This is a genomic window from Microvirga yunnanensis, assembly GCF_025460875.1.
The window spans coordinates 1-45,701 of the sequence record NZ_JAMXFI010000064.1 but is presented as its reverse complement, the minus strand read 5'-3'; the positions used below and the strand labels follow the sequence as shown (position 1 = coordinate 45,701).

The following is a 45,701-nucleotide window of genomic DNA, read 5'->3' as shown; positions in this document are numbered from 1 at the left end:
CGCGTTCTGCAATGCCCCCCGGGCCGGAGCCCTCCATGTCTGATGCCGTGTCCTCACCTTTCGACGATATCCGCCGCCTGATCACGACCATGCCCGGTCCGGACGAAGCGGCCGTCGAGGCCGTGCGCCGGCGGGACGGGCAGCTCACCAAGCCGGCCGGCAGCCTGGGCCGCCTGGAGCGCATCGCCGAGTGGCTCGCCGCCTGGCAGGCAAAGCCCACCCCGAGCGTCGACCGGCCGCTCGTCTGCGTGTTCGCAGGAAGCCACGGGGTCACGGCCAAGGGCGTGTCGGCCTTTCCGTCCGAGGTGAACCGCCAGATGCTGGAGAACTTCGCGGCGGGCGGCGCGGCGATCAACCAGATCTGCGCGGCCTACGGCCTCGGCTTCAAGGTCTTCGACCTCGCCATCGACATGCCGACGGGCGACATCACCGAGGCCGACGCCATGGACGAGAAGGCCTGCGTGGCCACCATGGCGTTCGGCATGGAGGCCATCGCGGGCGGCACCGACCTGCTCGCCATCGGCGAGATGGGCATCGGCAACACCACCGTGGCGGCCGCCCTCTACACGGCCCTCTACGGCGGGCCGGCCGAGCACTGGGTCGGGCGCGGCACGGGCGTGGACGACGAGGGCTTCCGGCGCAAGGTCGCGGCCGTCGAGGCGGCCATCGCCCATCACGGCGGCCACCTAACGGACCCGCTCGAGGTGCTGCGCCGCCTCGGGGGGCGGGAGATCGCCGCCATGGCGGGGGCGATCCTCGCAGCGCGCCTGCAGCGCATCCCGGTGGTGCTCGACGGCTACGTGGCGACCGCGGCGGCCGCGATCCTCCACGCGATCCATCCCTCGACCCTCGACCATTGCATCGCCGGCCATCTCAGCGCCGAGGGCGCCCACCAGGACGTGCTCGCCCGCCTCGGGAAGGTCCCGCTTCTGGCCCTCGGCATGCGTCTCGGGGAGGGATCGGGCGCGGCGCTCGCCGCGGGCCTCGTGAAGGCGGCGGCCGCCGTGCATCGGGACATGGCCACCTTCGGCCAGGCGGGAGTCTCCGAGCGCCTGTCGTGAGACGGTTCGGCCATCGCCCGCGATCGGGCGGAATCGCCTCCGTGCTCGTCGCGCTGGCGCTGGCCGGCGCGGCCGGGCTCGCCCTGAAGCCGGGCGCGCGCGCGCTCGAGGGCCGGGCCCAGGTGACGGACGGGGACACGATCCGCATCGGCGAGGCGCGCATCCGCCTCAAGGGCATCGACGCCCCCGAGATGGAGCAGCGCTGCTCCCGGGCGGGCCGCTCCTATGCCTGCGGCGAGACCTCCCGCCGGGTGCTGATCGATCTGGTGTCGGGACAGATCGTGCGCTGCCGCGCCACCGGCCGGGACCGCTACCAGCGCATCCTCGCCCGCTGCACGGTGAACGGCCGCGACATCGGCGCCCGCCTGGTGGAGGACGGCTGGGCGGTCTCCTACGGGCGTGATTACGAGCCCGAGGAAACCCGCGCCCGCAGCCGCTCCGCCGGGCTGTGGGAGGGCGATTTCGAGCGGCCGCAGGACTGGCGCCGGCAGCACAGATAGGCCGGGCGCGACCCAACCCGATGGGCCGGCAGGGCCCGGCTGAGACGTTTCGCCCGACACCTGCGATCTCACCGATTCGGGCCGCGGACCCCATCTCATCGCGATGCATCCCTCGCCGAATTTCGACGAACTCGCCGCCCGATTGAAGGACTGCCGGATCTGCCGCGAGGCGCCGCGCTACGGGGCGGCCCTGCCGCACGAGCCGCGGCCGATCATCCAGGGCAGCGCGACGGCGCGCCTGTGCATCGCCAGCCAGGCGCCCGGCACCCGGGCCCATGCGAGCGGAATCCCGTTCGACGACCGCTCGGGCACGCGGCTGCGGGACTGGCTCGGGCTCGACCGGGCGACCTTCTACGACGCCTCCAAGGTCGCCATCGTGCCCATGGGCTCGTGCTTCCCGGGGCAGGATGCCAAGGGCGGGGACCTGGGCCCGCGCCGGGAATGCGCCGAGGCCTGGCGCCGGCCGCTCTTCGAGGCGCTCCCCGATCTCGACCTGGTCCTGCTCATCGGCCAGTACGCGCAAGCCTGGCATCTGGGCGAGGCGTCCAAGGACGGGCTGACCGAGACCGTCCGGCGCTGGCGCGAGATCCTCGGCCAACCGCAGAAGCCGCGGATCCTGCCGCTGCCGCACCCGTCCTGGCGCAACAACGGCTGGCTTAAGACCAATGCCTGGTTCGAAGCCGAGCTTTTGCCGGTGCTCCGCTCCGAGATCCGTTCTATGTTCTAGAGCAAGGATCAGCATCAGGAGCCCGAAGCATGAGCCCGACCACCCTGCGCTGCACCGTCGACGGACCGGTCGCGACCATCACGCTCGCGCGGCCCGAGAGGATGAACGCGTTCAATGCCGCCATGCACGCGGAGCTGCGCGACGCGCTGGACCGTTGCGAGCGGGACGAGGCGGTGCGCGTGGTGGTGCTGACCGGGGAAGGGCGGGCGTTCTCGTCGGGCCAGGATCTGACCGTCGACCTGAAGCGCGACGAGCGGGGCCGGATCGATCTCGGTCCCGCGCTCGCCCGCGACTACAACCCGCTGGTGCTGCGGCTCTCGCGCTTCCCGAAGCCGACCGTCGCGGCCCTGAACGGCCCGGCGGTCGGGGCCTCCATGAACATCGCGCTCGCCTGCGACATCGTCGTGGCGGCCCGCTCGGCCTATCTCCAGGAGGCCTTCGCCCGGATCGGCCTGATCCCGGATGCGGGCGGCACCTGGATCCTGCCGCGCCTCGTCGGCCCCAAGCAGGCGCTCGCCCTGATGCTGAGCGCCGAGGCCGTCCCGGCCGAGGAGGCGCAGCAGATGGGCCTGGTCTACAAGGTGTTCGACGACGCGTCCTTCGCGGTCGACGTGGCGGCCTTCGCGGCGCGCCTCGCCGAAGGGCCGGGGCTCGCCTACCGGCTCACCAAGCAGGCGGTGGCGGAAAGCCTCGCCAACAGCCTGGAGACGCAGCTCGAGCTCGAAGCCCGGCTCCAAAGCGAGGCCGGATCGAGCGCGGATTTCATGGAGGGCGTCGCGGCCTTCCGCGAGAAGCGGACGCCCCGGTTCGAGGGACGATGAGGAGAACGCCCCGATGCGCCCCACCTACTGGATTCTCGGCCTCGCCACCCTGAGCGTCGTGATCGGGCTGTTCATGTCGCGGGATCCCGAGCGGGCCGAGCGGCTCAACCAGATGTACCGGGACGCGGCCCTGACCGGCGAGACGCGCCAGATGGTGATCATGGGCCTGGCGGTCGCCATCGGGGCCTTCGTGGTCTACCTGACCATGACCCGGCGGTGAATGTCCCTGTCCGGTCTCAACCCATCCCACCCTCTCACGTCATGGCCGGCCTTGTGCCGGCCATCTCGATCGGAAGAGCGCGGCGCCTCTCGCATCGGGATCACCGGGACAAGCCCGGTGATGACGTGGAGGGTGGTGTGAGCGGGTGGTGACGTGGAGGGTGGCAAGGGCCGGTGCGAACCCCTCCCCACGTCATGGCCCCCTCCGCCCGTCCTGCCCCCCTCTCACGTCATGGCCGGCCCTGTGCCGGCCATCCCGATCCTTTGAAGCGCGGCGCTCTTCGTCATCGGGATCACCGGGACAAGCCCGGTGATGACGTGGAGACGGTGGCAAGGGCCGGTGACGACCCGGAGAGGGGCGGACCCGCTTTCGTCCGCGCGATGCGCTACGTGCCGAGCCGGGCGATCAGGCTCGACGTGTCCCAGCGCTTCCCGCCCATCTTCTGGACGTCGGCGTAGAACTGGTCGACGAGCGCCGTGACGGGCAGGCTCGCGCCGTTCTTGCGGGCTTCGCCCAGCACGATCGACAGGTCCTTGCGCATCCAGTCGACCGCGAAGCCGAAATCGAACTTGCCCTGGTTCATGGTCTTGCCGCGGTTCTCCATCTGCCAGGAGCCGGCCGCGCCCTTGGAGATCACCTCGAGCACCGCCTCGATGTCGAGGCCCGCCTTCTGGCCGAAATGGATGCCTTCGGCGAGGCCCTGCACGAGGCCCGCGATGCAGATCTGGTTGATCATCTTGGTGAGCTGGCCGGCCCCGGCCTCGCCCAGGAGGCGGGACGCGCGGGCAAAGCTCATGATGACCGGCTCGGCCCTCGCGTAGACGTCCGCGTCGCCGCCGCACATGACCGTGAGGACGCCGTTCTCCGCCCCCGCCTGGCCGCCCGAGACAGGCGCGTCGATGAACGAGAAGCCCTTCTCCCGGGCGGCGGCGTAGAGCTCGCGGGCGACCTCCGCCGAGGCCGTGGTGTGATCGACGAAGATGGTGCCCCGGCCCATGCCGTGGAAGGCGCCGTCGGGACCGAGCGTCACCTGGCGCAGGTCGTCGTCGTTGCCCACGCAGGCGAACACGATCTCCTGTCCCTCGGCGGCCTCGCGGGGCGTCCGGGCGGCGCGCCCGCCGTTCTCGGACACCCATTGCTCGGCCTTCGCGGCCGTGCGGTTGTAGACCGTCACCTCGTGGCCCTTCGCCTTGAGGTGGCGCGCCATGGGATACCCCATCACGCCAAGTCCGAGGAATGCGACCTTCGCCATCGTGTGCTCCCTGAATGCTTCGCCGGTTCTAGCGCATCGCGCGGAAAAGTGGACCCGGTTTTTCGCGGTCGACGATGCCGATCCTTACCACCCCCTCCACGTCATCACCGGGCTTGTCCCGGTGATCCCGATGCGAGGGGCGCCGCGCTCTTCCGATCGAGATGGCCGGCACAAGGCCGGCCATGACGTGGGAGGGTGGCAGGAAGGGCGGAGGGGGCCATGACGTGGGGAGGGTCGTGGGGAGGGTCGTGGGGAGGGTGGCCGGGACGAGACCGGCCGGACGCCCCTACTTGATGTCGAAGGAAAAATACCGGGCGCGGATCCGGTCGTAGGTCCCGTCCGCCTTCACCTGCGCGATGGCCCGGTTGAACTGGTCGCGCAGGGCTTCGTCCTCCTTGCGCAGGCCGATGCCGTAGGCCTCGCGCCTGTAGGCGGGCTCCGCCGGCGCGTCGCCGATGATGTGGCAGCAGGCGCCCTCGCGGCTTTCGAGGAACTTCGAGAGCAGCAGCTCGTCGGCGAAGACGGCGTCGATCCGCCCGACGAGAAGGTCGAGATTGGCCTCTTCCGCCTTGGCGAAGAGCACGATCTCGGAATCCTTGTAGAAGGTCCTGAGATAGGTCTCGTGATCGGTGCGCTCGATGGTGCCGATCCTCTTGCCCGCCATGGCGGCCGGCGTGACCTCGCCGGGAGCCGTTTCCTTGGAGCCGATGAACACCGCCGGGATGCGGTAATACGGGTCGGAGAAGGCGATCCGCTTGCGCCGCCGCTCGGTGATCTCGAGCGACGACATGATCGCATCGTATTCGTGGCCGACGAGGCCCTTGAGGATGCCGTCCCAGGCATGGGGCACCAGCTCGCACGTGGCCGTCATGGCGTCGCAGAGGCTCTTGAGAAGATCGACCTCGAAGCCCTGCAGCTCGTTGTTGGCATCGATGAAGTTGAAGGGCGGATAGGCGCCTTCGACGGCGACCCGGATCACGGGCTTCTGCGCTGGAGCCGCGTCCTGCGCCGGAGCCGCGTCCTGCGCCGGGCAGGCCTGCCCCCCGAGGGCGACGAGCATGCCGGCGAGAACCGCCAGCCGCCGCCCGAACATCCCGATTTTATGACTCATGGAAACGCGCTCAGCCCCCTGTCACGCTCATGTGGCGGGCGAGGGCCGGGCGGGCGTGGCGCCGGTCGATGATGAAATCGTGCCCCTTCGGCTTGCGGGCGATCGCCTCGACGATGGCCCGGTCGAGCAGCTCGTTGCTCTCGGAGGCGCGCACCGGCGCCCGCAGGTCGGCGGCGTCCTCCTGGCCGAGGCACATGAAGAGCTGGCCCGTGCAGGTCAGGCGCACCCGGTTGCAGCTCTCGCAGAAATTGTGGGTCAGGGGCGTGATGAAGCCGAGCCGTCCGCCCGTCTCCTTCACGCGCACATAGCGCGCCGGGCCGCCGGTCCGGTGGTCGAGATCCTCCAGGTCGTAGCGGGCGGCGAGGCGCGCGCGCACCTGCGACAGGGGCAGGAACTGGTCGATGCGCTGCCCGTCGATCTCGCCCAGCGGCATCACCTCGATCAGGGTCAGGTCCATGCCGCGCCCGTGGGCCCATCCGACCAGGGACTCGATCTCGTCCTCGTTCACGCCCTTGAGCGCGACCGTGTTGATCTTGACCTTCAGGCCGGCGTTCTGCGCGGCATCGAGCCCCTGGAGAACCTTGGCGAGGTCGCCCCAGCGGGTGATGGCGCGGAACCTGTCGGCGTCGAGGGTGTCGATGGACACGTTGACCCGCTTCACCCCGCAGGCGGCGAGGTCCTTCGCATGGCGGGCGAGCTGCGAGCCGTTGGTGGTGAGCGTGAGCTCGTCGAGCGCGCCCGCGTCCAGGTGACGGGACAGGGACCCGAACAGGGTCATGATGTCGCGCCGCACGAGGGGCTCGCCTCCGGTGATCCGCAGCTTGCGCACGCCCCGGTCCACGAAGGCCGAGCAGATCCGGTCGAGCTCTTCCAGGGTCAGCAGGTCGCGCTTGGGCAGGAAGGCCATGTCCTCGGACATGCAGTAGACGCAGCGGAAGTCGCAGCGATCGGTCACCGAGACGCGCAGATAGGTGATCGCCCGGGCAAACGGGTCCAGAAGGGACCGGCCGGTCATGCTGGACGTCTCGGGGCGGGCCTGGAAGGCTCCCATGGCGGAGAAATCCTCGTTCGCGCGAAGGCTTGCCTTCGGTTTCGTGATCAAGCACTTAGCACATCGGGCCAAAAAGTGGATTCGGTTTTCGCTCACATAGCCCTTCGGGTCCGCAAAGACCACGGGCTTATGCACCACGGGCTTATGGACGATGGGGCGGCGGGCCGCGCCCGGCGCGGGGCCGCGGACCATAACAAGGGACAGGGCCATGACATCCGAGCGCTGGCCGACGGAGCTCCGCCTCGCCAGGGACAGGCGCAGCCTGCGCATCGCCTTCGACGACGGCACGGCCTTCGACCTGCCGGCCGAGTATCTGCGCGTGGCGAGCCCCTCGGCCGAGGTCCAGGGGCACGGCCCGGCCGAACGCAAGACCGTGCCGGGCAAGCGGGAGGTCGAGATCGTCGCCGTCGAGCCGGTCGGGAACTACGCCGTCAGGCTCGTCTTCGACGACCGGCACGACACGGGGATCTACGGCTGGGACTTCCTCCACCGGCTCGGGGCCGAGCGGGCGGAAAGATGGCAGGCCTATCTCGACGAACTCGCCGCCAAGGGTTTGTCGCGGGATCGGGCGCGGTGACGGGAGGGTGTTCCCTCTCGCCGCCCGTCATCACCGGCCTTGTGCCGGTGATCCCGATACGAAAGGCGCCGCGCTTCGAACAATCGGGATGGCCGGCACAAGGCCGGCCATGACGGGGGAGAGTGTTCGCACCGCCTCATGCCATCCTCCCCGTCATCACCGGGCTCGTCCCGGTGATCCCGTTCGGAAGAGCGCCGCGCTTCACCTTATCGGGATGGCCGGGACAAGCCCGGCCATGACGTGAGTGGAGGAGGCGGGGCCCGCACGACGCGCTAGCGCTGGACGATGACCCGGGCGCCGACCTTGGCGCGGTTGTAGAGGTCGGTCACGTCCTCGTTGGTCATGCGGATGCAGCCCGAGGAGACGGCCTCGCCGATGGTCTCCGGCTCGTTCGAGCCGTGGATGCGGTAGATCGTGCTGCCGATATACATGGCCCGGGCGCCGAGCGGGTTGTCGGGGCCGCCCTTCATGTAGCGGGGCAGGTCGGGACGGCGCTTGAGCATGGCGGCCGGCGGGCGCCAGTCCGGCCATTCGCGCTTCATGGTGATCGAATGGCTGCCGGCCCAGGTGAAGCCCGGCCGGCCGACGCCGATGCCGTAGCGCAGGGCCTGGCCGTTGCCGAGGACGAAATAGAGGCGGCGTTCGCTCGTGGAGACCACGATGGTGCCGGGAGCATGACGCCCGTCGAAGGACACGACCTCGCGCGGAACCGGCGAAGCCTGCGCCTTCACGGCCTCCTCGGTGCTGTAGAGGGGCTGGCGGGTCAGAGGATCGAATGCTGTGAATGCCGCAGCCGGCGTCGCAAGGGCGACGAAGGCGCCGACGAGCCCGGAGAGAGCAGCGCGAGTGCGTCCCATTTTTGCCTCGGATAAAACACGGTTGGTGGCGGGTCCTGCGTGTCGATAACGCAACAGCCCCGCTTAGGATCCAAGCCTTATCAAGGTTCTGCTATAAAATTCTAGGGCCGGGGCGCCTTATTCCGGCCACATCGTAAGCGGCGGGTTAAAGTCACGGTGCCACAATCCGCCGATCGAAATACTTCGCCGGCCGCATGCTTCTTTGGCTTGACGCCGGGGGTTCTGCGCCTTTAGAAGGCCCTTGTCAGGGCGCGTAGCTCAGCGGGAGAGCATTCGCTTCACACGCGAAGGGTCACAGGTTCAATCCCTGTCGCGCCCACCATTCCTTCCTGACAAGTCAGCGCACCGTGCGAAAAAGTGGACACGGTTTTTTGCAGGCAACGGTGCGCCTCTCAAAGGCTCGAGCATCGGATCCGATCCCAAAAGTGGTGTCCACTCTTCCCGTCCGATGCTCTGGGCTTCACATGATCGTGCGCGACGGGTTCGCGCGCGATCCGCGCGGCGCGTCACGCGGCCATGGGTCTCAGGACGGCCCGCACGGCGGCGAACAGGCCGTCGAAATGGTCGACGACGAGATCGGGGCCCAGCTCGCGGACCGGCACGTCCGTGTAGCCGAAGGGCACCGCCACCACCGGAATGCCCGCATTCTTGGCCGTCACGATGTCGGTCCGCGAATCCCCGACCATCACGGCCCGGCCCGGATGCCCTCCGGCCCGCTCGATGGTGAGCGTCAGGTGGCGCGGATCGGGCTTGAAGTACGGGAAGGTGTCCCGGCCGCAATTGGCCGCGAAGCGGTGGCCGATGCCGAGGGCGTCGAGCAGCTTGACCGAATGCTCCTCGACCTTGTTGGTGCACACCGCGAGGATGAAGCCCGCCGCCTCGAGGCGGTCCAGGGCCGCCTCCACGCCGGGATAGAGCGTCGTGCGGACGCAGATGTTCTCTCCGTAATGGACCATGAACTGGCGGAACAGCTCGTCCAGATGGGCGGGCGCCAGCTCCTTGCCGGCAGCCTCGAAGCCTCGCTCGATCAGGGCCCGGGCGCCCGCGCCGATCATGTCCCGCGCCTGGGCTACGGGGAGGGCAGCGAGCCCCTCCCGTTCGAGGATCACGTTCAAGGTCCCGACGAGGTCGCCGGCCGTGTCTGCCAGGGTTCCATCGAGGTCGAAGACCGCGATGGGCGAGACGATGTGCGGGGTATCAATGGCCATGGAGGTCGGCTACCTGCTGGAGGCAAGGGAATCAAGCCTTGGGATGATATGGTGCCGATGGTTGATTCGTTCTTACCGGATGGAGTGATGAATGCGGTTCCTAGCGCACCGTGCGAAAAAGTGGACCCGGTTTTTCGCGTCGAGCGGTGCGCCACGTGAAGGGTTGAGCCTTGGATCGATCCCAAAAGTGGCTTCCACTTTTGGGTCCAAGGCTCCAGGTCCCGCGGCGTTGATTGTGGCCGTCCTGGCGCCGGGAGGTCTTTTGGGCCCCGCCCTGGCCGCCTCCTATGATTTCGTGCCTGCGCCTCAGACCGACCTGAACAGGATTTATAGGATCGATCGGATCACCGGCGAGGTGAGCTCCTGTCAATACGGGCTGCAGGAGGGCACCGTCGGGGTGACCCTCTGCTACAGCGCCGGCGAGGGGGCCGGAGCCCAGGCGCCCGGAGAATATGGCCTGGTCGCCTCCCGCCACGAGCGGGAAGGGGGCGTGTTCCGGGTCAATTACCGGACCGGCCAGATGAGCATCTGCTACGTTTTCGACGAGCGGGTGGTCTGCACGCCCCAGATGACGCCGTCGCCGGCCACCTCGACGGCGGCCCCGACCGGGGCCACCCCGAGCGTCGGGCCGGGCACGGGGGCCTCGCCGCAGCGTCCATGAGGCTCTTGGAGGCCCTTGGAGGCTCTTGGAGGCATTTGGTCGCGCTCCGCGGCCGGCCGGCGATGAAACGTTCTTTCTTCCTGCCGTCCTGCCATGCTAGAGCCAAGCGGAAGGCCATGGGCTAGGCCAACAGCAAGTCAGGGCGGACGCATTCTCAGAGGATTTCAGTGAGCGACAATCTCAAGCGCGCCGCGGCCGAGAGGGCCGCCGAGCTCGTCACCGACGGCATGAGGCTGGGCCTCGGCACCGGCTCCACCGCGGCCCATTTCGTCGCGGCCCTCGGCGAGCGGGTCCGGGGCGGCCTGAAGGTGGTGGGCGTTCCCACCTCCGAGGCGACCCGCGACCAGGCCCAACGCGAGGGCATTCCCCTGTCGACCCTCGACGAGACCCCGGACCTGGACCTCACCGTCGACGGGGCCGACGAGCTCGACGACGACCTCCGGCTCATCAAGGGCGGCGGCGGCGCGCTCCTGCGCGAGAAGATCGTCGCGTCCGCGAGCCAGCGGATGATCGTGATCGCCGACGGGTCGAAGCACGTCGCCAGGCTCGGCCGTTTTCCCCTGCCCATCGAGGTCGTGCCCTTCGGCCTCACGGCCACCGAGCGGGCCATCGTCAGGCTGCTCGACAGCCTGAGCATGAGCGGGGAGCTGCATCTGCGGCATGCGCCCGACGGAGCCGCCTACGTGACCGACGGGGGCCACTTCATTCTCGATGCGCATCTCGAGCGCATCGACAAGCCGAACGTGCTCGCCTCGACGCTGAACAACATTCCCGGCGTCGTGGAGCACGGTCTTTTCCTGGGCCTTGCCACCGGGGCGATCCTCGCCACGGGCGACGGGCTCGTCGAACTCGGTCAGCTCTGACCCCTCAAGCCATGACGATTGGAGACACTTCCATGATCCGCAACGCCTCCCGCCTGGCCGCGACCTCGTTCGCGCTGTTCCTCCTCGCCAGCCCGGCCTTCGCCCAGGCCCAGCCGAGCGCGAGCCACCTCGCCGTCGCCCGCGAGGTCGCCCTGGCCTCGGGCATGACCCGCTCGTTCGACGCCATGTCCGAGCCGTTCCTCGTCCAGCTCCAGCAGATGAACGTCACCCGTCCGGAGATCAAGCAGGACCTGGAGCAGGTCGTGGCCATCATCCGGCCGGAACTCGAGCAGCAGAAGCAGAAGATGCTCGACAATGCCGCCCGGGCCTTCGCGCTGCGCCTGTCCGAGTCCGAGCTGAAGGAGATCGCGGCCTTCTACAAGTCGCCGGCCGGCGCCAAGTACGTGCAGGTCCAGCCGGGCGTCCTCGACGACATCGTGCGGGACCTGGCGGCCTGGACGCAGCAGACCTCCCAGTTCATCATGACCCGCGCCCGCGAGGAAATGGGCAAGCGCGGCCACCAGCTGAACTGAACCGGGCTCCGCCTTCCTGCCACCCTCCGCCCGTCATGGCCGGCCTTCGCCTTCCTGCCCCCCTCCGCATGTCATGGCCGGCCTTGTGCCGGCCATCCCGATTGTTTGGGGCGCGGCGCTTCACCGTAGCGGGATCACCGGCACAAGGCCGGTGATGACGTGGTGTGTGTGTGGTCCGGTCCTGCCCCCCTCCGCACTTCCTGCCCCCCTCCGCACGTCATGGCCGGCCTTGTGCCGGCCATCCCGGTCGGAAGGGCGCGGCGCCTCACCGTAGCGGGGCCACGGCACAAGCCCGGTGATGACAGGGAGAGGGGAGAGACGGCTCTCCCGATCGCCCGATGCCCTAATCCTCGGCGGCCTTGAAGCGTCCCAGACCTTTCAGGAAGAAGGGCAGGATCAGGGCGATCACCGCGATGCCGAGCAGGGTCGCGGAGATCGGGCTCTGGAGCAGCACCATCGGGTCGCCGAGGCTGATCGACAGGGCCCGGCGCAGCTGGCTCTCGGCGATGGGCCCGAGGATCAGGCCGACCACCACCGGGGCGATGGGGAAGTCGAACCGCCGCATCAGGAAACCGAGCACGCCGAACACGGTCAGCATGACCAGCTCCACCGGGGACGGGTTGGCCGCGATGGTCCCCATGGTGGCGAAGACCAGGATGCCCGCATAGAGCCAGGGCTGCGGGATGGCGAGCAGCTTCACCCAGAGGCCGACCAGCGGCAGGTTGAGCACCAGCAGCATGGCGTTGGCGATGAACAGGCTGGCGATGAGGCCCCAGACGAGGGCGGGCTGCTCGGCGAAGAGCAGGGGGCCGGGATTGAGCCCGTATTGCTGGAAGCCCGCCAGCATCATGGCGGCGGTGGCCGAGGTCGGCAGGCCGAGGGTCAGCAGGGGCACGAGGGTGCCGGCCGCGGACGCGTTGTTGGCGGCCTCCGGTCCGGCCACGCCCTCGATGGCGCCCCGGCCGAAGTCTTCGGGATACCTGGTCAGGCGCTTCTCGGTCGCGTAGGACAGGAAGGTCGGGATCTCCGCGCCGCCCGCCGGCAGCGCCCCGATGGGGAAGCCGTAGAGGGTGCCGCGCAGCCAGGGCTTCCAGGACCGCTTCCAGTCCTCCTTGGTCATCCACAGCGAGCCGCGGACCGGCTCGAGCTTCTCCTCGTGAATGTGGCGGCGCGACGCCACGTAGAGCGCCTCGCCGACCGCGAAGAGGCCCACCGCCAGGGTCGTCACCTCGATGTTGTCGTAGAGCTCGGGGATGCCGAAGCTCAGGCGCGACTGGCCGGACAGGATGTCGATGCCCACCAGGCCGAGGAGCAGGCCGATGAACAGGCTGGTGAGCCCGCGCACCGGGGAATCGCCGAAGGTGGCCGAGACGGTCACGAAGGCCACGCACATGAGGGCGAAGTAATCCTCCGGCCCGAAGCTCACGGCGATCTCCACGAGGTAGGGGGCGAGCAGGGTCAGGCCCAGGGTGGCGATGGTGCCGGCCACGAAGGACCCGATGGCCGAGGTCGCCAGCGCCGGGCCGCCGCGGCCGGCCTTGGCCATCAGGTTGCCTTCGAGGGCGGTCGCCATGGAGGCGCTTTCCCCCGGCGTGTTGATCAGGATGGCGGTGGTCGAGCCGCCGTACATGCCGCCGTAATAGATGCCGGCGAACATGATGATCGAGCCCGCGGGATCGAGCTTGAAGGTGATCGGCAGCAGCAGCGCCACGGTGAGCGCCGGGCCGATGCCGGGCAGAACGCCGACGGCGGTGCCGAGCAGCACGCCGATGAGGGCAAAGAGCAGGTTCATCGGCTGGATGGCGACGGCCAGGCCGCTCGCGAGGGACGTGAAGGCTTCCATGATCAGGGCCTCAGAACAGGCGCTCGAGCGGCCCTGCCGGCAGGGACAGGGTCAGGAGCTTGCCGAAGAGCAGATAGATGAAGACGGCGATCACGGCGCCGATCAGGAGATCGGTCAGGAACGCCCGGCGGCCGAAGGCGGCCGACGTGGTGGCGAACAGGATGGCCGTGCCGATCATGAAGCCGCCCCCGATGGCGATGAGGATGATCAGGGCCGCGAGGCCGCCGAGGATCAGGATGATCGGCTTCCAGTCGAGGCTGTCGCGGGGCGGCAGGTCGCCGCGCAGGGCGCCGATGCCGTTGCCGATGGCGAGCAGGGTCAGGCCGACCGAGACCACGATGGGCATGACCTTGGGGCCGAGGTCGTAGGGGGAGAGGATCTGGAGCTTGGTCATGTCCCACCAGACCAGGCCGGCGAGAGCAAGGAGGATGAGCGCGATGACGAGGCCTGCCACGTCGCGGCGCCGCTGGGGTGATGTGGTCATAGGTGATCCCAAAAAAGAAGCGCCGCGCTCCGGGAACGCGGCGCTTCCAACGGGCTTTAGCTTGAAATTTACGACTTCACCAGTCCCACGGCGGTGAGCACTTCTTTCGTGCGGGCCTGCTCGTCGGCAAGGATCTTGGTGAAGGCGTCGCCGGACACGTAGGAATCCTCCCAGCCCTTGGCCTTCAGGAGTTCCTGCCACTCCTTCGACTTGGCCATCTTGTCCATGGCGTCCGTCAGGGCCTTCTTCTGGTCGGCCGAGATGCCCGGAGGGGCCACGACGGCGCGCCAGTTGGCGATCTCGAGATCGACGCCCTGCGCCTTAATCGACGGCAGGTCGGCGGTGGCCTTGTCGGCCGGGGTGGTCAGGCCGATGAGGCGCAGCTTGCCGGCCTTCACCTGGCTCTCGAACTCGCCGTAACCCGAAATGCCCGCCGTCACCTTGCCGCCGAGGATGGCCGCCAGGGCCTCGCCGCCGCCGGAGAACGGGATGTAGTTGATCTTGGTCGGATCGGCGCCCGCCGCCTTGGCGAAGAGGGCCGCCGCGATGTGGTCGACGCCGCCCGCGGAGCCGCCCGCCCAGGTCACCTTGGCCGGATCGGCCTTGATGGCGGCCGCGAGTTCCTTGGCATCCTTGATCGGGGAGTTCGCCGGAACGACGATCGCCTCGTATTCCGCGGTCAGGCGGGCGATGGGGGTCGTCTGGTCCAGGGTGATCGGCGACTTGTTGGTGAGGAGGGCGCCCACCATCACGTAGCCCATGACCATGAGCTGGTTGCCGTCGCCCTTGGAGTTGTTGACCAGCTGGGCGATGCCGATGGAGCCGCCGGCGCCCGGAACGTTGGCCACCTGCACGCTCTTGGCGATGCCCGACTGGGTCAGGGCCTGCTGCATCGAGCGGGCCGTCTGGTCCCAGCCGCCGCCCGGAGCCGCCGGAGCCATGATCTTGAGCTCCATCTGAGCTGCCGCCGATGTCACGAACCCTGCCACGGCCGCCGCGGCGAGAGCGCCGCGCCAAAGACCTTTACGAAACTGGCTCATCGATTTCCTCCGTTGACGCCGACATCCGGTCGGCCTGTCCGCGGCAGACCCTAATGAGGGAACAGCAGGGCGGCAAGCGGCTTGCACCTTTATCCTTATCGTACCTTCGCGTAAGAGCTTCCGCGTCAGAGCTTCGCGATTCAGGTGAGCAGCCATGTCTCCGAAGCAGGGCTGGCGGAGGACTTCGGCCAGATGCGTCCTTATATGAATGATCGAGTTGCAGAACCGAGCGGAGACCGCCCCATGTCCTCTTCCGGCACGTCCTCTTTCGACGTCGACCTCTTCGTGATCGGAGGCGGGTCCGGCGGCGTTCGTGCCGCCCGCATCGCGGCGGGCTATGGCGCGAGGGTCATGCTGGCGGAGGAATACCGGGTCGGCGGCACCTGCGTCATCCGCGGCTGCGTGCCGAAGAAGCTGATGGTCTATGCCAGCCGCTTCGCCGACGACTTCCACGACGCGGAAGGCTTCGGCTGGAGCGTCGGCGAGACGCGCTTCGACTGGGCGACCCTGATCCGCAACAAGGACCGGGAGATCGACCGGCTCGAGGGCATCTACCGGGCGAACCTGGACAAGGCCGGCGTCGAGGTGATCGACAGCCGCGCCGTGATCGAGGACGCCCATACGGTCCACGTGCTCAAGACCGGCGCGCGGGTCCGCGCCCGCGTCATCCTGGTGGCGGTGGGCGCCCATCCGACCCTGGAGCCGGTCATTCCGGGCGGCGAGCTCGGCATCACGTCCAACGAGGTCTTCCACCTGGAGACCCAGCCGAAGCGCATCCTCGTGGTCGGCGGCGGCTACATCGCGGTCGAGTTCGCGGGCGTCTTCGCCGGGCTCGGCAGCGAGGTCACCCTGCTGCACCGGGGCGACAAGCTCCTGCGCGGCTTCGACGAGGACGTCCGGGACGCGCTCGGCGAGGCCTATCTCCAGCGCGGCATCGATCTGGCTCTCGGCACGACCCTCACGCGCCTGGAAAAGACGCCCGACGGCATCGCCGCGACCCTGTCCGACGGCTCGGTCCGGGTCGTCGACCAGGTTCTCGTCGCCACCGGGCGGCGGCCCAACACGACCGGGCTCGGCCTGGAGAAGGCGGGCATCACGGTGGACGAGGTCGGGGCGATCCCGGTGGACGGCTATTCCCAGACCCTCGTGCCGTCGATCTACGCCGTGGGGGACGTGACCAACCGGGCGAACCTCACGCCCATCGCCATCCGCGAGGGACACGCCTTCGCCGACACGGTGTTCGGGCCTAAGCCCACCATCGTCGACCACGACCTCATTCCCACGGCGGTGTTCTCGACCCCGGAGATCGGCGTCATCGGCTGCGGCGAGGCGGCCGCGCGGGCCATCTATGGCGAGATCGACGTCTACAAGACCGCCTTCAGGCCCATGAAGGCCACCCTGTCGGGCGGCAAGGACCGGGTCTTCATGAAGCTCATCGTCGACCGGGACAGCGACAAGGTGGTGGGCGTCCACATCATGGGGCACGACGCGGGCGAGATGATCCAGCTCGCCGGCATCGCCGTCACCATGGGAGCCACCAAGGCCGATTTCGACCGCACCGTCGCGGTTCACCCGACGGCAGCCGAAGAGCTGGTCACCATGCGCACGCCCGTGGTGGTCAAGAAGCCCGTGGCGGTGGGGTAGGGAGGCCCGAGGGCTCTGTCGGAGGGGGAGGGTGTCGGCACCGGGTCACACATGCACCACGTCATCACCGGCCTTGTGCCGGTGATCTCGATACGGTGAAGCGCGGCGCCCCAAAAGATCGGGATGGCCGGCACAAGGCCGGCCATGACGTGGGAGGGTGGCAGGAAGGGCGGAGGGTGCCATGACGCCGGAGGGTGTTCGCACCGGGTCACACACACACCACGTCATCACCGGGCTCGTCCCGGTGATCCCGATCCGAGAGACGCCGCGGCATCCGGTCCGTCGTCTCGGTTCTGTGAACCAGCGCACTCGCCTTTTTGAAGATGTCGTGTATAGGTGCCGTTTCGTGCCGCTTGTTGCGGTGAACGACGAGGAATCTGAGAAAGGACACGGGGGTAAGTGTCATGACCGAGCGGTGGACGCCCGACAGCTGGAGAAACAAGCCGATCCAGCAGGTGCCGGCCTATCCGGACCTTGAGGCGCTCGAGAGCGTCGAGCAGCAGCTCGCCGGCTTTCCCCCGCTGGTGTTTGCGGGCGAGGCCCGCAAGCTGAAGCGGACCCTGGGCAAGGTCGCCAAGGGCGAGGCCTTCCTGCTCCAGGGCGGCGACTGCGCCGAGAGCTTCGCCGAGCATTCGGCCGACAACATCCGCGACTTCTTCCGCCTGTTCCTCCAGATGGCCGTGGTGCTGACCTATGCGGGCGGCTCGCCGGTGGTGAAGGTCGGCCGCGCGGCCGGCCAGTTCGCCAAGCCGCGCTCGGCCCCGACGGAGACCATCGACGGCGTCGAGCTGCCGAGCTACCGGGGCGACATCATCAGCGACATCGCCTTCACGCCGGAGGCGCGCACGCCCGATCCGCGCCGCCAGCTCATGGCCTACCGCCAGTCGGCCGCGACCCTGAACCTGATCCGCGCCTTCGCCACCGGCGGCTACGCCAATCTCGAGAACGCCCATCGCTGGATGCTCGGCTTCGTGAAGGATTCCCCGCAATCCTCCCGCTACAGCGAGCTCGCCGAGCGCATCACCGAGAGCCTGAACTTCATGCGGGCCATCGGGATCGATCCCGAAACGCATCCCGAAATGCGCTCGACGGATTTCTACACCAGCCACGAGGCCCTGCTGCTCGGCTACGAGGAGGCCATGACCCGGGTCGATTCCACGACCGGCGACTGGTACGCCACCTCCGGCCACATGCTCTGGATCGGCGACCGCACCCGCCAGCTCGACCATGCCCACGTGGAATACATGCGCGGCATCAAGAACCCGATCGGGCTCAAATGCGGCCCGTCGCTCACGGCCGACGGGCTGCTCAAGCTGATCGAGGCCCTCAATCCCGAGGACGAGGCCGGCCGCCTGACCCTGATCTGCCGCTTCGGCGCCGACACGGTCGCCGATCACCTGCCGGGCCTGATCCGGGCGGTGCAGAAGGAGGGCCGCACGGTGGTGTGGTCCTGCGATCCCATGCACGGCAACACCATCAAGGCGGCCTCGGGCTACAAGACCCGCCCGTTCGAGCGCGTCATGGGCGAGGTGCGAGACTTCTTCGCCATCCATCAGGCGGAAGGCACCCATGCGGGCGGCATCCACCTGGAGATGACCGGCAAGAACGTCACGGAATGCACGGGCGGCGCCCGCGCGCTCACCGACGCGGACCTGCGCGACCGCTACCACACCTATTGCGACCCGCGCCTCAACGCCGAGCAGGCGCTCGAGATCGCGTTCCTGACCTCGGAGCTCATCAAGCGCGAGCGCCAGTCAAGGGAACGACCGACCGCCCTGGCGGCGGAATGAACGACTGGGCCATTTAAGAAAAAGGGGCGCTTGGGGCGCCCCTTTTTCTTTACGCATACGCAACTCTACTCGTCGTTGGGCTCAATTCAGCCAGCCCATGAAGAAGAGAATAAGAATGATCGGCAGAGGAATGCCGATAAGCCAGAGCAGGCCGCCTTTCAACATGTCAGTCTCCCAGTGTTTCGTGTGGAAATAACGAACTGGACTGTTGCGGGTTCCACCAAAAGCTTGAGCTTTGCAGCAGAGCTGAAAACGCCCCCGCGCCGGACCACACCACACACACACCACGTCATCACCGGGCTTGTCCCGGTGATCTCGATACGGTGGAGCGCGGCGCCCCAAACAATCGGGATGGCCGGCACAAGGCCGGCCATGACGTGCGGAGGGTGGCGGGAAGGGCGGAGGGTGCCATGACGCCGGAGGGTGCTCGCAGGAGCGTCGGCCCCGATCCCAAAAGTGGATTCCCCTTTTGGGTCCGATGCTCTAGATCCAGGCATCATGCGGAAATCCGGTCCCCGGCTTTCCGCCCGGAATGATGCGTCAGCAGGAAAGGGAGCGTCGGGTGGATCTCGAACGTGGCCTCCACGGTCGGGTCCGGTGCTCAGGTGTCATGGCTCAGAACACGCTCAAGATCGCCCTCGCGCAACTCAACCCCATTGTCGGCGACGTGGCCGGCAACGAGGAGAAGGCACGCCAGGCCCGCGCCCAGGCGGCCCGTCTCGGCGCCGACCTCGTGATGTTCACGGAGCAGTTCCTCGCCGCCTATCCGGCCGAGGACCTGGTGCTGAAGCCCGCCTTCCAGGATACCTGCCGGGCGGCCCTGGAGCGCCTGGCCCGCGAGACCGCGGATGGCGGCCCGGGGATGCTCATCGGGCTGCCCTGGCGCGAGGGTGACGCCCTCTACAACGCCTATGCGCTGCTCGACAACGGCACGATCACCGTGCGCTACAAGGTGGACCTGCCGAACTACGACGTGTTCGACGAGAAGCGCAATTTCGACCCCGGGCCCCTGCCGGGCCCGGTCAATTTCCGCGGCATCCGCATCGGCGTCCCGATCTGCGAGGACATCTGGAGCGGCGACGTGGTCGAGTGCCTGGCCGAGACCGGGGCCGAGCTGCTCCTGGTGCCGAACGGCTCGCCCTATCATCGCGGCAAGACGGACGAGCGCTTCAGCATCGCCAGCGCCCGGGTGACGGAAAGCGGCCTGCCGCTCGTCTATCTCAACCAGGTCGGCGGCCAGGACGAGCTCGTCTTCGACGGCGCCTCCTTCATCCTCAACGCGGATTGCTCCCTCGCCGGCCAGCTGCCGGCCTTCGAGGAGGCCCTCGTGCTGACCGTCTGGGAGAAGGGCGAGGACGGCTGGGCCTGCCGCGAGGCCCCCATGGAGACGGTCGAGGAGGGCCGGGAGGCCGATTACGCCGCCTGCGTCCTGGGCCTGCGCGACTACGTGGACAAGAACCGCTTCCCCGGGGTGGTGCTGGGCCTCTCGGGCGGCATCGATTCCGCCATCTGCGCCGCCATGGCGGTGGATGCGCTCGGGCCCGACCGGGTCCATTGCGTGATGCTGCCCTACCGCTACACCTCGGGCGAGTCGCTCAAGGACGCGGAGGATTGCGCCAAGGCGCTCGGCGTCCGCTACGACATCCTGCCGATCGCCGAGCCGGTCGAGGGCTTCGAGGCCGCCCTGCAGCCTCTCTTCGCCGGCCGGGAGCGGGACATCACCGAGGAGAACCTCCAGAGCCGCGCCCGCGGGACCATCCTCATGGCGATCTCCAACAAGTTCGGCGCCATGGTGGTGACGACGGGCAACAAGTCGGAGATGTCGGTGGGCTACGCCACCATCTACGGCGACATGAACGGCGGCTTCAACCCGATCAAGGACCTCTACAAGATGGAGGTCTACCGCATCTCGGCCCTGCGCAACCGCTGGAAGCCGGACGGCGCCCTCGGGCCCGACGGCATCGTCATCCCGGAGAACATCCTGTCGAAGGCGCCGACCGCCGAGCTGCGCGAGAACCAGAAGGACCAGGATTCCCTGCCGCCCTACGAGGATCTGGACGAGATCCTGCGCGGCCTCGTGGAGGAGGAGCTTCGCGTCTCCGACATCGTGGCCAAGGGCTACGACCTGGAGGTGGTCAAGAAGGTGGAGCGCCTGCTCTATATCGCCGAGTACAAGCGCCGCCAGGCGGCGCCCGGCGTGAAGGTGACGCGCAAGAACTTCGGCCGCGACCGCCGCTATCCGATCGTCAACCGGTTCCGCGACCAGGGGCTCGTCGCCCACCGGAAGGACGAGGCCCTGGAGCGCGCCATGGGCAAGCCGCGGGTCGGCCCGCAGGACGTCTGACGGTTGGGCGATCCGGCCCGGCCTCACCGGCCCACACCACCCTCCACGTCATCACCGGCCTTGTGCCGGTGATCCCGCTTTCGTGAGGCGCCGCGCCCTACCGATCGGGATGGCCGGCACAAGGCCGGCCATGACGTGCGGAGAGTGGCAGGAAGGGCGGAGGAGATCATCGCCCTCTCACACACCCTCCACGTCATCACCGGGCTCGTCCCGGTGATCCCGCTTCCGTGAGGCGCCGCGCTCTTCCGATCGGGATGGCCGGCACAAGGCCGGCCATGACGTGGGAAAGGTCACGCCACAGCGAGGATCACCCTCCACGTCATCACCGGGCTTGTCCCGGTGATCCCGATGCGGTGAGGCGCCGAGCCCCAAACAATCGGGATGGCCGGCACGGCCGGCCATGACGTCGGAGGGTCGCGGGAGGGGGGCGCGCGCGTCCCGGCGACCCGATCGAAAAGCCCGTCACCCCTTGCGCGGCCCGGCGCGCTTCGCCATAGCATCTGCATGTCCAGACCCATCGTCCGCTTCGCCCCGTCCCCGACCGGGCACATCCATATCGGCAACACCCGCGTGGCCCTGCTCAACGCGCTCTTCGCGCGCCGGGAGGGCGGCACCTTCATCCTGCGCTTCGACGACACGGACGTGGCGCGGTCGAAGCAGGAATATGCGGATTCCATCGAGACCGACCTGCGCTGGCTCGGCATTCCTCCCGACGTGATCGTCCGCCAGTCGGACCGGTTCGACCTCTACGACGCGGCCGCCGGGCGGCTGAAGGCGGCCGGCCGCCTCTATCCCTGCTACGAGACGCAGGAGGAGCTGGAATTCCGCCGCAAGCGCCAGCTCGCCCGCGGCCTGCCGCCGATCTACGACCGGGCCGCCCTCGCGCTCACCGACGAGGACCGGGCCAGGCTCGAGTGGGAGGGGCGCAGGCCCCATTGGCGCTTCCGCCTCGAGCCGACGCATGTCACCTGGGACGATCTCGTGCGCGGGCCCTGCCACGTGGATTGCAGCTCGCTCTCCGACCCGGTGCTGGTGCGCGAGGACGGGACCTATCTCTACACGCTGCCCTCCGTGGTGGACGACATCGAACTCGCGATCACCCATGTGATCCGGGGCGAGGACCACGTCACCAACACGGCGGTGCAAATCCAGATCTTCGAGGCGCTCGGCGCAGCCGCGCCCACCTTCGCCCATCACAGCCTGCTGATCACCGCGAGCGGCGAGGGCCTGTCGAAGCGCCTGGGCCATCTGTCGATCAAGGGCCTGCGCGAGGCCGGCCTCGAGCCGCAGGCGGTGGCCTCGCTCGCCGTGCTGGTGGGCTCGGCGGAGGCGGTGCGGCCCGTGGCCGATCTCGACGACCTCGCCCGCCTGATCGATTTCTCCCACATCTCCCGCGCCCCGGCGAAGTTCGACGAGAGCGAGCTGGAGCACCTGAACGCCCGCCTGATCCACGACATGCCCTACGAGGCCGCCCGCGAGCGGCTGGCGGCGCTCGGGGCCGACGAGGGCGAGGCGTTCTGGAACGCCGTGCGCGGCAACCTGACGAAGCTCCGGGACGCGGCCGAATGGGCCAGGGTGGTGCGCGGCCCGGTGGCGCCGGTGATCGAGGACCGGGCGTTCGTGGAGGCGGCCACGGCCGTTCTGCCGGAGGCGCCCTGGGACGGGACGACCTGGAAGGCCTGGACCGAGGCCGTGAAGGCCGCCACGGGGGTGAAGGGCAAGGCCCTGTTCATGCCCCTGCGCCTGGCGCTCACCGGGCTCGACCACGGTCCGGAACTCGGCGCCCTGCTGCCGCTGATCGGACCGGAGCGGGCGAGGGCGCGGCTTTCCGGGCAGGCGGCCTGAACCCCGCCCCGTCCCGGCGCCCACCCGGCCCCGGCCTCCGCCCATCGGGTCACCTCCTCACGTCATGGCCGGGCTTGTGCCGTCGCAACCCCTCCCACCCTTCTCACGTCATGGCCGGCCCTGTGCCGGCCATCCCGATCTTTTGAAGCGCGGCGCTCCACCGGATCGGGATCACCGGGACAAGCCCGGTGATGACGTGGAGGGTGGTGTGCGGGTGATGACGTGGAGGGAGGTGGCAGGACAGCGGGAGAGCGCCTACGCCTTGATCCTGTAGCCCGTCCTGAAGATCCACCCGACGACGCTCAGGCAGATCAGCATGAAGACCAGGGTCATGCCGAGGCTGATGCCCACATCCACGTCGGCGACGCCGAAGAAGCTCCAGCGGAAGCCGCTCACCAGATAGACCACCGGGTTGAACAGGGCGACCGTCTGCCAGAAGGGCGGCAGCATGGTGATGGAGTAGAAGCTGCCGCCGAGGAACGCCAGGGGCGTCACGACCATCAGGGGCACGACCTGGAGCTTCTGGAAGCTGTCGGCCCAGATGCCGATGATGAAGCCGAACAGGCTGAAGGTGACGGAGGTCAGCACCAGGAAGGCGACCATCCAGACGGGATGCGCGATGGAGAAGTCCACGAAGAGCCGCGCCGTGACCAGGATGATGGTTCCGATGATCACCGACTTGGTGGCCGCCGCCCCCACATAGCCGATCACCGTCTCGAGGGCCGAGATCGGCGCCGAGAGGATCTCGTAGATAGTGCCGGAGAATTTCGGCATGTAGATGCCGAAGGAGGCGTTCGAGATGCTCTCCGTCAGGATGGACAGCATGATCAGGCCCGGCACGATGAAGGCGCCGTAGCTGACCCCGTCGATATCGGCCATGCGCGACCCGATGGCGGAGCCGAACACGATGAAATAGAGCGAGGTGGAGAGCACCGGCGAGGCGATGCTCTGCATCAGCGTGCGCCAGGTGCGCGCCATCTCGAAGAGATAGATGGCCTTGATGGCATAGAGGTTCATGCGCGCTCCCTGACCAGGCTGACGAAGATCTCCTCGAGGGAGCTTTCCGAGGTCTGAAGGTCCTTGAAGTCGATGCCGTGCTCGCTCAGGCGGCGGAGCAGCCCCGCGATGCCGGTCTCCTGCGTCTGGGTGTCGAAGGTGTAGACCAGTTCGGTCCCGTCGGCGGAGAGCTGGAGGCTCTCGGATCGCAGCTCCGGCGGCAGGGCCGCCAGGGGGCTCTGGAGGTGCAGGGTGAGCTGCTTCCTGCCGAGCTTGCGCATGAGAACGGCCTTGTCCTCGACCAGGATGATCTCGCCCTTGCGGATCACCCCGATCCGGTCGGCCATCTCCTCGGCCTCCTCAATGTAGTGGGTGGTCAGGATGATCGTGACGCCGTTCTCGCGCAGGCGCCGCACCATGGCCCACATGTCCCGGCGCAGCTCCACGTCGACGCCGGCGGTGGGCTCGTCGAGGAAGAGGATCTTGGGCTCGTGCGACAGGGCCTTGGCGATCATGACCCGGCGCTTCATGCCGCCGGACAGGGTCATGATCTTGCTGTCGCGCTTCTCCCACAGGGAGAGGTCCTTCAGGATCTTCTCGAGATAGGCCGGATTGGGCGGCTTGCCGAAGAGGCCCCGGCTGAACGTCACCGTGGCCCACACGCTCTCGAACGCGTCGGTGGTGAGCTCCTGGGGCACGAGGCCGATCTTGGTCCGGGCGGCCCGGTAGTCGCGGACGATGTCGTGCCCGTCCGCCGTGACCCGGCCGGTGCTCGGATTGACGATGCCGCACACGATGCTGATGAGCGTGGTCTTGCCGGCGCCGTTGGGGCCGAGCAGGGCGAAGATCTCGCCCCGGCGGATCTCCAGGTCGACCGTCTTCAGGGCCTGGAACCCGGACGCGTAGGTCTTGCCGAGGCCCGCGACGGCAATGATGGGATCGGACGCGCCCGCCGGGCGGGGCATCGCGAGGGAATCGAGCGGTTTCATGCCGGGTTGATAGCATGGCCGTGGGCAGGGCGGAATGGACGCCATTCCTGCCCGAATGGGGAGGCGGCGTCTCCCTCTCCCGTCGTCACCGGCCCTCGCCACCGTGTCCACGTCATCACCGGCCCGTTTCACCTCTCCACGTCATCACCGGCCTTGTGCCGGTGATCTCGCTACGGTGAAGCGCGGCGCCTTTCGGCTCGGGATGGCCGGGACGAGCCCGGCCATGACGGGGGAGGGTGTTGGGATGGCTCGTGAGACGGGTTGCGCCCTGCGATGGCCACCCGCCACGTCATCACCCGCACACCACCCGCCACGTCATCACCGGCCTTGTGCCGGTGATCTCGATTGTTTGAGGCGCGGCGCTCTACCGTATCGGGATGGCCGGCACAGGGCCGGCCATGACGTGGGAGTTTTTCCACCCCGGCCGGGAACGACCGCGGTCGACAGCCCGTCAGTTCTGCGCGTGCGGCACCGGGACGACGTTGGGGGCGATCACCCGGACGGTCTTCTTCTGGCCGTTGCCCGCCTCGACCTCCTGCTTCGAGCCCTCGCCCTGGCCGACCACGGCGTTGGTCTCGATCGATTGCGGCCCGATGCCGGCCGATTCCTTGCTGGCCGTCGGGGCGGCGGCGGCGATCTCGGCCGCCTCCTTGGTCTCCTCGTCGGCCTTCCTGTCGGCGGCCTTGCGGGCGGCCTGCGTCTTCGGCCGGGAGAGCTCCTCGGCCTTCTCGGCGGTCACGATCAGGTCGCCCTTGCGCTGCTGGAGCATGCTCTCGGCCTTGCGCAGGACCACGGCCCAGCTCTCGTCGTGCTTCTTGCAGGCGCAGCTCTCGTCGAAGCTCTTGCGGAACTTGAAGGCGTTCGCCAGCGACGCATAGGGCTGGTTCGTGGACAGGGAGGCGGCGCGGCTGAGGCCCTGATCGCCGCCCGGATAGGCATAGGCCAGGGTCTCCGTGCCGGGGCAGAGGGCCTGGCACATCTCGTTGGCGCTCTGGCCGCCGCCCGGCGGCGTGGTGAGCGGGAAGAACGATCCGTCGCAGGTCTTCACGCAGATCAGGCGCCCGCCGCCCATGGACGGGGGGCCGTCATCGGCGATGATCGGCTGGCCCTCGGGCATGATCTCCTGCTGCGGCTGCTGCTGGCGCGGGGCGCCGAACAGGGACTCGAAGAAGCCGCGGGGCTGGTCCGTGGCGCAGGTCTGCTGGACGGCCACCTGGAGCTGCCGGCGGCGCGCCTCGATCTGGCTCTGGTCGACGGCCTGGGACGCCAGGCGGGCATAGCCGGCCTCGAGCTGGCGGATCTGCCCGGCGATGGAGCCGCATTCGGCCGGGGCCGGGCCGGCCAGGAAGCCGAGGGGCCCGCGCTCGCAGCCGATGTTGCGGTAATAGACGACGAGGCGGTTGATCTCCGTCCGCTGCGCCTGCATCTGGCCGGTCGGCGCGCTCCCGCCGCTGCGCTCCAGGGAGGCCAGCTCGGCCTGGAACCGCTGGCACTGCGCCGACTGGGCATAGGCCGCCGGGCCGGCGGCCAGGAAAGCCGCGACGGCGATTAGGGAGCGGAGAAAGGATGTCTTTGCCATTGAGATGTTCGCAGAACCGGTCCGTTGCGGCGTCGAGGCCTGGGGAGGCTTCTCATGTGCCGCTGGAATTTGACCCTATTGTGATTAACGCCTTGCCTGCTTCGGGGGAAGCTGTCCAGCGCATCGTGCGAAAAAGTGGTCCCGGTTTTTCGCACGATCCCCGGCCAGGAGGGGAGCATCGGACAATCGGGATCACCGGGACGAGCCCGGTGATGACGTGGCGGGTGTGTGACCCGGTGCGAACACCCTCCCCACGTCATGGCCGGGCTTGTCCCGGCCATCTCGATCCGGTGAGGCTCGGCGCTCCCAACAATCGGGATCACCGGGACAAGCCCGGTGATGACGTGGCGGGGGGTGGATCGACCGGGAGCGGAGCATCGGACCCGGGCCTGGGTCCCTGTTTCACGTCCGATGCTCCGGGGGCTCTCGTCAAAGCCCGGAACCATCCCCACATGGGAGCGTGACCGTGGGAGGTGAATGAACCGATGCTTGCTCGAATTGTCCTGGCCGCCACCCTGGCGCTGACCGTCACCCTGGCCGCCGTGACCGGTGCCGCCGCCCAGGAGCCCGACCTGATCTTCAAGAAGTCCACGGTGTGGCGCGCGCTGACGCCGGACGACAAGCTGGCCGTATACGGGATCGACGACCCGGTGGTCGAGGGGGTGGCCTGCCACTACACGACCCCGGAGCGCGGCGGCCTCTCGGGCACGTTCGGGGTGGCCGAGGAGGTCTCCGACATCTCGCTCTCCTGCCGGCAGGTGGGGCCGGTGACGTTCAAGCAGAAGGTCGGCCAGGGCGACGTGGTGTTCAGCGAGCGCCGGTCCCTGATCTTCAAGAAGATGCAGATCGTCCGCGGCTGCGACGCCAAGCGCAACACCCTGGTCTACATGGTCTATTCCGACCGGCCCATCGAGGGCTCGCCCAAGAACTCCACCTCGACCGTCCCCCTGATGCCCTGGGGCACCGCGATGCCGCCCCGATGCGGCGAATGGGTGAAATAGGAGGGCTTGTCCCGCGGCCTCGCGGGCCCCCTCCGCCCGTCATGGCCGGCCTTGTCCCGGCCATCCTGCGGCCTCACGGACACCCTCCCACGTCAGGGCCGGGCTTGTCCCGGCCATGACGTGGGAGGGTGAGGGGATGACGGGGAGGGTGGTAAGGCCCTGTCCTCATGACGCCCCTGTGCCGAGGAGGAGCCGGGCGGCCGTCGCCCACATGACGATGCCGATGGCGATGTCCAGGATGCGCCAGGTGACCGGCCGGGCGAAGAGCGGCTTCAGCAGGCGCGCGCCGAAGCCCAGCGCGAAGAAGAACGCGAAGGAGGCCGTCATGGCGCCCGCGGCGAACCAGCCCTTGCCCGGGTCGAACTGGGTCGAGATCGAGCCGATCAGCACCACCGTGTCGAGATAGACGTGCGGGTTGAGCCAGGTGAAGGCCAGGCAGGTGAGCACCACCCGGCGAAGGCTCTCCGGGGCGGTTTGCGACGGCCGCAAGGCGGCCGATCCGAAAGCCGCCCGGACGCTGCGGGCGCCGTAGGCCACGAGAAACGCCACGCCGCCATAGAGCAGAACCGTCCCGACCCAGGGCCATTGCGCGCTGAGCTGCGCGAAGCCCGAGACCCCGGCCAGGATCAGCGCCGCGTCCGAGACCGCGCAGGCGAGGCACACGGCCAGGACATGCTCGCCGCGAAGGCCCAAGCGCAGCACGAACGCGTTCTGGGCCCCGATGGGCAGGATCAGGCTGAGGCCGAGCAGGAAGCCGGCGAGCAGGGGGCCGGTCATGGGGGCTGTCATGAGGAGGGTCCGACTGGGATTCGGCCTTTCCTAGGCCGGCCGGGCGAATTAGAGAAATTAAACCCTCTCACCCTGATTCAGAAATTCTAAAGCATCGGACGTGAAAAGTGGACACCACTTTTGGGATCGATTCCGATGCTTCCCTCTTGGACGGCGCATCGTTGAGTGCGAAAAACCGGGACCACTTTTTCGCACGATGCGCTGATACCATGCTGGATTATGCCCTTCTCTCCGCCCTCGCGGCGGTCGTGCGCAGCGGCAGCTTCGAGCGGGCGGCGCAGCAGCTCAACGTCACGCCGTCGGCGGTCTCCCAGCGGGTCAAGCTCCTGGAGGAGCGGATCGGGGCGGTCCTGGTCGTGCGCGGGCAGCCATGCCTGGCCACCGAAGTCGGGCAGCGCCTGTGCCGGCATGTGGAGCAGGTCGCCCTGCTCGAAAGCTCCCTTCGCCGAAACCTTCCCGGCCTGCACCCGGAGGACCGTCCGGTTACCCTGCGCATCGCGGTGAACGCGGACAGCCTCGCCACCTGGTTCATCCCGGCCATGGCCGAAACGGAGGGCGTCCTGTTCGATCTGGTTCTGGACGATCAGGATCACAGCGCCGACTGGCTGCGGCGCGGCGAGGTCGTTGCGGCCGTGACCTCCCATGGCCGGCCGATCCAGGGCTGCGACTGCCATCCCCTCGGGGCCTTGCGCTACGTGGCCACGGCCAGTCCCGGCTTCGTGGCACGGTGGTTTCCCGCCGGGGTGAGGGCGGAGGCCGCGGCCCGGGCGCCGTGCCTCGTCTTCAACCAGAAGGACCGGCTGCAGGCGCTCTGGCTGGAGCGGGCGCTCGGCGAGCCGGTGCAGCCGCCCCTCCATTGGCTGCCGTCGTCGCAGGCTTTCGTGGACGGCGCATTGGCCGGGCTGGGCTGGGGCATGAACCCGGAGCCCCTGGTCGACGGCCATCTCCGGGCCGGCCGGCTGGCGGCCCTGAAGCCGTCCCGGCCGCTCGATGTTCCGCTCTACTGGCAGCAGAGCCGGATCGTCGGCCCTCTGCTGGCGGATCTGACCCGCGCCGTCCTGACCGCCGCCCGGGCCAGGCTGGCGCCGATGGGCCCGTCCTGAAGCGGCGCATCGTCCGCACGACCCTCGGCACGTCATGGCCGGGCTCGTCCCGGTCCTGACATCCTCTCTGCGTCATGGCCGGCCTTGTGCCGGCCATCCCGATCCGGTGAGGCGCGGCGCTCTACGGAAGCGGGATCACCGGGACAAGCCCGGTGATGACGTGGAGGATGATCCTTGCTGTGGCGTGACCTTTCCCACGTCATGGCCGGCCTTGTGCCGGCCATCCCGATCCGGTGAAGCGCGGCGTTCCCAACGATCGGGATCACCGGGACAAGCCCGGTGATGACGTGGTGCGTGGTGTGAGCCGGTGAGGGGGCTACGAGCCGGTGACGGCACCCGGCTGGCGCCGGGCGTCAGTTCGTGCAGGTCACGGAGACCGGCGGCTCCTTGGGGCCCAGGGAGGCTTTCTGGATGTTGCCCGTCACCTCGTCCGGGGTGATCTGCCGGTAGGACACCGCCTTGAGGTAGCCATGGGCCTCGCACCAGGAATCGGCCACAACTTGGCCACAAGCCTGGTTTGTGATCAGGCATTCCGCGACGCCGTAGCCGTCGGCGGCGGGAACCATGAAGGTGGCTTCGGTCGAAGAGGCCTGGGAGCCGTTGGGGAGCAGCGTCAGGGACGCGGCTGCAAGAAACACGACAGTACCCATTCCGAGCATGGTGAATGCGCGGCGCATCGAAGACCTCATTGGTTGAACTCGTGCCATTATGTCACGAGTGTGCGTGAACAAAGCTCTAACGCGCTTGGCCGGAACGCGTTTCATGCGGCCGTGCAAATAAAACATGCTTACCAAATGGGAAACCTTGACGTCCCCGGGCTGAATCGGCATTGATGGCTTCATGAACACGGCAACGGTCCTCATTTCCGGGATTATTTGCGGCTAGCGCATTTCGCTGGCTGGAGCCGTCTCGTTCTCATTCCAAGATCGAAACCACCCTCCGGCCTGCGGCCTGACAGGGATTTGGTTTCATGGCGGCACGCTTGAGGCTCTACAACACGCTGACCCGGTCGAAGGACGCTTTCGTCCCGATCGATCCCCGGAACGTGCGCCTCTACGTCTGCGGACCCACCGTCTACGACTACGCCCACATCGGCAACGCCCGCCCGATCATCGTCTTCGACCTTCTCTTCCGTCTGCTGAGACATGTTTACGGCAGGGAAGCCGTGACGTATGTGCGGAATATCACCGATGTGGACGACAAGATTAATGCCCGGGCGGCCCGGGATTACCAGGACCTGCCCCACAACGAGGCGATCCGGGCCGTCACGGCCAGGACCGAGGCGCAGTTCCACGCCGATATCCGGGCGCTCGGCGTGCTCATGCCGGAGGATGTGAACGAGGCCGGCGCGGCGCCGCGCTTCGTCGAGCCGCGGGCGACCGAGCACATCGCCGAGATGCGCATGATCATCGAGCGGCTGATCGCCCGCGGGGCCGCCTACGTGGCCGAGGAGCACGTGCTCTTCTCCGTGGCCGCCATGGGGTCCCTGCCGAAGGTCCCGCAATACGGGGCCTTCTCGAAGCGCTCCCTCGACGAGCTGCTCTCCGGGGCCCGGGTGGACGTGGCGCCCTACAAGCGCGACCCGATGGATTTCGTGCTCTGGAAGCCGTCGGGCCCGAGGGATCCGGCCTGGCCGTCGCCGGCCGGCATCGCGACGCCCGGCCGTCCCGGCTGGCACATCGAGTGCTCGGCCATGTCCTGGAAGCATCTCGTCCAGGCCTTCGAGACGCGCCTCGCGTGCGCCGACCCGACCGCCCGCGAGATCTTCGACATCCACGGCGGCGGCATCGACCTGGTCTTCCCGCACCACGAGAACGAGATCGCCCAGTCCTGCTGCGCCTTCGACACGCCGCGCATGGCCAATGTGTGGATGCACAACGGCTTCCTGCAGGTCGAGGGGGAGAAGATGTCGAAGTCGCTCGGCAACTTCCTCACCATCAACGAGCTGCTGCGGGACTGGCCCGGCGAGGTGCTGCGCTTCAACATGCTGCGCACCCATTACCGCCAGCCCATCGACTGGACCGTGACGGGCCTGGAGGAAAGCGAGAAGACCCTCGACCGCTGGTACGCGCTGGCGGGCCGGGGGGAGGCGGCCTTCCTGTCGGACCACGTGGTCGAGGCGCTGTCCGACGACCTCAACACGCCCAGGATGCTGGCGGAGCTTCACGCCCTGGACGGGCAGGGGGCGCATGCGGAGCTCGGCGCGAACCTGCGGGCGCTCGGCTTCCTGCTCGACGGGGCCGAGGCCTGGACGGCGCGCCGGCAGGCATCCCTCGGGGTCGAGCCCAGCCAAGTCGAGGCGCTGATCGCCGCCCGCAAGGAAGCCCGCGCGGCCAGGAACTGGGCCGAGTCCGACCGCATCCGCGACGAGCTCGCGGCCCTGAACGTGGTCGTGAAGGACAACCGGGACGGCACGACCACCTGGGAGGTGGCGCGGTGACGGAACCTGCCTCTCCACGTCATGGCCGGGCTCGTCCCGGCCATCCCGACGACGTGAGGCGCCGCGCCTCGCAGGATCGGGATCACCGGCACGAGGCCGGTGATGACGGCTGTGAAAACATGCGCGCGGCGAAGGGAGAGGGACGCTGATGGGACAGGCCATGCCGAAGCCGGGGCTGCGCCCCTTCCTGCCGGCGGATCTGCCGCTCCTCGTCGACATCTACGAGGAGAGCATCGCCGAGCTGACCGGCGAGGATTACAGCGAGAGCCAGCAGGAAGCCTGGATCGCCCGCGCCGAGGACGATGCCTTCGTCGCGAGGCTCACGAAGAGCCTGACCCTGATCGCCACCGTCGAGGGCTCTCCGGTGGGGTTCATCGCGCTCAAGGACAACGAGCTGATCGATCTGTTCTACGTGCACCCGGCCGCTTCCGGCCAGGGGATCGGCACCCTGCTCTACGACGCGGTCGAGAAGCTCGCCGGCGCGCGCGGCGCCGCGCGTCTCGTGGCGGAGGTGAGCGACAATGCGCTGCCCTTCTTCCAGAAGCACGGCTTCCAGCCGCAGCGGCGCAACACCATGCCGCTCGGCGACGAATGGCTCGGCACCACCACCATGGAAAAGCGTCTGACGCCCCGGGAAGACAGGACCTTGTCGTCATGAGCCGCGAGCGGATCACCCTCTTCGACACCACCCTGCGCGACGGGGCGCAGACGACGGGCGTGGATTTCTCCCTCGAGGACAAGAAGGCGATCGCCGCGCTCCTCGACCGGCTCGGCATCGACTACGTGGAAGGCGGCTATCCGGGCGCGAACCCGCTCGACACCGCGTTCTTCGCCGAGAAGCGCACGACGAACGCCCGGTTCACCGCCTTCGGCATGACCAAGCGCGCCGGGCGCTCCGCGTCGAACGATCCCGGCGTCGCGGCGCTGCTCGAGGCGGACGCGGATGCGATCTGCTTCGTGGCCAAGTCCTGGGACTACCATGTGCGCGTGGCGCTCGAGACGACCCCGGAGGAGAACCTCGCGGGCATCCACGAGAGCGTCGAGGCGGCCCGGGCGAAAGGCCGCGAGGTGCTGGTCGATTGCGAGCATTTCTTCGACGGCTACAAGGCCAACCCCGATTATGCGCTCGCCTGCGCGAGGACGGCCTACGAGGCCGGGGCGCGCTGGGTCGTGCTCTGCGACACCAACGGCGGAACGCTGCCGCACGAGGTGATGGCGATCGTCGCGGCGGTCGCGCAGGTCGTGCCTGGCAGCCATGTGGGCATCCATGCCCATGACGATTGCGGCTGCGCGGTGGCCAATTCGCTCGCCGCCGTGGAGGCGAGCGCGCGCCAGATCCAGGGCACGCTCAACGGCCTCGGCGAGCGCTGCGGCAACGCCAATCTCGTCACGCTGATCGGCGCCCTCAAGCTCAAGGACGGCTACGCGGCCCGCTTCGATCTCGGCGTGACGGACGACGCCCTGGGCCAGCTCACCCATGTGTCCCGGCAGGTGGACGAGATCCTCAACCGGCAGCCGAACCGCCACGCGCCCTTCGTGGGCGCGAGCGCCTTCGCCACGAAGGCCGGCATCCATGCCTCGGCGGTGCTGAAGGATCCCCGCACCTACGAGCACGTCGAGCCGGAGGCCGTCGGCAACGCGCGCCGGCTCCTGGTGTCGGACCAGGGCGGCCAGTCCAACATCCTGGCCGAATTGAAGCGCTGCGGCTTCGAACTCGAGAAGGGCGATCCGCGCATCGCGCGCGTCCTCGACGAGGTGAAGCGCAAGGAGGCGCAGGGCTTCGCGTTCGAGGGCGCGGACGCGTCGTTCTACGTGCTGGTCAAGCGGATGCTCGGCGAGGTGCCGGCCTTCTTCGACGTGGAGCGCTTCTCGGTCAACGTGGAGCGCCGCTTCAACGCGGTCGGCGAGCTCGTCACCGCCTCGGAGGCCATCGTGAAGGTGCGGGTCGGCGACGACGTGCTGATCTCCGCGGCCGAAGGCAACGGCCCGGTGAACGCCCTCGACCTGGCCCTGCGCAAGGACCTGGGCAAGTACCAGAACCTGATCCAGGACCTGGAGCTGGTGGACTACAAGGTCCGCATCTACCAGGGCGGCTCGGACGCGGTCACCCGGGTGCTGATCGAGTTCACCGACGGCTCCGGCGAGCGCTGGACCACCATCGGCGTGTCGGCCAACATCATCGACGCCTCGTTCCAGGCGCTCACGGATTCCATGGTCTTCAAGCTGCTGAAGAGCGGCGCGTCGCTTTAGGGCCGCGCCTCCCTGGGCCGGACGCCTATCCCTTCGTGGTCACCGGCCTTGACGTGGGGAGGGTGGCAGGACCGGCCTCACACCACCCGCCACGTCATCACCGGGCTCGTCCCGGTGATCCCGATCCGGTGAAGCGCCGCGCCCCACCGCATCGGGATGACCGGGAGGGGGCGGGACGGCTTGTGCATCCCGGAGAAATGCGCCAGTCTTCCTCCATGAAACTCTATTACGTCTACATTCTCGCGAGCCGCCCCGGTGGCGCGCTCTATGTGGGCGTCACGAACGATCTGGCCCCGCGCGTCTTCGAGCACAGGAGCGGTCGCGGGAGCGGTCATTCCCGACGCTACCGGATCGACAGGCTCGTCTACTACGAGAGCTATCCCAGCATCGTCGACGCCATCCAGCGCGAGACCTCGATCAAGCGCTGGCCGCGCGCCTGGAAGACGAACCTCATCCTCGGGATGAACCCCACCTGGCGCGATCTCTATGAGGAGCTGAACGCCTGATGCCGCCTCTCCCCGTCATGGCCGGGCCTGTCCCGGCCATCCCGACCCGGTGAGGTGCGGCGCTTCACCGTAGCGGGATCACCGGGACGAGCCCGGTGATGACGTGAGAGGGTAAGGTGAGAGGGTGATGATCCCCTCCCCACGTCATGGCCGGCCTTGTGCCGGCCATCCCGATTGTTTGAAGCGCGGCGCTTCACCGGATCGGGATCACCGGCACAAGGCCGGTGATGACGTGGAGAGTGGGATGAGCCCGGTGATGACGTGAGAGGGGAGCAGGAAGGGCGGTGCGGCCCGCTGTCGTCCGCACGATGCCCTAGAACCGGCTCTCGATCGCCGCTTCGTTGCGCACGATCCCGATCCGGCGGGCCGCGTCCTCGATCATCGGGATGACCTCTTCGACCCGCTCGGCCACCAGGTAGTTGAGCTCGAGCCCGGGGCGGATGAAACCCTGTTCGCGCATGTGGGCGATCAGGGTGAGGAGCGGCTTCCAGAAGCCCTTGGTGCTCAGCATCAGGATCGGCTTGGTGTGCCGGCCGAGCTGCGACCAGGTCATCTGCTCGACCAGCTCCTCCAGGGTCCCGATGCCGCCGGGCAGGGCCACGAAGGCGTCGGCCTTCTCGAACATGAGGCGCTTGCGGGTATGCATGTCGGGCACGACGATGGTTTCCTGCACGTCGTCGAGGAGCTTCTCGCGGGATTTCAGGAAATCCGGGATGATCCCTGTGACATATCCGCCGTGATCGAGAACCGATTGGGCGACCGTGCCCATGAGGCCCACATTGCCGCCGCCATAGACCAGGTTGATGCCCTGTTCGGCCATGAGGCGGCCCAATAACGCCGCATTCTCGGCGAAAACGGGGTCGCCCCCGAAGCCTGAGCCGCAATAAACGCAGATGGATGTGATCGGTCTGTTGGATGACATGGGCATTTCGGGGAGGCGGGGAGCCTCCCGCGCTGAGTCGGAGAGCATTAATTGTCCTTTATGGCCGTAGCCTTTTGAAAGATAAACGGTTTAAATGCACGAAAGTGCCGCGTTCGAGAAACACCATGGCGGATCCGAGGGACATCAAAGGTACAATCGCGTTGCTTGGCGCCGCTGCCGCAGCCGTTGTCGCAGTTCTTCTCGGGGTGCTGTACGGGTCCTGGTCCGGCGCGCCCGAGGCTTCCCGGAGTGCCGTCCCGGCCCAGGCGGCCCAGGCTCCCGCCGAAGCCGGACCGGGCCCGCAGGCGGCCGCCCAGCCGGCCGCTCCCGGCGAGGGCGCTGCGGCCAAGCCCAAGGACACGCCCATCGTGCCGTCCTTCGACCTGGTGCGGGTCGAGCCGGACGGGGAGAGCGTGATCGCCGGCCGCGCCGCCCCCGGGGCGACGATCGAGCTGCTGCGCGGCGATCAGGTCCATGCCCGCGCTGCGGCCGATGCCTCGGGCCTGTTCGCCATCGTGCCGCCGCCCCTGCCGCCCGGCTCCCATCAGGTGGCGCTGCAATCCATCGCCCCGGACGGAACCCGCCAGCGCTCGGCCCAGAGCGTCACGGTGGTCATTTCCGACGCCAGGACCAGGCCCCTCGTGACCCTGACGGCTCCCGACCAGCCGACGGTCGTGCTGTCGAACCCCGAGCCGCCGGCCAAGGTGGCCGGGGAGCCGAAACCCGAAACCAGGACGGCGGACACCAAGTCGGCCGAAACCAGGACGGCGGACACCAGGACGGCCGATGCCCAGCCGGGCGCGCCGCCGCAGGCGGGCCTCGCCCCGACGGTGTCTCCGCCGCCGGCCCAGCCGGCCCAGCCCGCCCCACGGCCGGAGATCAAGATCGTGACCGTGGAAGCCGAGGAGGGGAGGCTCTTCGTGTCCGGCCAGTCCGCCCCCGGGGCGACCGTGCGGCTCTATCTCAACGAGAGCCTCATCGCGCCGGGCGGGGCGGGCGGCGACGGCAAGGTGTCCTTCTCCATCGGGAGCGGCGTGAGGCCCGGCGACTACCGGATCCGCCTCGACGACGTGGACCCGGTCTCGGGACAGGTCCGCTCCCGCGCCGAGGTGGGCTTCAACGTGCCGGCCCAGGTCGCGTCGGCGCAGCCGCCGGCCTCCGGATCGTCCCCGGCGGCGGGCGCGCCGGTCCCGTCGTCCCGGGAGGTGGCCTCCGCCCTGCCGGCCGGCCAGATGGCCAGCGTCGGGTCGGTGGTGATCCCCAACATCAACACCGCCATCGTGTCGCGCGGCGACAACCTCTGGCGGATCAGCCAGCGGATCTACGGCAAGGGCCTGCGCTACACGGTGATCTACGGGGCGAACCAGGAGCAGATCCGCAATCCGGACCTGATCTATCCCGGCCAGGTCTTCGTGCTGCCGGGCGACCAGGCTCCCAAGAGCGACTGAGCCGGGCCGCCCCCTCGGCACGTCATGGCCGGCCTTGTGCCGGCCATCCCGATTGCTTCGGGCGCGGCGCTTCACCGGATCGGGATCACCGGCACAAGGCCGGTGATGACGTGGAGGGTGGAATATCGGGATGCACAACCTCCACACGTCATGACCATCCCGGGCCAAACGGGGAACAATGACCGACGCGGGGTGAATTCGCGCGGCCGATCCCCTATATCGGGACCCGACACCTCGAACGGATTCTCGCGTATGCCTCCCTCCACCGCCGTCCCGACGACGAGCGCTGCTGCGCCAAAGCCCACGGGCTTGGCGGCCACCTGGACGAAGCTCTGGCCCTATCTCTGGCCTCACGGCAGGCCCGACCTCCAGCGACGGGTCTTCCTGGCCTTCGGGCTCCTCCTGGTGGCCAAGGGCGTCACCATGGTGACGCCCTTCGCGTTCAAATGGGCCACGGACGCCCTCGTGGCGGTCACGGGCGGCCAGGCCCAGGGGGCCGAGGCGGCCGCGACGGCGGGCTCCTGGCTCTGGAAGGCGCCGATCCTGCTCACGGCGATCTACGGCCTGACCCGCATCCTCATGGCGGTCCTGACCCAGATGCGCGACGGCCTCTTCGCCAAGGTGGCCATGCACGCGGTCCGCAACCTGGCGCTCCAGACCTTCGAGCACATGCACCGCCTGTCCCTGCGCTTCCACCTGGAGCGCAAGACCGGCGGCCTGACCCGCGTGCTGGAGCGCGGCCGCGAGGGCATCGAGGAACTGTCGCGCCTCGTGGTGCTGACCCTGGTGCCGACGATCCTCGAGTTCATCCTCGTCCTGGGGCTGCTCGCCTGGGAGTTCAACTGGCTCTATTCCGCCGTCGTGTTCGTCATGGTGGTCGTCTACCTGGCCTATACCTACAAGGCGACCCAGTGGCGGATCTCGATCCGCAAGCAGATGAACGATTCGGACACGGACGCGAACACCAAGGCGGTCGATTCGCTCCTGAACTACGAGACGGTGAAGTATTTCGGCGCCGAGCAGCGCGAGGCCGCCCGCTACGACCGCTCCATGGCGGGATACGAGAAGGCCTCGACCCAGACCTATACGTCCCTCGCCGTGCTCAATGCCGGCCAGGCGGTGATCTTCTCCATCGGCATGGCCGTCGTCATGGTGCTGGCCGCCCGGGACATCATGGCCGGGCGGGCCTCCATCGGCAGCTTCGTGCTCGTCAACGCCATGCTGGTCCAGCTCTACATTCCCCTGAACTTCATGGGCATGCTCTACCGGGAGATCAAGCAGGCGCTCATCGACATCGACGACATGTTCGCGATCATCGAGCGCAATCCCGAGATCCAGGACAGGCCCGGCGCCAGGCCGCTCCAGGTGCCGCAGGGCGTGGTGCGGTTCGAGGACGTGCATTTCGCCTACATCCCCGAGCGCCCGATCCTCAAGGGCGTGAGCTTCGAGGTGCCGGCCGGCCACACGGTGGCCATCGTCGGCCCCTCGGGCGCCGGCAAGTCGACGATCTCGCGCCTGCTGTTCCGCTTCTACGAGCCCACGAGCGGGCGCATCCTCATCGACGGGCAGAGCATCGCGGAGGTCCAGCAGGCCTCCCTGCGCAAGGTCATCGGCATGGTCCCCCAGGACACGGTGCTGTTCAACGACACCATCGGGTACAACATCCAGTACGGCCGCTGGGACGCGACCCCGGACGAGGTCCGGGAGGCCGCGCGCCTCGCCCAGATCGACCGCTTCATCGGGCTCCTGCCGGAGGGCTACGACACCCCGGTGGGCGAGCGCGGCCTGAAGCTCTCGGGCGGCGAGAAGCAGCGGGTGGCGATCGCCCGCACGATCCTCAAGAGCCCTCCGATCCTGGTCCTGGACGAGGCCACCTCGGCCCTCGACACCTTCACCGAGAAGGAGATCCAGGACGCCCTCGACCGGGTCAGCCGCGGCCGCACCACCCTGGTGATCGCCCACCGGTTGTCCACAGTCATCGGGGCCGACGAGATCATCGTCCTCGATCAGGGCCGGGTGGTCGAGCGCGGCGATCATGCGAGCCTCCTGGCCCATGGCGGGGTCTATGCCGCCATGTGGAACCGCCAGCGCGAGGCGGACCAGGCGCGCGAGACCCTCAAGCGGGCCGAGGCGGAGGAGCGCAGCCCCGAGAGCGTGGCAGGTTGACGGAAGCGTCTGCGCCTGCCATCCCCTGCCGGACCGTCTCGAGGCTGTGAAAGAATGACCGATATCCTGGAATCGATGCGCCGCATCTTCGTGCCGATCCACAAGGAGGGCTATCCCTTCATCCTGATCGCGCTGTTTGCGACGATCGTGCTGGCGTGGCTCTGGTCGCCGCTGGGCTGGATCGGGGCGATCCTGACCGTGTGGGTCTGCTACTTCTTCCGCGACCCCCCGCGGGTGACGCCGATCCGCGAAGGGCTCGTGGTCTCCCCGGCGGACGGGCGGGTGAACCTGATCACCACGGCGGTCCCGCCCGCCGAGCTCGACCTGCCGGCCGAGCCGATGACCCGGATCTCGGTGTTCATGAACGTGTTCGACTGCCACGTGAACCGCTCGCCCGTGACCGGCCGCATCGCCCAGATCCTCTACACGCCGGGCCTGTTCCTCAACGCCGAGCTCGACAAGGCGAGCGAGGACAACGAGCGCAACGCCCTCGTGATCGAGACGGCGGGCACCAAGATCGGCGTGGTCCAGATCGCCGGCCTCGTGGCGCGGCGCATCGTCTCCTTCGTGAAGATCGGCGATCACCTGAGCACCGGCGAGCGCTTCGGCCTGATCCGCTTCGGCTCCCGGCTCGACATCTTCGTGCCGCTCGACGCCCAGGTGCTCGTGGGCCTCGGCCAGACGGCGGTCGCCGGCGAGACGGTGCTGGCCGACCTGACCGCCAACGAGCCCGCGCGCCAGTACCGGGTGGGCTGACGCCGTTCCGCCCGCCGGGCCGGGGCTTCCCCGCGCGCTCCGGACGGAACCCTCGGCCGCGTTCCGCGCTTCTCCCCGGGGTCGGCGGACGGCCCAGCTCGGGCCGGATCCCCTTTCCGAAGAGCGCATCCTTCAAGGGGGAGAATCGGGTCCACTTTTCCGCACGATGCGCTAGGTTGTTGCCATGAGTGACCTTTTCCCGCCCTTCGCCCCGGACCCGAACGAGCCGCGCAAGCGCCTGTTCAAGCCGGTTCCGTTCCGGATGATCGCCCCCAACATCATCACCCTGATCGCCCTGTGCCTGGGGCTCTGGGCGATCCGGCTGGCCTTCGACGGGCAATACGAGAAGGCCGTGGTGGCGGTGATCGTGGCGGCCTTCCTGGACGGGGTCGACGGGCGCATCGCCCGCCTGCTGAAGGGGACGTCCCGCTTCGGCGCGGAGCTCGACTCCCTGGCCGACTTCCTGAACTTCGGCGTCACCCCGGCGCTGATCCTCTACAGCTTCGTCCTGCACGAGCTCGGGCGGGTCGGCTGGATCGGCTCCCTCGTGCTCGCCATTGCGGCGGCGCTTCGGCTGGCCCGGTTCAACGTGATGATCGACGATCCCAACCGGCCCGAATGGAAGAAGAACTTCTTCGTCGGCATGGCGGCCCCCATGGGGGCCATGAGCGCCCTGCTGCCGCTGTACCTGTCCTTCCTCGGCATTCCCATCCAGGACGCGTCGGTCGGCCCGGTCATCCTGATCTACGTGGTGGGCATCGCGTTCCTCATGGTGTCGACGATCCCGACCTATTCGGGCAAGACCATGGGCAAATACGTGCCGCGCCAATGGGTCCTGCCGATCTTCGTCCTGTCCGTGGCGGCGTTCGGCCTCCTGGTCAGCTTCCCCTGGGAGATGCTGAGCCTGATCACGGTGGCGTTCCTGCTGCTGATCCCGGTCAGCGTGGTGCGCTATCGCAAGCTCGAGCGACTCGATGCCAAGAACGACCCGATGAAGAACGACCCGCTGGCCAAGAACGGCCCGCACGCGAAGACGGCGCCGGCCGGCACCGAGCCGCCCCCGGTCTCGTGATCGGCTTGATTCGCCCGCGCCCGGTGCCATCTTGTGCCCCAGCGTGGCTATTGCCTTGACGAAATCCTTGAAGGGGCCCGAAGGGCCCGGAGCGTGGAGAGAAAAGTGGCGTCTTCTTCCGAGGTGTCGAATCCCAGCTGGCGTCCGAAGCTCGTTCTCGCGTCCGCGTCGCCGCGCAGGCTCGGCCTCCTGCAGCAGGCCGGCATCGAGCCCGACGCCCTGCTGCCGGCCGATGTGGACGAGACGCCCCTGAAGAACGAGGGCGCCAAGGAGCTGGCCAAGCGCCTCGCCCGCTCGAAGGCCGAGGTGGCCCGGAAGGTGGCCCGGGCGCGGGAGGACCTGAAGGAGTCCTACATCCTGTCGGCCGACACGGTCGTGGTGGTGGGCAAGCGGGTCCTGCCCAAGGCGGAGCTCGTCGACGAGGCCGCCGGCTGCCTGAGGCTGCTCTCCGGGCGCGCCCACCGGGTCTATACCTCCATCTGCCTGATCACGCCGCGGGATTCCGTCCGCGAGCGCCTGGTGGAGACCCGCGTGCGCTTCAAGCGTCTGTCCCGGGACGAGTTCGAGCGCTATCTCGCCTCGGGGGAGTGGCGCGGCAAGGCGGGCGGCTATGCCATCCAGGGCCTGGCCGGCACCTTCGTGGTCAAGCTGGTGGGCTCCTATTCCAACGTGGTGGGCCTGCCCCTGTACGAGGCCGCGGCCCTGCTCGACGGGGAGGGGTATCCGGTCCGCTTCGGCTGGCTCGACGCGGCCTGAGGCCGGCTTGCGCTTCTCCGACCCGGCTTGCGCGGCAGGGCGCCGGCAACCATCTAGGGCGTCGTGCGAAAAGCGGACCTGGTTGTTCGCCCCGAACGGTGCGCCGGTCCAAGGAATGAGCATCGGACCCGATCCCTTGAGCGGCTCCCGTTTTGGGGCCGATGCTTGAGTTGCTCTGCCGAGTCGGCCTGAATGGAAAGGACGCGTCTGTGAACGCCGCCAACGAGAACAAGCCCCTGGCTTCATCCGGCAAATGCCCGATCTGCGGAAAGCCCGCGGAGGAAGAGGTCCGGCCGTTCTGCTCGAAGCGCTGCGCCGACGTGGACCTGAACCGCTGGCTGTCGGGCACCTACGCGATCCCGGCGGTCGAGAACGAGGAGGACGACAAGGACGAGGACGGGCAGGACGCCTGAGCGGACGCCTGAGCGGACGCCCGAGCGACGATTTCCCGGCATTTTGTCGTCCGAGGCGCTGGACATGCGGCCCCGGTCTGACTATACACCCCTCCACGACGCGCACGGCTCCGCCGCGCATCGGATGCCCAGGTAGCTCAGTTGGTAGAGCATGCGACTGAAAATCGCAGTGTCGGTGGTTCGATTCCGCCCCTGGGCACCACTCCTCTTCTCAAAGTCTTACGACGCAAGGGTTTGAACCCCAAAACTTTACCAGACCTGCGCCGGTAAAGTCTGGGGTGGTAAAGTTTTGGTCCCATTCTGTTCCGGTGTACCTCCATCTGGAAATCACAAAGGGCGCACGCAGCGCCCCTTTTATGCAGCCCGACAAACTGACTTACGCTGCGTTCTCGTACATCTTCAGCCACTCGTCGAGCACTTGTTCAGCCGCTTGTTGGCGAAGGTACTCACGAGCGTAGCGGTCGATCTCCTTCATGGTCTTGTGGCCGCTCAGGGCCATGATTTGCTGCGGCGTGTACTTACGTCGAATCAACTCAACTACGCCTGCCTTGCGAAGGCCATGCGCGGAACGATCCTTCAATTTGGCTTCGCTGCACCGGTCGTGAAACCAATTGCCGAAGCTCTCTCCTGAGGCCCAAGGAGTTCCCCACTCGGATATGAGGTAAATCATGTCCCCTCTATCGGGAGTAGCGTCGATGATTGCCTGAAGTTCCGGAAAGAGTGGTACATATGCTGGGACCCGCTTCCGCTTCCGGTTCTTCGTCTGGGTGAAAATGAACATCGGGCGACCCTCGGAGTCGCTCTTAAGAACTTGCCGCCCGAGCTTCACCACGTCGCTTCGGCGCTGAAGGGTAAATAGCAGCAACTCCATTGCAAGCCGAGCCTTGCTCCCAATGGGAAACTCCGTCCGGAACTGCTCGATATCCGCCAAGCTCCAAGTCGCGATGCCAGCGTCAGATTTTGGAGGGAAATAGGCTACGTCTTCAGCCCAATTTCTGTGCTCAACGAGATCTGCAATTTCTGGCTCCTCCTTCGCCCAATTGAGTACGGCCCGTATATATTTGACCCGTGAGTTGGCAGCTTCGGTGTTCCTACGAACCTCAACTGGATCGCCTTCTTCGTTCTCCACTTCTTCCTTCCATGTCTTGCGATCACGAAGGACCTTTATGGCCTTAGCTCTGAACTTCGTGACTGGCATATCGCCATACCGCAAGTTCGGCGTATCCGGGTGAATAGGCTCGTCCCAAGTGGCTTCGAGCACTCTTTTACGGACCCGACGACTGCTCACTTCGAGATCTGCGTACGTTGTCGATGTGAAGTACTGCTGACAGAGCCACCGCCAAGAGTGTGGCGCTGTGATCGCCTGGGGCACGGGTTTCGTGATGGCGGCTGCCTTGGGCTGCAAACCTATTTCGAGCACCACCATTTGGCCCGGCTTCGCGTCAGCGTATGCCTTTATCCACCCAGCATAGATCTCCCAGAATTGAGGGCTATACAGCTTCACCTTCATCCGGTGGCGCTGCGATCCCTCAAATCGTTGGAAGTAGTAGCGCCCCGAGTGCTTCGGGATCTCGTAGACGTATTCAGGCAATTCGCGTTTCTTAGACATCAAACAGCTACCCGGTTCCAAAGATCATCAGGATCATCGTCGTTGGCACCTACGACGGGCAGAGCGTGGAATGCAGCCTCCACTTCTTTGAGAGAGTATGCCTTACGCCTGAGCCCTGGGAACCAGCGGGCCTTTGGCATCAGGCCTTCAGCCTCAAGCTTGGAATACGCTTCGGGAGTCAGGCTGATGGCTGCCGCAGCCTGTTCGAGCGTTACGGCAATTGCACCGGGAGGCGGGATATTAAGGTGACGGGGCTTAGTCATTCGAGCCCCTGGAATTGGAGTTGGAATCCATGAGAGTAAACTCGGGAGGTATGGGAAAATCGTTTGAAAGATTTGTGGGCCGCTGCCGGTGCGAGAGCGCTAATTTCTCTGTGGGTGACCATCCGTGAGTCGGAAGTTGGTCTAAACCTTCGGCTTCAACCGCGATGAATAAATTGTTTTAATGTTTCATTTTTCTGAAGTCAGGTACTTTCACTCCTCATTATCCGAGAGAGGCGGTGTCCAAGTCCGGGTTTGATCTGGGGTCCAAACAGTGATCCCATCAACCAAGGAGATTTTTCTGTCCTCGATTACCGACATGATCCGACAGATCTCCCGGTAACCTTCTTCAGTCATCCCGAAAATCCGAACGCGCCGGTCCTCTGGACTCACCCTGAACATGATCCAGCCCAAGCCCAGGAGGGTTTTGACGGCTCGACTGACCTGCTCCGGAGCAAGCTTGATGGCGTCTGCAATCTCAGCATTCGTACGATGAGGCTGCTTGGCGATATAGTTGAAGGTTCGGCGCTCCTGCGGCGTCAGTCGGTCCGACCATATGCACTCAAAGACCGCTTCTTGCCTTTTCATGTGCATCACGTCCTTCGGTGAAATCACGACTTCCTCCGGTTCGAAAATCTTAAAGCGATAACGCTTCATCAATAATTGACGTTCGTATCAACAAATGTGGTTGATGTCAACGTCAACTATCTGTATGAGGTTCAGCGCACGCCAAACACCTGCTCCGAACTTGAGATCCGCATCTACCGGGGCCGATGCTTTGGCGCTGAAACACCATTGCACCGAACGGATACATTATGACGACCGATTCCATACCTTCAGAGGCCACCGCTGTTGTTCAGACGATAGCGCAAGACATCGAAAGTAGGCTTTCAACGGCGCGAGGAGCCTCGGAAGCATCGCTCCAAGAGTATCGTGCGATTGGAGAGGCGCTGATTAAGGCCAAGGCGCTGTTGCCTGGGTGCTACCTCAAGTGGGCCAAAGAAACCTTCGGCTTTGGCAAGCAGTGGTGCTCGAACCTGACCTTTCTTGCTGCTTCCTGGAACGACTACCAGCAGGCCAAGGCATGGGCCGAGGATCGAGGTCAGTTGCTCATAGGAAAGGCGCACAGCGTCGATGGCGCAGTTGCACTGATCAAGGGGTGGAAGAAAGCTTCCGATCCGTCTTCTGAAAAAGCAACAACACCCCAGAGGCCAAAATTTTCCGAAGTGAAGGCCGATCTGGAGGCAGCGTGTGCCGAGTTGGATGCGGCTCGCGTGCAGATCCAGGAAAGGGATGCCAAATTGGTTGAAGCCTTTGCAAGGATCAGTGAACTGGAAACTCAACTGGCGGCATCGGGCAGCGGCCAAAATGCCTACGCTTCAGAACAAACAGGTACAGTAGACTGGACTTCGCCGAGCCAAGACGTTCCATCCGAAGATGTGGCAGTGGATGCCGTGCATATGGCTCCCACTAACGAAGAAGGACGACTGGCCGTCACAATCCACTTAGAGCGATCAGAGCATGAAGCCCTGATAGAGGATGCAACCGCCAACGACACTTCATTGGAAGTATTGTTACTGGCAAAGATTCTTGGCGATACGTCTGATCAAGGCGTAGGACCATGGCCACGCGAGGCGACGGAGCTTGAAAAGCTGCTTCAACGGAAAGGTGTGGGTTACGTCATCGAGGAACGGATTCGCACCATTGGTCAAGAAGATACGTTCGGCCCTGATGAAGGAACCGTGATCCGAACTTATCCAAACTGCGGCGCGTTTCTGCGCCCTCAGTGAACTGTGTGGGGGCCCACCTGGGTACCGCCGCCGTTATAGGAGGATCTTCGCTTCAGTTCGACATTCCCGAAAATCGTTCGAAAACGCTCGCGACGAACTCTCTGGGTGTGGGGGATCGTATAGATGTACAGTCGGGATAAGCGGGAGGCGGGTGCCAGAATGCTCCGGTGCCAAAAGGGCCGGGGCAGGGACCTCAAGACCGTTCCAGACTGGTCGCACCAGAGGCGACTAATCAGGTTTCATTAGATCAAAATCGCTGACATGACCCGTAACTGACACTCAGGCTGTCCGGCTGCTTATAGCGCGACGATCTGGATTGAGAGCGCGGCGATCAGGATCGGGCGATTGGCTGTCGCGGCGGAATGATGATTGTCGCCCCGCGACAGAGATGCAAGCGCTTTCTTGATTGTCGCTGCGAGCGTCA

42 protein-coding genes, 2 tRNA genes and 1 pseudogene are annotated in these 45,701 nt (G+C 67.2%); 28 read left to right on the top strand and 17 right to left on the bottom strand.

Annotated features, from left to right (window positions below):
* Positions 1 to 35: 35 nt before the first annotated feature.
* From cobT to NF876_RS26305, 5 genes are all read left to right on the top strand, one after another.
* Positions 36 to 1,061 (top strand): nicotinate-nucleotide--dimethylbenzimidazole phosphoribosyltransferase, encoded by a 1,026-nt coding sequence (gene cobT, locus NF876_RS26325; RefSeq protein ID WP_262271326.1) that lies wholly within the window; start codon positions 36 to 38, stop codon positions 1,059 to 1,061.
* The gene (locus NF876_RS26320) at positions 1,058 to 1,561 is read left to right on the top strand and encodes a thermonuclease family protein (RefSeq protein ID WP_262271323.1); all 504 of its coding nucleotides are present in this window, start codon (positions 1,058 to 1,060) and stop codon (positions 1,559 to 1,561) included. The genes cobT and NF876_RS26320 overlap by 4 nt, the downstream gene beginning before the upstream one ends.
* Before the next feature lie 103 nt (positions 1,562 to 1,664).
* Positions 1,665 to 2,288, top strand: coding sequence for a uracil-DNA glycosylase family protein (locus NF876_RS26315; protein WP_262271322.1), 624 nt, complete (start codon positions 1,665 to 1,667; stop codon positions 2,286 to 2,288).
* 29 nt (positions 2,289 to 2,317) lie between these two features.
* On the top strand, positions 2,318 to 3,109 hold the full coding sequence (locus NF876_RS26310; protein WP_262271321.1) for an enoyl-CoA hydratase-related protein: 792 nt from the start codon (positions 2,318 to 2,320) through the stop codon (positions 3,107 to 3,109).
* A gap of 13 nt (positions 3,110 to 3,122) precedes the next feature.
* The gene (locus NF876_RS26305; protein WP_262271320.1) at positions 3,123 to 3,329 is read left to right on the top strand and encodes a hypothetical protein; all 207 of its coding nucleotides are present in this window, start codon (positions 3,123 to 3,125) and stop codon (positions 3,327 to 3,329) included.
* 385 nt (positions 3,330 to 3,714) lie between these two features.
* Here the strand turns inward: NF876_RS26305 and NF876_RS26300 are convergent.
* The 3 genes and pseudogenes from NF876_RS26300 to moaA all read right to left on the bottom strand — a co-directional run.
* Positions 3,715 to 4,587, bottom strand: a pseudogene (locus NF876_RS26300) (NAD(P)-dependent oxidoreductase); the annotation flags it as partial.
* Positions 4,588 to 4,867: 280 nt separating this feature from the next.
* Complete coding sequence (locus tag NF876_RS26295) at positions 4,868 to 5,692, bottom strand: ABC transporter substrate-binding protein (RefSeq protein ID WP_262271319.1); 825 nt, start codon at positions 5,690 to 5,692, stop codon at positions 4,868 to 4,870.
* A 10-nt stretch (positions 5,693 to 5,702) separates the two neighbouring features.
* Positions 5,703 to 6,743, bottom strand: a complete 1,041-nt coding sequence (gene moaA / locus NF876_RS26290; protein ID WP_262271325.1) for a GTP 3',8-cyclase MoaA — start codon at positions 6,741 to 6,743, stop codon at positions 5,703 to 5,705.
* Between the two features lie 208 nt (positions 6,744 to 6,951).
* Between moaA and NF876_RS26285 the strand changes: the two genes are divergently transcribed.
* Positions 6,952 to 7,320, top strand: coding sequence for a gamma-butyrobetaine hydroxylase family protein (locus NF876_RS26285; RefSeq protein WP_262271318.1), 369 nt, complete (start codon positions 6,952 to 6,954; stop codon positions 7,318 to 7,320).
* Positions 7,321 to 7,592: 272 nt separating this feature from the next.
* Here the strand turns inward: NF876_RS26285 and NF876_RS26280 are convergent, their stop codons facing one another.
* Entirely contained in the window at positions 7,593 to 8,177 is a 585-nt protein-coding gene (locus NF876_RS26280; RefSeq protein WP_262271317.1) for a L,D-transpeptidase, read from the bottom strand.
* A gap of 247 nt (positions 8,178 to 8,424) precedes the next feature.
* Between NF876_RS26280 and NF876_RS26275 the strand changes: the two genes are divergently transcribed.
* A tRNA-Val gene (locus NF876_RS26275) sits at positions 8,425 to 8,499 on the top strand.
* Between the two features lie 184 nt (positions 8,500 to 8,683).
* Here the strand turns inward: NF876_RS26275 and NF876_RS26270 are convergent.
* On the bottom strand, positions 8,684 to 9,385 hold the full coding sequence (locus NF876_RS26270) for an HAD family hydrolase (protein ID WP_262271316.1): 702 nt from the start codon (positions 9,383 to 9,385) through the stop codon (positions 8,684 to 8,686).
* A gap of 187 nt (positions 9,386 to 9,572) precedes the next feature.
* Between NF876_RS26270 and NF876_RS26265 the strand changes: the two genes are divergently transcribed.
* The 3 genes from NF876_RS26265 (at position 9,573) to NF876_RS26255 (ending at position 11,442) form a co-directional block, all read left to right on the top strand.
* Positions 9,573 to 10,046, top strand: coding sequence for a hypothetical protein (locus NF876_RS26265; protein ID WP_373696721.1), 474 nt, complete (start codon positions 9,573 to 9,575; stop codon positions 10,044 to 10,046).
* 167 nt (positions 10,047 to 10,213) lie between these two features.
* Positions 10,214 to 10,909, top strand: coding sequence for a ribose-5-phosphate isomerase RpiA (gene rpiA / locus NF876_RS26260; protein WP_262271315.1), 696 nt, complete (start codon positions 10,214 to 10,216; stop codon positions 10,907 to 10,909).
* A 32-nt stretch (positions 10,910 to 10,941) separates the two neighbouring features.
* On the top strand, positions 10,942 to 11,442 hold the full coding sequence (locus NF876_RS26255; RefSeq protein WP_262271314.1) for a DUF2059 domain-containing protein: 501 nt from the start codon (positions 10,942 to 10,944) through the stop codon (positions 11,440 to 11,442).
* Positions 11,443 to 11,785: 343 nt separating this feature from the next.
* On the opposite strand, the gene NF876_RS26250 is transcribed toward NF876_RS26255, so the two are convergent.
* The 3 genes from NF876_RS26250 to NF876_RS26240 all read right to left on the bottom strand — a co-directional run bounded on the left by NF876_RS26250 (position 11,786) and on the right by NF876_RS26240 (position 14,809).
* On the bottom strand, positions 11,786 to 13,285 hold the full coding sequence (locus tag NF876_RS26250) for a tripartite tricarboxylate transporter permease (RefSeq protein ID WP_262271313.1): 1,500 nt from the start codon (positions 13,283 to 13,285) through the stop codon (positions 11,786 to 11,788).
* A 10-nt stretch (positions 13,286 to 13,295) separates the two neighbouring features.
* On the bottom strand, positions 13,296 to 13,769 hold the full coding sequence (locus tag NF876_RS26245) for a tripartite tricarboxylate transporter TctB family protein (RefSeq protein WP_262271312.1): 474 nt from the start codon (positions 13,767 to 13,769) through the stop codon (positions 13,296 to 13,298).
* Positions 13,770 to 13,837: 68 nt separating this feature from the next.
* On the bottom strand, positions 13,838 to 14,809 hold the full coding sequence (locus NF876_RS26240; protein WP_262271311.1) for a Bug family tripartite tricarboxylate transporter substrate binding protein: 972 nt from the start codon (positions 14,807 to 14,809) through the stop codon (positions 13,838 to 13,840).
* Between the two features lie 243 nt (positions 14,810 to 15,052).
* Here NF876_RS26240 and gor point away from each other — a divergent pair, with 243 nt between their 5' ends.
* The 4 genes from gor (at position 15,053) to gltX (ending at position 22,432) form a co-directional block, all read left to right on the top strand.
* A complete protein-coding gene (gor, locus tag NF876_RS26235; protein ID WP_262271310.1) occupies positions 15,053 to 16,453 on the top strand; it encodes a glutathione-disulfide reductase in 1,401 nt (466 codons plus the stop codon).
* Positions 16,454 to 16,857: 404 nt separating this feature from the next.
* Complete coding sequence (locus tag NF876_RS26230) at positions 16,858 to 18,243, top strand: class II 3-deoxy-7-phosphoheptulonate synthase (protein ID WP_262271309.1); 1,386 nt, start codon at positions 16,858 to 16,860, stop codon at positions 18,241 to 18,243.
* A 610-nt stretch (positions 18,244 to 18,853) separates the two neighbouring features.
* A complete protein-coding gene (locus NF876_RS26225) occupies positions 18,854 to 20,587 on the top strand; it encodes an NAD+ synthase (RefSeq protein WP_262271308.1) in 1,734 nt (577 codons plus the stop codon).
* Between the two features lie 504 nt (positions 20,588 to 21,091).
* Complete coding sequence (gltX, locus tag NF876_RS26220) at positions 21,092 to 22,432, top strand: glutamate--tRNA ligase (RefSeq protein ID WP_262271307.1); 1,341 nt, start codon at positions 21,092 to 21,094, stop codon at positions 22,430 to 22,432.
* A 255-nt stretch (positions 22,433 to 22,687) separates the two neighbouring features.
* Here gltX and NF876_RS26215 read toward each other — a convergent pair whose 3' ends face one another.
* The 3 genes from NF876_RS26215 to NF876_RS26205 form a co-directional block, all read right to left on the bottom strand.
* Positions 22,688 to 23,449, bottom strand: coding sequence for an ABC transporter permease (locus tag NF876_RS26215; protein ID WP_262271306.1), 762 nt, complete (start codon positions 23,447 to 23,449; stop codon positions 22,688 to 22,690).
* A complete protein-coding gene (locus NF876_RS26210) occupies positions 23,446 to 24,417 on the bottom strand; it encodes an ABC transporter ATP-binding protein (protein WP_262271305.1) in 972 nt (323 codons plus the stop codon). Before NF876_RS26210 ends, NF876_RS26215 begins: the two co-directional genes overlap by 4 nt.
* A 451-nt stretch (positions 24,418 to 24,868) precedes the next feature.
* Positions 24,869 to 25,996, bottom strand: coding sequence for a DUF2865 domain-containing protein (locus NF876_RS26205; protein ID WP_262271304.1), 1,128 nt, complete (start codon positions 25,994 to 25,996; stop codon positions 24,869 to 24,871).
* Between the two features lie 485 nt (positions 25,997 to 26,481).
* On the opposite strand from NF876_RS26205, the gene NF876_RS26200 reads away from it, so the two are divergent.
* A complete protein-coding gene (locus NF876_RS26200) occupies positions 26,482 to 26,997 on the top strand; it encodes a CreA family protein (protein ID WP_262271303.1) in 516 nt (171 codons plus the stop codon).
* A 165-nt stretch (positions 26,998 to 27,162) separates the two neighbouring features.
* Here the strand turns inward: NF876_RS26200 and NF876_RS26195 are convergent, their stop codons facing one another.
* Complete coding sequence (locus NF876_RS26195) at positions 27,163 to 27,774, bottom strand: LysE/ArgO family amino acid transporter (protein ID WP_262271302.1); 612 nt, start codon at positions 27,772 to 27,774, stop codon at positions 27,163 to 27,165.
* Positions 27,775 to 27,995: 221 nt separating this feature from the next.
* On the opposite strand from NF876_RS26195, the gene NF876_RS26190 reads away from it, so the two are divergent.
* Entirely contained in the window at positions 27,996 to 28,889 is an 894-nt protein-coding gene (locus NF876_RS26190) for a LysR family transcriptional regulator ArgP (RefSeq protein ID WP_262271301.1), read from the top strand.
* A 353-nt stretch (positions 28,890 to 29,242) separates the two neighbouring features.
* Here NF876_RS26190 and NF876_RS26185 read toward each other — a convergent pair whose 3' ends face one another.
* Positions 29,243 to 29,566, bottom strand: coding sequence for a hypothetical protein (locus NF876_RS26185; RefSeq protein WP_262271300.1), 324 nt, complete (start codon positions 29,564 to 29,566; stop codon positions 29,243 to 29,245).
* 293 nt (positions 29,567 to 29,859) lie between these two features.
* Between NF876_RS26185 and cysS the strand changes: the two genes are divergently transcribed.
* From cysS to NF876_RS26165, 4 genes are all read left to right on the top strand, one after another.
* Positions 29,860 to 31,329, top strand: a complete 1,470-nt coding sequence (gene cysS / locus NF876_RS26180) for a cysteine--tRNA ligase (RefSeq protein ID WP_262271299.1) — start codon at positions 29,860 to 29,862, stop codon at positions 31,327 to 31,329.
* A gap of 148 nt (positions 31,330 to 31,477) precedes the next feature.
* Positions 31,478 to 31,987, top strand: coding sequence for a GNAT family N-acetyltransferase (locus tag NF876_RS26175; protein ID WP_262271298.1), 510 nt, complete (start codon positions 31,478 to 31,480; stop codon positions 31,985 to 31,987).
* Positions 31,984 to 33,579: a citramalate synthase gene (gene cimA / locus NF876_RS26170; protein WP_262271297.1), complete on the top strand. Its 1,596-nt coding sequence runs from the start codon at positions 31,984 to 31,986 to the stop codon at positions 33,577 to 33,579. The genes NF876_RS26175 and cimA overlap by 4 nt, the downstream gene beginning before the upstream one ends.
* Before the next feature lie 197 nt (positions 33,580 to 33,776).
* Positions 33,777 to 34,085 (top strand): GIY-YIG nuclease family protein, encoded by a 309-nt coding sequence (locus NF876_RS26165; RefSeq protein ID WP_262271296.1) that lies wholly within the window; start codon positions 33,777 to 33,779, stop codon positions 34,083 to 34,085.
* A gap of 313 nt (positions 34,086 to 34,398) precedes the next feature.
* On the opposite strand, the gene NF876_RS26160 is transcribed toward NF876_RS26165, so the two are convergent.
* Positions 34,399 to 35,007, bottom strand: a complete 609-nt coding sequence (locus tag NF876_RS26160) for an LOG family protein (RefSeq protein ID WP_262271295.1) — start codon at positions 35,005 to 35,007, stop codon at positions 34,399 to 34,401.
* 125 nt (positions 35,008 to 35,132) lie between these two features.
* Between NF876_RS26160 and NF876_RS26155 the strand changes: the two genes are divergently transcribed.
* The 7 genes from NF876_RS26155 to NF876_RS26125 all read left to right on the top strand — a co-directional run bounded on the left by NF876_RS26155 (position 35,133) and on the right by NF876_RS26125 (position 41,820).
* A complete protein-coding gene (locus tag NF876_RS26155; RefSeq protein WP_262271294.1) occupies positions 35,133 to 36,455 on the top strand; it encodes a LysM peptidoglycan-binding domain-containing protein in 1,323 nt (440 codons plus the stop codon).
* Positions 36,456 to 36,707: 252 nt separating this feature from the next.
* The gene (locus NF876_RS26150) at positions 36,708 to 38,621 is read left to right on the top strand and encodes an ABCB family ABC transporter ATP-binding protein/permease (RefSeq protein ID WP_262271293.1); all 1,914 of its coding nucleotides are present in this window, start codon (positions 36,708 to 36,710) and stop codon (positions 38,619 to 38,621) included.
* Positions 38,622 to 38,675: 54 nt separating this feature from the next.
* Positions 38,676 to 39,377 carry a phosphatidylserine decarboxylase gene (locus NF876_RS26145; protein WP_262271292.1) on the top strand — a complete coding sequence of 234 codons (702 nt, stop codon included), beginning with the start codon at positions 38,676 to 38,678 and terminating at the stop codon, positions 39,375 to 39,377.
* 184 nt (positions 39,378 to 39,561) lie between these two features.
* A complete protein-coding gene (locus tag NF876_RS26140; protein ID WP_262271291.1) occupies positions 39,562 to 40,449 on the top strand; it encodes a CDP-alcohol phosphatidyltransferase family protein in 888 nt (295 codons plus the stop codon).
* A gap of 105 nt (positions 40,450 to 40,554) precedes the next feature.
* Positions 40,555 to 41,205: a Maf-like protein gene (locus NF876_RS26135; protein ID WP_262271290.1), complete on the top strand. Its 651-nt coding sequence runs from the start codon at positions 40,555 to 40,557 to the stop codon at positions 41,203 to 41,205.
* 209 nt (positions 41,206 to 41,414) lie between these two features.
* The gene (gene yacG / locus NF876_RS26130) at positions 41,415 to 41,618 is read left to right on the top strand and encodes a DNA gyrase inhibitor YacG (RefSeq protein WP_262271289.1); all 204 of its coding nucleotides are present in this window, start codon (positions 41,415 to 41,417) and stop codon (positions 41,616 to 41,618) included.
* A 126-nt stretch (positions 41,619 to 41,744) separates the two neighbouring features.
* Positions 41,745 to 41,820: transfer RNA gene (locus NF876_RS26125), tRNA-Phe, on the top strand.
* 174 nt (positions 41,821 to 41,994) lie between these two features.
* Here the strand turns inward: NF876_RS26125 and NF876_RS26120 are convergent.
* From NF876_RS26120 to NF876_RS26110, 3 genes are all read right to left on the bottom strand, one after another.
* Positions 41,995 to 43,227 (bottom strand): tyrosine-type recombinase/integrase, encoded by a 1,233-nt coding sequence (locus NF876_RS26120; protein WP_262271288.1) that lies wholly within the window; start codon positions 43,225 to 43,227, stop codon positions 41,995 to 41,997.
* Positions 43,227 to 43,490: a hypothetical protein gene (locus tag NF876_RS26115; RefSeq protein ID WP_262271287.1), complete on the bottom strand. Its 264-nt coding sequence runs from the start codon at positions 43,488 to 43,490 to the stop codon at positions 43,227 to 43,229. Before NF876_RS26115 ends, NF876_RS26120 begins: the two co-directional genes overlap by 1 nt.
* Positions 43,491 to 43,700: 210 nt before the next feature.
* Positions 43,701 to 44,144 (bottom strand): MarR family transcriptional regulator, encoded by a 444-nt coding sequence (locus NF876_RS26110; protein ID WP_262271286.1) that lies wholly within the window; start codon positions 44,142 to 44,144, stop codon positions 43,701 to 43,703.
* Between the two features lie 158 nt (positions 44,145 to 44,302).
* Between NF876_RS26110 and NF876_RS26105 the strand changes: the two genes are divergently transcribed.
* Positions 44,303 to 45,277 (top strand): hypothetical protein, encoded by a 975-nt coding sequence (locus NF876_RS26105; protein WP_262271285.1) that lies wholly within the window; start codon positions 44,303 to 44,305, stop codon positions 45,275 to 45,277.
* Positions 45,278 to 45,701: the final 424 nt, after the last annotated feature.

Coding starts and splice junctions, on each gene's coding strand:
- moaA (WP_262271325.1), bottom strand. CDS start 6,743: ATGGGAGCCTTCCAGGCCCGCCCCGAGACGTCCAGCATGACCGGCCGG.
- NF876_RS26315 (WP_262271322.1), top strand. CDS start 1,665: ATGCATCCCTCGCCGAATTTCGACGAACTCGCCGCCCGATTGAAGGAC.
- NF876_RS26200 (WP_262271303.1), top strand. CDS start 26,482: ATGCTTGCTCGAATTGTCCTGGCCGCCACCCTGGCGCTGACCGTCACC.
- NF876_RS26210 (WP_262271305.1), bottom strand. CDS start 24,417: ATGAAACCGCTCGATTCCCTCGCGATGCCCCGCCCGGCGGGCGCGTCC.
- NF876_RS26255 (WP_262271314.1), top strand. CDS start 10,942: ATGATCCGCAACGCCTCCCGCCTGGCCGCGACCTCGTTCGCGCTGTTC.
- NF876_RS26285 (WP_262271318.1), top strand. CDS start 6,952: ATGACATCCGAGCGCTGGCCGACGGAGCTCCGCCTCGCCAGGGACAGG.
- NF876_RS26160 (WP_262271295.1), bottom strand. CDS start 35,007: ATGTCATCCAACAGACCGATCACATCCATCTGCGTTTATTGCGGCTCA.
- NF876_RS26225 (WP_262271308.1), top strand. CDS start 18,854: ATGGCTCAGAACACGCTCAAGATCGCCCTCGCGCAACTCAACCCCATT.
- NF876_RS26305 (WP_262271320.1), top strand. CDS start 3,123: ATGCGCCCCACCTACTGGATTCTCGGCCTCGCCACCCTGAGCGTCGTG.
- NF876_RS26165 (WP_262271296.1), top strand. CDS start 33,777: ATGCGCCAGTCTTCCTCCATGAAACTCTATTACGTCTACATTCTCGCG.
- NF876_RS26150 (WP_262271293.1), top strand. CDS start 36,708: ATGCCTCCCTCCACCGCCGTCCCGACGACGAGCGCTGCTGCGCCAAAG.
- NF876_RS26295 (WP_262271319.1), bottom strand. CDS start 5,692: ATGAGTCATAAAATCGGGATGTTCGGGCGGCGGCTGGCGGTTCTCGCC.
- NF876_RS26310 (WP_262271321.1), top strand. CDS start 2,318: ATGAGCCCGACCACCCTGCGCTGCACCGTCGACGGACCGGTCGCGACC.
- NF876_RS26190 (WP_262271301.1), top strand. CDS start 27,996: ATGCTGGATTATGCCCTTCTCTCCGCCCTCGCGGCGGTCGTGCGCAGC.
- NF876_RS26245 (WP_262271312.1), bottom strand. CDS start 13,769: ATGACCACATCACCCCAGCGGCGCCGCGACGTGGCAGGCCTCGTCATC.
- NF876_RS26175 (WP_262271298.1), top strand. CDS start 31,478: ATGGGACAGGCCATGCCGAAGCCGGGGCTGCGCCCCTTCCTGCCGGCG.
- cimA (WP_262271297.1), top strand. CDS start 31,984: ATGAGCCGCGAGCGGATCACCCTCTTCGACACCACCCTGCGCGACGGG.
- NF876_RS26110 (WP_262271286.1), bottom strand. CDS start 44,144: ATGAAGCGTTATCGCTTTAAGATTTTCGAACCGGAGGAAGTCGTGATT.
- NF876_RS26140 (WP_262271291.1), top strand. CDS start 39,562: ATGAGTGACCTTTTCCCGCCCTTCGCCCCGGACCCGAACGAGCCGCGC.
- NF876_RS26215 (WP_262271306.1), bottom strand. CDS start 23,449: ATGAACCTCTATGCCATCAAGGCCATCTATCTCTTCGAGATGGCGCGC.
- NF876_RS26230 (WP_262271309.1), top strand. CDS start 16,858: ATGACCGAGCGGTGGACGCCCGACAGCTGGAGAAACAAGCCGATCCAG.
- NF876_RS26270 (WP_262271316.1), bottom strand. CDS start 9,385: ATGGCCATTGATACCCCGCACATCGTCTCGCCCATCGCGGTCTTCGAC.
- NF876_RS26155 (WP_262271294.1), top strand. CDS start 35,133: ATGGCGGATCCGAGGGACATCAAAGGTACAATCGCGTTGCTTGGCGCC.
- NF876_RS26185 (WP_262271300.1), bottom strand. CDS start 29,566: ATGCGCCGCGCATTCACCATGCTCGGAATGGGTACTGTCGTGTTTCTT.
- NF876_RS26145 (WP_262271292.1), top strand. CDS start 38,676: ATGACCGATATCCTGGAATCGATGCGCCGCATCTTCGTGCCGATCCAC.
- gltX (WP_262271307.1), top strand. CDS start 21,092: ATGTCCAGACCCATCGTCCGCTTCGCCCCGTCCCCGACCGGGCACATC.
- NF876_RS26195 (WP_262271302.1), bottom strand. CDS start 27,774: ATGACCGGCCCCCTGCTCGCCGGCTTCCTGCTCGGCCTCAGCCTGATC.
- cysS (WP_262271299.1), top strand. CDS start 29,860: ATGGCGGCACGCTTGAGGCTCTACAACACGCTGACCCGGTCGAAGGAC.
- cobT (WP_262271326.1), top strand. CDS start 36: ATGTCTGATGCCGTGTCCTCACCTTTCGACGATATCCGCCGCCTGATC.
- NF876_RS26250 (WP_262271313.1), bottom strand. CDS start 13,285: ATGGAAGCCTTCACGTCCCTCGCGAGCGGCCTGGCCGTCGCCATCCAG.
- NF876_RS26280 (WP_262271317.1), bottom strand. CDS start 8,177: ATGGGACGCACTCGCGCTGCTCTCTCCGGGCTCGTCGGCGCCTTCGTC.
- NF876_RS26205 (WP_262271304.1), bottom strand. CDS start 25,996: ATGGCAAAGACATCCTTTCTCCGCTCCCTAATCGCCGTCGCGGCTTTC.
- NF876_RS26105 (WP_262271285.1), top strand. CDS start 44,303: ATGACGACCGATTCCATACCTTCAGAGGCCACCGCTGTTGTTCAGACG.
- gor (WP_262271310.1), top strand. CDS start 15,053: ATGTCCTCTTCCGGCACGTCCTCTTTCGACGTCGACCTCTTCGTGATC.
- NF876_RS26240 (WP_262271311.1), bottom strand. CDS start 14,809: ATGAGCCAGTTTCGTAAAGGTCTTTGGCGCGGCGCTCTCGCCGCGGCG.
- NF876_RS26120 (WP_262271288.1), bottom strand. CDS start 43,227: ATGTCTAAGAAACGCGAATTGCCTGAATACGTCTACGAGATCCCGAAG.
- NF876_RS26115 (WP_262271287.1), bottom strand. CDS start 43,490: ATGACTAAGCCCCGTCACCTTAATATCCCGCCTCCCGGTGCAATTGCC.